The 53,863-nt window shown below is 63.5% G+C and carries 42 protein-coding genes and 1 pseudogene; 15 read left to right on the top strand and 28 right to left on the bottom strand.

Annotated features, from left to right (window positions below; translation table 11 throughout):
- Positions 1-240 precede the first annotated feature (240 nt).
- Positions 241-1,206, bottom strand: a complete 966-nt coding sequence (locus ACWKWX_RS30965) for an AraC family transcriptional regulator (RefSeq protein ID WP_483829742.1) — start codon at positions 1,204-1,206, stop codon at positions 241-243.
- A gap of 121 nt (positions 1,207-1,327) precedes the next feature.
- Between ACWKWX_RS30965 and ACWKWX_RS30960 the strand changes: the two genes are divergently transcribed.
- Entirely contained in the window at positions 1,328-2,290 is a 963-nt protein-coding gene (locus ACWKWX_RS30960; RefSeq protein WP_483829741.1) for an SDR family NAD(P)-dependent oxidoreductase, read from the top strand.
- A 454-nt stretch (positions 2,291-2,744) separates the two neighbouring features.
- On the opposite strand, the gene ACWKWX_RS30955 is transcribed toward ACWKWX_RS30960, so the two are convergent.
- The 5 genes and pseudogenes from ACWKWX_RS30955 to ACWKWX_RS30935 all read right to left on the bottom strand — a co-directional run bounded on the left by ACWKWX_RS30955 (position 2,745) and on the right by ACWKWX_RS30935 (position 8,332).
- Positions 2,745-3,902, bottom strand: coding sequence for an MFS transporter (locus tag ACWKWX_RS30955; protein WP_483829740.1), 1,158 nt, complete (start codon positions 3,900-3,902; stop codon positions 2,745-2,747).
- 250 nt (positions 3,903-4,152) lie between these two features.
- Positions 4,153-4,887 (bottom strand): condensation domain-containing protein, encoded by a 735-nt coding sequence (locus ACWKWX_RS30950; RefSeq protein WP_483829739.1) that lies wholly within the window; start codon positions 4,885-4,887, stop codon positions 4,153-4,155.
- Positions 4,888-5,224: 337 nt separating this feature from the next.
- Positions 5,225-5,655 (bottom strand): annotated as a pseudogene (locus ACWKWX_RS30945) (DDE-type integrase/transposase/recombinase); the annotation flags it as partial.
- Between the two features lie 149 nt (positions 5,656-5,804).
- Positions 5,805-6,860 (bottom strand): NAD(P)-dependent oxidoreductase, encoded by a 1,056-nt coding sequence (locus tag ACWKWX_RS30940; RefSeq protein WP_483829738.1) that lies wholly within the window; start codon positions 6,858-6,860, stop codon positions 5,805-5,807.
- A gap of 254 nt (positions 6,861-7,114) precedes the next feature.
- Entirely contained in the window at positions 7,115-8,332 is a 1,218-nt protein-coding gene (locus tag ACWKWX_RS30935) for an MFS transporter (protein WP_483829737.1), read from the bottom strand.
- A gap of 425 nt (positions 8,333-8,757) precedes the next feature.
- Between ACWKWX_RS30935 and ACWKWX_RS30930 the strand changes: the two genes are divergently transcribed.
- On the top strand, positions 8,758-9,669 hold the full coding sequence (locus tag ACWKWX_RS30930) for a LysR family transcriptional regulator (protein WP_483829736.1): 912 nt from the start codon (positions 8,758-8,760) through the stop codon (positions 9,667-9,669).
- An 89-nt stretch (positions 9,670-9,758) separates the two neighbouring features.
- Here the strand turns inward: ACWKWX_RS30930 and ACWKWX_RS30925 are convergent, their stop codons facing one another.
- Entirely contained in the window at positions 9,759-9,893 is a 135-nt protein-coding gene (locus ACWKWX_RS30925; RefSeq protein ID WP_483829735.1) for a histidine phosphatase family protein, read from the bottom strand.
- Between the two features lie 241 nt (positions 9,894-10,134).
- Here ACWKWX_RS30925 and ACWKWX_RS30920 point away from each other — a divergent pair, with 241 nt between their 5' ends.
- Positions 10,135-10,746: a histidine phosphatase family protein gene (locus tag ACWKWX_RS30920; protein WP_483829734.1), complete on the top strand. Its 612-nt coding sequence runs from the start codon at positions 10,135-10,137 to the stop codon at positions 10,744-10,746.
- A gap of 27 nt (positions 10,747-10,773) precedes the next feature.
- On the opposite strand, the gene ACWKWX_RS30915 is transcribed toward ACWKWX_RS30920, so the two are convergent.
- The gene (locus ACWKWX_RS30915; RefSeq protein ID WP_483829733.1) at positions 10,774-11,220 is read right to left on the bottom strand and encodes an NUDIX hydrolase; all 447 of its coding nucleotides are present in this window, start codon (positions 11,218-11,220) and stop codon (positions 10,774-10,776) included.
- A gap of 633 nt (positions 11,221-11,853) precedes the next feature.
- On the opposite strand from ACWKWX_RS30915, the gene ACWKWX_RS30910 reads away from it, so the two are divergent.
- Positions 11,854-12,258: a hypothetical protein gene (locus ACWKWX_RS30910; protein ID WP_473002990.1), complete on the top strand. Its 405-nt coding sequence runs from the start codon at positions 11,854-11,856 to the stop codon at positions 12,256-12,258.
- 4 nt (positions 12,259-12,262) lie between these two features.
- Here the strand turns inward: ACWKWX_RS30910 and ACWKWX_RS30905 are convergent, their stop codons facing one another.
- The 9 genes from ACWKWX_RS30905 to ACWKWX_RS30865 form a co-directional block, all read right to left on the bottom strand.
- Positions 12,263-12,871 (bottom strand): class I SAM-dependent methyltransferase, encoded by a 609-nt coding sequence (locus tag ACWKWX_RS30905; RefSeq protein WP_473002989.1) that lies wholly within the window; start codon positions 12,869-12,871, stop codon positions 12,263-12,265.
- Positions 12,872-13,064: 193 nt separating this feature from the next.
- Positions 13,065-15,494, bottom strand: coding sequence for a TonB-dependent siderophore receptor (locus tag ACWKWX_RS30900; protein ID WP_483829732.1), 2,430 nt, complete (start codon positions 15,492-15,494; stop codon positions 13,065-13,067).
- Positions 15,495-15,579: 85 nt separating this feature from the next.
- Positions 15,580-16,542, bottom strand: a complete 963-nt coding sequence (locus tag ACWKWX_RS30895) for a FecR domain-containing protein (protein ID WP_416425019.1) — start codon at positions 16,540-16,542, stop codon at positions 15,580-15,582.
- Positions 16,539-17,060, bottom strand: a complete 522-nt coding sequence (locus ACWKWX_RS30890) for a sigma-70 family RNA polymerase sigma factor (protein WP_473002986.1) — start codon at positions 17,058-17,060, stop codon at positions 16,539-16,541. Before ACWKWX_RS30890 ends, ACWKWX_RS30895 begins: the two co-directional genes overlap by 4 nt.
- Before the next feature lie 255 nt (positions 17,061-17,315).
- On the bottom strand, positions 17,316-17,789 hold the full coding sequence (locus ACWKWX_RS30885) for a hypothetical protein (protein WP_416425017.1): 474 nt from the start codon (positions 17,787-17,789) through the stop codon (positions 17,316-17,318).
- 217 nt (positions 17,790-18,006) lie between these two features.
- A complete protein-coding gene (locus ACWKWX_RS30880; protein ID WP_483829731.1) occupies positions 18,007-20,460 on the bottom strand; it encodes a TonB-dependent siderophore receptor in 2,454 nt (817 codons plus the stop codon).
- Positions 20,461-20,551: 91 nt separating this feature from the next.
- On the bottom strand, positions 20,552-21,505 hold the full coding sequence (locus ACWKWX_RS30875) for a FecR domain-containing protein (protein ID WP_483829730.1): 954 nt from the start codon (positions 21,503-21,505) through the stop codon (positions 20,552-20,554).
- Positions 21,506-21,531: 26 nt separating this feature from the next.
- On the bottom strand, positions 21,532-22,077 hold the full coding sequence (locus ACWKWX_RS30870) for a sigma-70 family RNA polymerase sigma factor (RefSeq protein ID WP_483829729.1): 546 nt from the start codon (positions 22,075-22,077) through the stop codon (positions 21,532-21,534).
- 158 nt (positions 22,078-22,235) lie between these two features.
- The gene (locus ACWKWX_RS30865) at positions 22,236-23,042 is read right to left on the bottom strand and encodes an alpha/beta fold hydrolase (RefSeq protein WP_483829728.1); all 807 of its coding nucleotides are present in this window, start codon (positions 23,040-23,042) and stop codon (positions 22,236-22,238) included.
- Positions 23,043-23,231: 189 nt separating this feature from the next.
- Here ACWKWX_RS30865 and ACWKWX_RS30860 point away from each other — a divergent pair, with 189 nt between their 5' ends.
- From ACWKWX_RS30860 to ACWKWX_RS30850, 3 genes are all read left to right on the top strand, one after another.
- Positions 23,232-25,178 (top strand): hypothetical protein, encoded by a 1,947-nt coding sequence (locus ACWKWX_RS30860; RefSeq protein ID WP_483829727.1) that lies wholly within the window; start codon positions 23,232-23,234, stop codon positions 25,176-25,178.
- A 154-nt stretch (positions 25,179-25,332) separates the two neighbouring features.
- Positions 25,333-26,283, top strand: coding sequence for an SEL1-like repeat protein (locus ACWKWX_RS30855; protein WP_483829726.1), 951 nt, complete (start codon positions 25,333-25,335; stop codon positions 26,281-26,283).
- Positions 26,284-26,384: 101 nt separating this feature from the next.
- A complete protein-coding gene (locus ACWKWX_RS30850) occupies positions 26,385-26,624 on the top strand; it encodes a hypothetical protein (RefSeq protein ID WP_483829725.1) in 240 nt (79 codons plus the stop codon).
- A gap of 94 nt (positions 26,625-26,718) precedes the next feature.
- Here ACWKWX_RS30850 and ACWKWX_RS30845 read toward each other — a convergent pair whose 3' ends face one another.
- Complete coding sequence (locus ACWKWX_RS30845) at positions 26,719-27,945, bottom strand: MFS transporter (RefSeq protein WP_416425009.1); 1,227 nt, start codon at positions 27,943-27,945, stop codon at positions 26,719-26,721.
- A 262-nt stretch (positions 27,946-28,207) separates the two neighbouring features.
- Here ACWKWX_RS30845 and ACWKWX_RS30840 point away from each other — a divergent pair, with 262 nt between their 5' ends.
- Together ACWKWX_RS30840 and ACWKWX_RS30835 are read left to right on the top strand one after the other, a co-directional pair.
- On the top strand, positions 28,208-28,972 hold the full coding sequence (locus ACWKWX_RS30840; protein WP_473002928.1) for a hypothetical protein: 765 nt from the start codon (positions 28,208-28,210) through the stop codon (positions 28,970-28,972).
- A gap of 260 nt (positions 28,973-29,232) precedes the next feature.
- Positions 29,233-29,487 (top strand): hypothetical protein, encoded by a 255-nt coding sequence (locus tag ACWKWX_RS30835; RefSeq protein WP_473002926.1) that lies wholly within the window; start codon positions 29,233-29,235, stop codon positions 29,485-29,487.
- A 62-nt stretch (positions 29,488-29,549) separates the two neighbouring features.
- On the opposite strand, the gene ACWKWX_RS30830 is transcribed toward ACWKWX_RS30835, so the two are convergent.
- The 5 genes from ACWKWX_RS30830 to ACWKWX_RS30810 form a co-directional block, all read right to left on the bottom strand.
- The gene (locus ACWKWX_RS30830; protein WP_483829724.1) at positions 29,550-30,416 is read right to left on the bottom strand and encodes an urea carboxylase-associated family protein; all 867 of its coding nucleotides are present in this window, start codon (positions 30,414-30,416) and stop codon (positions 29,550-29,552) included.
- Positions 30,417-30,427: 11 nt separating this feature from the next.
- A complete protein-coding gene (locus tag ACWKWX_RS30825; RefSeq protein WP_416425005.1) occupies positions 30,428-31,105 on the bottom strand; it encodes a GntR family transcriptional regulator in 678 nt (225 codons plus the stop codon).
- On the bottom strand, positions 31,102-32,604 hold the full coding sequence (locus tag ACWKWX_RS30820; RefSeq protein ID WP_483829723.1) for an amino acid ABC transporter permease/ATP-binding protein: 1,503 nt from the start codon (positions 32,602-32,604) through the stop codon (positions 31,102-31,104). Before ACWKWX_RS30820 ends, ACWKWX_RS30825 begins: the two co-directional genes overlap by 4 nt.
- Positions 32,605-32,619: 15 nt before the next feature.
- Positions 32,620-33,462 carry a transporter substrate-binding domain-containing protein gene (locus ACWKWX_RS30815; protein ID WP_483829722.1) on the bottom strand — a complete coding sequence of 281 codons (843 nt, stop codon included), beginning with the start codon at positions 33,460-33,462 and terminating at the stop codon, positions 32,620-32,622.
- 209 nt (positions 33,463-33,671) lie between these two features.
- Positions 33,672-34,577: a LysR family transcriptional regulator gene (locus ACWKWX_RS30810; RefSeq protein WP_483829743.1), complete on the bottom strand. Its 906-nt coding sequence runs from the start codon at positions 34,575-34,577 to the stop codon at positions 33,672-33,674.
- A gap of 139 nt (positions 34,578-34,716) precedes the next feature.
- Here ACWKWX_RS30810 and ACWKWX_RS30805 point away from each other — a divergent pair, with 139 nt between their 5' ends.
- The 3 genes from ACWKWX_RS30805 to ACWKWX_RS30795 are packed head-to-tail and all read left to right on the top strand — an operon-like array spanning position 34,717 to position 37,090.
- Positions 34,717-35,466, top strand: a complete 750-nt coding sequence (locus ACWKWX_RS30805) for a 5-oxoprolinase subunit PxpA (RefSeq protein WP_416425002.1) — start codon at positions 34,717-34,719, stop codon at positions 35,464-35,466.
- Positions 35,463-36,167 (top strand): 5-oxoprolinase subunit PxpB, encoded by a 705-nt coding sequence (gene pxpB, locus ACWKWX_RS30800; protein WP_473002914.1) that lies wholly within the window; start codon positions 35,463-35,465, stop codon positions 36,165-36,167. Before ACWKWX_RS30805 ends, pxpB begins: the two co-directional genes overlap by 4 nt.
- The gene (locus tag ACWKWX_RS30795) at positions 36,164-37,090 is read left to right on the top strand and encodes a 5-oxoprolinase subunit C family protein (RefSeq protein ID WP_483829721.1); all 927 of its coding nucleotides are present in this window, start codon (positions 36,164-36,166) and stop codon (positions 37,088-37,090) included. Before pxpB ends, ACWKWX_RS30795 begins: the two co-directional genes overlap by 4 nt.
- Positions 37,091-37,125: 35 nt before the next feature.
- On the opposite strand, the gene ACWKWX_RS30790 is transcribed toward ACWKWX_RS30795, so the two are convergent.
- From ACWKWX_RS30790 to ACWKWX_RS30780, 3 genes are all read right to left on the bottom strand, one after another.
- Entirely contained in the window at positions 37,126-37,686 is a 561-nt protein-coding gene (locus ACWKWX_RS30790; RefSeq protein ID WP_416424999.1) for a fasciclin domain-containing protein, read from the bottom strand.
- Between the two features lie 123 nt (positions 37,687-37,809).
- Positions 37,810-38,421 (bottom strand): DUF1826 domain-containing protein, encoded by a 612-nt coding sequence (locus ACWKWX_RS30785; RefSeq protein ID WP_483829720.1) that lies wholly within the window; start codon positions 38,419-38,421, stop codon positions 37,810-37,812.
- A 67-nt stretch (positions 38,422-38,488) separates the two neighbouring features.
- The gene (locus tag ACWKWX_RS30780) at positions 38,489-40,528 is read right to left on the bottom strand and encodes a TonB-dependent receptor (protein ID WP_483829719.1); all 2,040 of its coding nucleotides are present in this window, start codon (positions 40,526-40,528) and stop codon (positions 38,489-38,491) included.
- 421 nt (positions 40,529-40,949) lie between these two features.
- On the opposite strand from ACWKWX_RS30780, the gene ACWKWX_RS30775 reads away from it, so the two are divergent.
- The 3 genes from ACWKWX_RS30775 (at position 40,950) to ACWKWX_RS30765 (ending at position 48,663) form a co-directional block, all read left to right on the top strand.
- On the top strand, positions 40,950-42,263 hold the full coding sequence (locus ACWKWX_RS30775; protein WP_483829718.1) for an MFS transporter: 1,314 nt from the start codon (positions 40,950-40,952) through the stop codon (positions 42,261-42,263).
- On the top strand, positions 42,260-44,599 hold the full coding sequence (locus ACWKWX_RS30770) for a glycoside hydrolase family 31 protein (RefSeq protein WP_483829717.1): 2,340 nt from the start codon (positions 42,260-42,262) through the stop codon (positions 44,597-44,599). Before ACWKWX_RS30775 ends, ACWKWX_RS30770 begins: the two co-directional genes overlap by 4 nt.
- Before the next feature lie 212 nt (positions 44,600-44,811).
- Positions 44,812-48,663, top strand: a complete 3,852-nt coding sequence (locus tag ACWKWX_RS30765; protein WP_483829716.1) for a CheR family methyltransferase — start codon at positions 44,812-44,814, stop codon at positions 48,661-48,663.
- 3 nt (positions 48,664-48,666) lie between these two features.
- Here ACWKWX_RS30765 and ACWKWX_RS30760 read toward each other — a convergent pair whose 3' ends face one another.
- Both ACWKWX_RS30760 and ACWKWX_RS30755 read right to left on the bottom strand, forming a co-directional pair.
- On the bottom strand, positions 48,667-50,865 hold the full coding sequence (locus tag ACWKWX_RS30760; RefSeq protein ID WP_483829715.1) for a sensor domain-containing protein: 2,199 nt from the start codon (positions 50,863-50,865) through the stop codon (positions 48,667-48,669).
- Between the two features lie 708 nt (positions 50,866-51,573).
- Positions 51,574-53,718, bottom strand: coding sequence for a TonB-dependent siderophore receptor (locus ACWKWX_RS30755; RefSeq protein ID WP_483829714.1), 2,145 nt, complete (start codon positions 53,716-53,718; stop codon positions 51,574-51,576).
- Positions 53,719-53,863: the final 145 nt, after the last annotated feature.

The following is a 53,863-nucleotide window of genomic DNA, read 5'->3' as shown; positions in this document are numbered from 1 at the left end:
AATATCGCAACGACCAGAAGCCATGGGCTAACTCACCAGCAACTTGAAAGTGTTTTTACACACTCTGGGCCGATTGCAGCCCTTAGAGACAGGCCTCGTTGGTTCGGTAGCCGCCTCTGGGCCAATTCCGCATAGCGGGTTCGGTTGGATGCAGACCGCTTCGCGAATTTAGCCAGGGGCGGAGGCATTGATCTTTAGGCAGGTTTACGAACCGGCAGATATCGGCCAGAAGCTATCCCTCTATCCAAGTACCCGAGGCTTCTTTACCAAGGCTGGCCGTGCTCCAGGCCAAGATATGGAAACTGCTCGCGCCCTGTATTCACGAGGGGAACAACCCATCACGCGCTTGAACGCATGGCTAAACGCACTATCGGAGTCATAGCCTAGCTTCTGTGCGATAGACGAAATAGTAACCTGATTGTTCGTTTTTAAAAATTTTGCAGCTAACTGCATGCGCCAGCGCAAGACGTACTCCAATGGAGTGGTACCGGACTTTTCCTTGAATCGCAGTGCGAAGGTCGACCGGGAAACACCCGCAATTTCGGCAAGGTTTTCAACCGTCCAAGAGCGTGCGGGATCGGCATGAATGGCTTGAATGGTTACCCCTATACGCGGATCAGATATGGCAACCAACCAACCCGGGACGTTATTTACTTCCTGAGTCGAATACATTCGTAACACCTGCACCAGCATGATGTGGCCGAGGTGCTGAACGATGATGGAGTTCCCAAGCGAGGGATTGGTAAGCTCGTGAGCCATACGCCGAAGGGCCCAATTCAGCACGGAAGCTTGATCCGTACCACTTTTGATGACGGCAACGGCGGGCAATCCTTCAAATAGCAGGCTAGCTTCCTCACCGAAGTCAAAACGACCTCCGATCAAGAAAAACGCATCAGCCGTACCACAGCTGGCAATGCCATTGACAGCGTGGCGATAGATCGCCTCTGAGTGGATGGCCGGAAATGACAAGTCGCTGCGAAGGGAAAATGCCCGCTTGCGTGGCAAAAGAAAGCAATCTCCAGCTGTCAACTGGATCGGTTGCCCCAAGCCTTCCACCACTAGCCAACAAGTCCCTTCGACGATCGCATTGAATTTGACGCCATCGGGCGGCGGGAAGTCGATAGCCCAGTCGCCGCCCGCCTTCAGACCTGCAAAAAGAGAGCTGTGGGTGTTCAAAAGAGAGAGGGCTTCGGAGAGGGGATCCATGGATGTAGGACGATCTCGACAGATAGTTGGACTTTGGTGCATTCAAAGTCCTAAGCCTAACCTAGACAATGGTCGCCGTGGATGTTTTCCCCTATCGCTTGCCAGATATCAAGGACACGCCATGACCAGCAAACAGTCTCCCATCCAATCGGGGTTTGGAGCGGCAACCACCGCAGCAGCGGTACTCGAAGGGCACTATCTGACCAACATCACCGCTATAGTGACTGGGGGGCATTCGGGCCTGGGCCTAGAGACGACAAAGGCACTGAGTGATGCAGGCGCGCGTGTCGTTGTTGCGGCACGTGATGTTAAAACTGCGCGCGCAAACACCAGCGGAATTTCGAATGTTGAAATCGAGCAACTGGATCTTTCCGACCTGGCCAGCGTGCATGACTTTGCACAGCGTTTCCTGGCCAGTAATCGGCACATCGACATCCTGATAGGCAGCGCAGGAGTCATGGCTTGCCCGGAAACCCGCGTAGGGGCAGGCTGGGAGGCACAGTTTGCCACCAATCATCTGGGGCATTACGCACTCGTAAATCTGCTCTGGCCTGCGCTCAAGGGTGGTGCAAGGGTGGTCATGGTGTCATCGGCAGGGCATCAGCAATCAGATATTCGCTGGAAGGATGTGCACTTCACACAGGGCTACGATAAGTGGTTGGCCTATGGTCAGTCGAAGACGGCCAATGCGTTGTTTGCCGTCCACCTTGATCGGCTTGGTCAGCACGAAGGTGTCCGTGCTTTCTCCCTTCATCCCGGTAAAATTCTCACACCGCTCCAACGCCATTTGCCTTTGGACGAAATGGTTGCCGCCGGCTGGCTGGACGCGAGCGGCAACCTTGCTGATCCTACTTTTAAGACAACACAGCAGGGCGCGGCCACCCAAGTTTGGGCCGCAACAGCTCCGCAGCTAACTGAAATGGGAGGTTTGTATTGCGAGGACTGTGAGATCGCATCGTTAAACGAAAACGAACCACCATCCTTTGTCGGCGTCCGGCCCTATGCCACAGACCCTGAACAAGCTGAACGCCTTTGGGCGCTATCCGCCCAGCTTACCAGGCTTGACGCTTTTGACAGGAAATAGTGATCTGACAAGAACCGACAGTCCAGCAGACAGATGCGTGGAATTGACCGTATTGGCGATCCTGGCCGACTGCCGCTCGATGCTAAGGACAGCAATGGGTTGTGGTCAGTCATGATCGTCTGCTTTCGACTGTGGATTCAACCGGTGGACGCAACGGTCTAAAGGTAACCCAGTAAGAGGAGTGTTTCTTATGAAGCAGCGGCCTCGGATCTACTACACCGACACGCAGAAGGCCCTGATGTGGGACCGTTGGCGTGCGTATCCGTTATGCCTAATCGCTGTGCACGTCCGCCGTCTACACTCACGATCCTAGCCAATAAAGGCGACGCCGTCCGCATATTTTAGGACACTTTCACCTCAAGCTTCAGGAAAGGTGTGATGCCCGGACGGTTACGATCCGAGAAGGATCTGGAAGCATTTGATTACTGGCCAAGCAAATCGCCTCAGATGGCCTCTAGCGCGCAAATGATTGAGAGGCACGTGTCCTAAGTTCCGGTAGGAGCGAAAATAGTGCCAGTACACCTAGGCCAGCGCCAACCCAAAGCGCCCCTTGTAGTCCCAAGCCAGTTGCAGTACCCCAGCCGCCGATCCACGAGCCCGTCATAACACCGAGCATGATGCATGCCGTATGTACGGAGTTGGCCAGCATATTGTTATGTCCAACACGTGCTCCTCGGGTAATTAGGGCTGGGTTCATCGAAACACCGGTCAGACCGATTACCACCAGCGCCACGATGGCGACGGCTTTAATTTGGCCGAACAAAGCAAAGATTACCATTGCGGCAATTGCTGCCACTAACCCGTACGCGATGACACTGATGGTATGACGGTCGGCCAATCTGCCCACGATATTGTTGCCTACCAGCGTTGCAAGACCGTAGACCACCAGTAGTGCGGGAACGGTTACCGCCGAAAAACCGCTAACTTCTGTCAAGATCGGCACGAAATAGGTGAAGCCCGCAAAGGTTGCACCGATTAGCAACAGGCTAGTGGCGTAGACTTCCCACAGTTTGCTGTTTTTGAACACAGCCAGCTCTGAACGCAGTGACGAAACGTTAGGAGGCACAGGAAGCGGTGGCATTAGTTTTATCACCAGCAACCCGACTAGCATGGCTACAACAGCTACCGCCAAGAAACTGATACGCCAGCCGAACCAGTCGCCAACCAGCGTTGCTGCCGGTAATCCTAGGACGGTCCCCACCATCAGGCCCCCCAAGACCATTGAGGAGGCACGCCCAAATAAATGGCTCTGCACCAATTCCGAACACGCTGTCAGGGCGACACCAAAAAATGCCGCAGCTGAAATTGCCGTGACGAGCCGTGCGACTACCATGATCTCGTAGCCCGGCGCCAGCGCGCCTATAATCTGCCCAACCACAAAAAGACCAATCAAGCCCAGCAGGGCTTTCTTGCGAGGAACAGCGAGCAACGGGACGGTCAGCAACGGTCCCCCCAAGGCCATGGCGCCAGCATAGATCGTGACCAAATATCCCACGGCAACGTATGAAACACCGAAGTCGCTCGAAAGCTCTGGCATTAAACCGGCCACCATGTACTCGCTGGTGGTGAGAGCGAAGATTGCAGCGCCTAGTACATAGATTATCAGGGGCATAATATTTAAACCTCGAACAATTTGGTTATCAAACCGTGTGATGTCACGCTATTAGTCTCGTAGCAAGTCAGTGCGATTTGCAAAACCCTTCGATGCGGACTGCAACCCGCATCTTTGGGTAAAACTGTGGCGCAGTGGGCAAACAAGTTTGAGCTGGTGTGGATAATCGGCACCCCACATTCCGTCAATAGCGAATGCAGTGCTACCCTTGAATAGGCCCTTGAGTAAAAATCAGCGACACCGGTGAAAATCATGCCGTCAGCCTGTAAGTGGCGCTCTCGCCGCGGTCTTTGATAGTGGCCAGCAGCGGCGGCTCTAGGGTGATGGAGTAACGAGTGTTACTCCGCGTGCCAGCAGCCAGCTTGCGGCTGAACAGGGCAGGCTCCATCCCACTCAATATTTGGGAAAAGTTGGAACGATCTTGCCTGTACTGGTCCGATCGCTTGTAGTCGTCGGCCTCAATGACAGCCAGAAAGGATGTCGCTTGGATTTGCGTCTCCGTCACTGCATGGTTGGTTAATCTCAGGTATTCATCACGTACCTGACCAATGAAGTACTGCCAACCCCAGGCGTCGCAAACAACATGGTGCGCCCGGACATAGACATACGCTGAATCACTTGCTCGAAGCAGGAACAGGTCAGCCAATCGGCTGCCGTCTAGGGCGTAACTGACGCCAAAAGCATTGCGCAACCAGGCCTGGATATCAGCGTCGGGATCAGATTCATGCGTGAGGTCAAGGGCTGTAATCGAGACATCCAACTCGGCGGCGAGCCATTGAAAAGGCTCACCGTCTTCTTCCCCAAGGCGCAGGCGGAAGGCATCGGTGCGTCTGGCAACAGATGCCATTGCGTGACGCAATGCCTGTTCATCCACTTCGCCAACGAGTCGGTCGTAGCAGAAGAGCGTGTATTGATTACTTTCGGGGAACTGAACAGCGGCAACCCAGATGTCGCGCTGATAAGGCGGTAACGGCTTGCGGATCATCCCTGTATCCTCTTGAAGAAACTCCAAGGCGTGGAGGCATGCAATGCGCCAAAATACCAATCAGGCATTTGGCTCGTCCTCATCCTGAGTACGATTTTATCCATCATAAGCGTAGAAAACACTTGCACATCTTTATGAAATTATTTTCGAGCTTAGAAGAGAATTTGTGTTTGGCAAGCTGGCTTCACAGATTATTTGAAGCGCCCATCGTGACGGCGCGATGCATTATTGTGTTGCACTGTGGCTAAAGTTCGGAAGATCCAACGGTGAGTTTAGTCGGGTTGATGGTTTACCAAGGTTCTAGGCTCTGTACGAAAAAGGATGCCGCTGTAGTGGATCAACTGATCCCGGACACCGTGTTAAGTTTGTCCTCAGCGACCACAGGCGACAACCCATCGTTGAACTGATGCCGCCTTTGCCAGTTGTACCGCTTCATCATGAACCGACGGATATCCTGGTGGGCCAGTCACGCGGTCAAGTAGCCCACTGTCGGTATCCACTCCGTTTTCAGGCTACGAAACAAACGCTCCTCGGAGCGTTGCCATGGCAATTCCCGCGCCGGCTCATGGTCTTTTTAAAGCAGTAGCGCCACAGCAGTTGGCGAAAAATCCGGCTATCATATTGGCTGCCCTGATCGCGGTGGAATAAAACATTCTGTGGTCGACCCCGTTGCTTGTATGCTATGCCCAGGCCGTTGATCACCAAGTCGGCACCGGACTTCGGTGAGAACGCCCAGCCCACCACACGGTGTGCATACAGGTCGATCACTGCCTGCCCGCATTCCGCCCCAGGCGCTGGCCAAATCCTGAACCAGAGCACCTCCCATAGGATGTTTCAGCGTGGTTGCGTACCAATGCACGCGCGAACCTAACGGGCACACACTGGTGAGACAGATCGTGAGCCTGCGGTCTGGACTCTTAACGCACGTTGGCAACGGTGCTGAATAGATGGATCTTATCGACGATCTGTCGAGCAGCAGTCTTGATCGCCGTTGTGGTATTGCCCGCGATATGGGGCGTCAGTTGGGCGCCAGGGACACCTGCCAATGGCGAGCAGAACTGGTCTTTCTCCAGGGCAAACGTATCGATGGCAACCGCTTTAATGTGCCCGGGAAATTCGCGCATGAACGCCGCCAGTTGCTGCTCGTCGACGATGCCTCCACGTGCCGTATTGATCAGGATCGAGCCTTGGCGCATTTGGCTGAACTCGGTGGAGGTGAACAAGCCCTTAGTGTGTTGTGTGAGCGGTACGTGGATCGAGACGATATCCGCCTCGCCCAGCAATTGCTTAAGGTTTTTCCTTCGTTCGAGCCCAAGACCATGGGCGAGCTGCTCCGTAAAACGCTCGGAGCCTGTAGCAATGACCTTGATCCCCAGCGCTGTGGCCTTGTATGCGACCTGCTGGGCAATGCAGCCAGTGCCCACCAGTCCGAGCGTCAGCTCGGACCACTCAGGCCCAGGCGCCAACTTACCTTTGGCCCAATGGCCTGTCTGGGTTTGTGTGTTGTAGTAGTCCAGGTCTCTGGATAAAAACAACGCTTGGGCCACGACATATTCAGCGACAGCGGTTGCGTTGGAGCCTGGTGTGTTCAGTATCGTCACACCGTATTCTTCACAGGCGTGCCGGTCGATGTGATTGGTGCCCGCACCGGCCTGGGCGATAGCGCGAAGCGGCGATGCCAGGGCGGCAGACGCTGCAATGCGAATCAGTTCGCCACTCAGGGGGATATTTAACCGTGTCTTGAATACACTGTAGCCCCCGGCCTGCGCCACGGCAGCAATCAAGGCTTGCTCGTCGTGGCAGTTGATCTGCATATATTGAATGCGCTCGCCGTAGCGCTGCCGAATGAGTTCTTTGTCTGCTAAGTAGAAAAGATTGAGCGTCACGTCCAAGCCGAAACCAAGGAATTGGTCGACTTCCTCAAATAACAACGGCGGGCTTGGAGCATCCAATATCAGTGTGGTGAACGCCATGCGCTTTATCCTTTTGAGTCGTAGGAAATAGTTACCCTTCTAGCCGAAAGCGGACTGTAGTGACCGGCGGCCCCCGCCCCATTTCTGATGGCCAGCCTCAGCACTGTAGCCACTGCCGCAGGCTGCGCTGCCCTTCAACCACACTGAAAACCTCCTACGTACAGCGGCAAGCGCAGCCTGTCGGCAGCGGCTACAGCGCGTGACTGAGCCTTAGCCGTCGGGGGGATCGGCAGCTTCTGGCCGGTAGCTGCCGATTAAAGACACGTAGCCGGTGGCCTGTAAGCATCCCGCGCAGCATAGGCGTATGCATGAAGCGTTGGGAGCATCGCCAGCAGAGTCGCTACTGCACCAATCAGGAACACCACCGACATGCCCTCCTGACGGACTAACAAACCGGCAAGCGGTGCGGCTAGGCCGATGGAGATGTCGAAGCAGGCGTCGTAAAAACCGATGGCCAGGCCCAAGCTATGGTGTGGAATGTTGCGAATCGCCACCAGTGCGAACAGCGGATAGATCATTGACACGCCGAAGCCGCTCAGTAGAGCACCGAGAATGGCGTAGCCAGGTGTCGGTGCCGACCACAGCACAGCCTGGCCTGCTGCCTCGATGACTAACATCAGCAAAGCCATATTAGGCCCAACCGCAGTGTCCGATCGCGAACCCAGCAATAGGCGCGCACCCACATAGCCAGCGCCGAAGGCGGCCAGGGCATAACCGGCACCGCTCCACTGGTACTGAGCGTAGGTCAAAGTGATGAACGAAGATACCGTCACATAACCCATCGTGGCCAAGGCAAACACTAAGCCAGGACGCCAGATCTTGCTCAGCAGCTCTCCTATCTTCAGTGATTTCTCCACGGAATGGACCAGTCTGGCACCAGGGGTGCGCAGGGCGATGATCAAACCCACCAAGGGGATGAACATGGTCACCAGTGAAACCCATGCAAAGCTCACCACCTCACCTAGCAATGCGGCCAGTGCGGCGCCTGCGGAAATGCCACCGAACATGGCGATACCGATCCATGACAGTGCCTTGCCCGCCTTTGCGGCACCGAACATGCCGATCGGCCAAGTACTGCCACCAGTGAATAACAGGCCTTGAGCGAAGCCCATAGCAATACGCCCGGCGATAATAGCTACAAGGCTGATCAGAGGCGTTTCAACCAGCTGCGTCGCGACCAGGTAGCAACCACCGGAGATCGCACTCCCACTCAGGCCGAGCATAACGGTCCATTTAGGACCGCGACGGTCGGCGGCAGTGCCAGCAAAGTGCCGGGTCAGCAAGGTAGCCACAGACTCGATGCCCATCACACAGCCGACTACCAACATACCGTAGCCCAGTTGCCCGTGGACCCAAAGTGGGACAGACGCCAGCGGCATGCCCATGGCCATCAGGCCGAGAAAGACCACCACTGCGACCGGTAGTAATCGTCGGGTATCGCTTTGGATGGGTACTTGTGTTTCAACCGCCATGATCCAGATCCTTCTAGTACATAAACAAGTTAGTGCCGGGCGGGACGCCTCACACCAGCGCCGCTAGGAGTATTCCACCATGCGGGTTGGGCATGAAATAAGTGCTCTTGTGCGGGATTCGACGACCCTGGCGGTACAATGTCGCTAGGTGCTCCAGCGGTACCCGGGCCATCTGGAACAGTACATCAGTACTCCGGTACGGCAGGGTCGAACTGCACCGTTGCCAAAGGCTACAGCGATCCACCGGCAGGGCGCAGGTGCAGCGGGTAAAAGGTTGCGGCCATTCACAGCGCATCCACATGGGAACAAGGCTACGAATGGAAGGATTCATAAAAACATTCGTTATATTTTCGAACAATTTTATAAGATAGACCGACGAAAGGATCCAATACCCTTTTCGGACCGATTGATACCCAAGGACGAGCATGATCGACCTGCGCCGGCTGCGTTACTTTCTGATGGTGAGCGATGAGTTGCACTTTGGCCGTGCCGCAACGCGCCTGCACATCGCGCAACCGCCGTTGACTCGGCAGATCTCGGCACTGGAGACTGAACTGGGTTTTCGCTTGTTCGACCGCAGTTCTCGCAACGTCATCCTCACCGCTGAGGGCCGGCATTTCCTGCCCTACGCCCGCGCGGTGCTGGAGCAGGTGGAGCTGACGCAGGCCATCACCAGTAAACTGGCCGCAGGTTCCATGGGGAACCTGGCGGTGGGCTACGCCAGCTCCATCGCTCTCTCGGACGTTTTCAGCCAGACCATCCAGGCTTTCTGCTGCGCATTCCCGGACGTGCAATTGAGCTTGGAGGAAGGCGCCTCCAGTACCCAATGGGCGCATATCATTGAAGGCCGCCTGGATATCGGCATAAGCAGCATGCTGCCACCAAGCGACGACGCCGACGTCCAGGCCCTGTGTCTTGGCAACGAGCCACTGATAGCCGCCGTCGCCAGTGATAGTCTCCTTGCCCGGCAGGCGCAGGTGACGTTGGCGCAGTTGAGTGCTTACCCGCTGATCGCGTTCCCGACGGACTACGGCTCGGGCCTGAACGATATCGTCGAGAACCTCTACCGCCGCCACGCCCTCACGCGTCGGCCAGCGCCCACCGGCAAGCAGATCACCTCGATCATTGCGTTGGTGGCTGCGGGCCGGGGCGTGGCGGTGGTGCCCGAGTGCACGCAGACCTTGGCAAAGCGAGGCGTGACTTACCGGCCGCTGGCTGAACCCGAGGCCTCCGCGCCGCTATTTGTGCTCACCCGTAAGCATGAGCGCGGCCCGTTGGTGAGAGCGTTTGTCGATATGATTCAGCGAACGATGGCGGCGAAAGTAAAGAGTCATTGATCTGCGCTGAATATGCACCACTATAAGTCTCTCGTTCAGGGTACTTGCGGTTTCTATCGCCCGTAGACGTGGGGACACGTGCGTCCAGCTCAAGGGGGCATATTCGCAGCAAGCACTATGGCTTGTTCACGTCCTCCTGCTGTAAGCGAAGGATCGAGCGAACCCAGGTAACGTTGTTCGGCATTCGCCCAAGTTTCTCCATGCCGCACCACATACAAATCCATGAGTTCCATCTCATCAGGCTAAGAGCGGGAATTGTACCCATCTTGCAGTGGCTGGCGCTGTTGATGTCGAACAGCGGTTCTGGCCAAAAACGCTTATTCAGCGTTAGTGACCGCAACGCCCGCGCATGAACTCTCAGCAGCTTGGTATCTGCCGAGCAAGGGAAGGGTTCACATGCCTGTCACGCACATACCCTCAAGATATCGCGGCAGGGAGCGGACGACCATAAGGTGAGGCGCACGCATGAAGCGGTACTACGTTGTAACGCACGGAGAAGCACAGCATCATCTCGATCAAGTCGTCGGGGGCTGGTTTGACTCAAGTCTGACCCCAAAAGGAATCAAGCAAGCCTATGCGTTGGGAAGTTTTTTCGCTTCCGCGCACCTGGCGAAAAGCGTGGCCATCTACTCGTCAGACTTGCTGCGGTGCCGAGAAACCGCAGCAGTCCTCGGCGGGGCCATGGGGCTTGAAGTGAACTACGACCAGCGACTGCGAGAGATGTCATTTGGCGAGCATGAAGGCATGGACCAGGCGCTGCACAATACGGTCATGCAAGCTTCGGCTGCAACGCCGTGTGGCCGCATGGACCATGCTATCTGCCCGGGTGCGGAAACCCGACGGCAGCTGGCGCAGCGCCTGTCCGACTTCGTCCGGGATTTGAACGCCGAGGTTGAATGCAACGTCTTCGTGACTCACGGTTTTGCGGCAAGCCTTTTGATTAGCGCGTTGCAGCGGGTTTCCGTGGATAGCATGGCGTTCGTGTCGTTCAAAATGTCTCCCGGGAGCCTTTCCGAACTGGTAGAGGATGACGTGTTCAAGAACATCACGCTGATACAGCTCAACGTGCGGGTGTAGTCGCTCCTGACCGGCAGGCCAGCCTCGTCAGATGCCCGCGCGCACGAGGATATCTACAAGCCCTTCCGGAAACACCCGCTCATTGGTGGACCTCAATTCTTCAATGGACCACCAATAATGGTCTGTCATGACCTGGCGCTCATGGGGTGACCACTCCGAACGGGATAGGGACTGGTCCCCGGCATGCACGACAAAATATTGCTCAACGGCCAGCACCGTCTCGCCACTGGGGAGAAGCAGCGAGACACGCCGGTGCGCCACTGCTTCCCCCGTTACTGAAGCTTGCAGACCGGTTTCCTCACGCAACTCGCGCATCGCCGCAGCGTGGAATGTCTCGCCTTGTTCCAGGCCACCTCCAGGGGTTGCCCAGTGGCTAGTGCCTGCCAAAGCATCCTCGGTATGGGTAAACCTGAAAAGGAGCACTTTTCGAGACGGGCTGATAACGAGCAGTCGCGCTGCCTTGCGTTCGCGCATACGTGGTTCCTTCTTCTACAACCGCGGACCGTAAATGCTGGATGACCCAGATGATATTTACGGCTCTTTTGCTGATCAGCAAATTGGCTCAACCGGGTGTTACAGCCGGCAAAACGCCTAAAAGTCTGCAGGCCTGCTAATCGGTGGTTTGCTGCCAGGCTTGGCCAACTCATCCCATTCAGTAATCTGAGCCTGTCTTCGTTGCGGAAAATACAAGCATAACTCGGAGCCCACTTGCCCCTTCATGGAGGGGGCCGGTTTCGTGCCCTGGATCACTACCGCAATGATCCCGTCCGGCCCGGAGAAATAAGCGTTCGAGCGAAAAAACGATGGCCCGGTCAAGGTGCTCAAGGTTTTGCAGGCTGCCCGCGCTGCTTTTATCAACGCCGGTTCGCGGACAGCATCAGCATTCGCCGTTGCCCACCCCAGCAAAGCTATCCAGAACGCCAAGCACTTCCATGTCAATTTCCGAATCTCCAGTCGGTGAAAAACCTATTCATCGCGCAACGTGAGCAGCTTGCCAGTTGATGAAGTTATCCGAAAAAAATGACCGTTGTAGTCCGCGGGCCGTGGTCATAAAAGTGGAATCTCACTCGTGGATCATGCTGGGTATTAGCGGAGGAGGGATACCCCATGGACTGGAAGCTGGCGCTGGTATTGTCGGCATCGATTTTCACATCTCAGGCCCACGCGGATTCAGTTGCACAAGTACTGGGAGGCGCGCTCGGCTCGCTGGACTGCGTTGATATTAACGATGTAAGTAGCAAGCGTGTGTGCGAAGCACGCGCTGTATCAAACGGCGGCGGATGTCGTCAGCTGTCATCCTCTGCCGATCGTGAAGCCTGCCTGGATAGATCTGTCTTTCCACGCAAGGCTCGGCTCGCGCGGCTGGGTGGTGATCCGATAAAAACAGATCTGCGCTGGCCGCCGACCGAACAGGCCGCGCCTGCTGCGCCGCGGTTGCCCGGTACCGAACTTGACCGCATCGCGGGTGGCTTGGGAATAAGCCCGTTGAGGACTACGGCACTCAAACCCTGACACCTTAGCGAGTTACGGCAATGGTTTCGGGCATTCTGACGATGAGGTCGAAGCGATGCCAGTTGAGAGGGCCGTCGTCTCTTTCAATCAACGTTTCAGTTTCCCGTAGTAGCGCGATCTCCATGCCGCCGCAGAACCCTCGAATATCCTGCTCGGTGTGGAGAGTGAGGTTTTCTAGCGCGGACCATCCATGTCGGACTCCGAAAAAATGGCCGACAAACACGCCACCTGGTATCAGGGCACACCGAATGTGGTCCCACAGCAATGCAAAATGGCCAGGCCGGCAGAAGGGCAGTGACAAGCCGGCATGGATCAAGCCCGAGCGCGGCAACGGTGGCATTTGTTCAAAGCTGGCGAGCGCAGTGGTTAGTCTTCCGTGCTTTTCCGCTGGGCACGTCGCCGTAGTTAGCGCAATGGCTCCAGGCTCTTTATCGATAGCCAATACATGCCAGCCGGCGTCTAGCAACTGTCTTGTCTCGTTGCCCGCGCCACACCCCAGATCAACGGCCCATGGAGCACTTGTCCTTTCTGGCGCCAGGGCCAGTGCTTTGGCTAGCAGTGCGGAGGGGGCACGTGTGGCGGTTTGATGATAAAAGTCGTTCCAGGAGCGCACCGTTAAACCTCAATTCGTCCATGTTGCGGGGTACAGGGACGCTAAACCAGATTTGATTGCAGGGTGTCGATCGGAGGCCCGCTTCTGGCCGAGAGCAGCCAGTCGCTGGGCCTGTAATACACGGGAGAAATTCAGCGCGCCCTGCAGCCTGACGTGAACCAGCAACGGAAATCAGGCTACAAAGCGCCCATTATCAGAAGTCGTATCGCGTACTGATCATGAAGTTCCGGGGGTTACCATACAAACCTTGCGCTCCATTGATGCTACTGAAGTAAGTTTTATCGAACAGGTTGTTCAGGTTCAGCGTGGCGGAAAGTTTGGCGGTGAACTGGTAGCGAGCCATCGCGTTGAACACCGCGTAGTCGTCCTGTTTGATGGTTGTGCCGCTGAACGCCACGTAGGTCGGGGAATTCCAGTTGACGCCACCGCCTAGGGTCAGGGCATTCCAGTTCCCGCCGACGTTGTAGGTGGACCAGAACTTTACCATGTCGACTGGTATGGTCGTCAGGTTGCGGTCACCCTGGGCGTCACGCGTTTCGGCATGGGTATAGCTGCTACTTAGGTTCCAGCCTTGCACGGGTTGGCCATTGAGTTCCACCTCATAACCCTTGGTGATGGCACCTTTGACGGCGCGGTAGGCGCTATTGCTGGTTCCGGGAATCGTATAGCCGATATCCAGTTCGGCGAGGTTATCGCGCTTGACTTCGAACACCGCCGCGCTGGTGTTGAGGGCACCATTGAAGAACGCGCCTTTCCAGCCGGCTTCGTAGTTCTGGCCCGTGACCGGGTCAAGCACTACGCCGTTGCGATCCTGGTTGCTCTGTGGCTGGAAAATGTCGGTGTAGCTCAGATACACCGATTGTTCCGGAGTCAGGTCGTAGACCAGGCCTGCGTAGGGGGTGACTACGCCGTTTTCGCGTCGTCTCGACGTGCTGCCGGCCGTGCCGGTGTAGTAGCGCAGGCTGTAGTCGTAGCTGTAGTCGGAGTTGCGTACGCCCAGGATAAGATTCAGGTCGTCGGTCACCTTGAAGCGGTTGGCGATGAAAACCCCGCGCTGCTGGTAATGGGTCTTCATCACGAACGAGGGCGTATAGGTCGTACCCTCGGGCAGGTAGTTCTCCCACGTGTAGAAGTTGAAGAGGTTGGAGATGCCATCGCTCAGCACGTTATGGGTGTTGTCGTAGCTCGTGTAGTTGAAGCCGGTGACCAGTTCATGGGCGCGTCCGAACAGCTCGTAGGGAGCGTGCAGAGTCAGGTTGAAACCTTTCTGGGTTTGGTCCGCATTGGCCAGTCCACGATCGGCCCGGGCGTTACCAGTGGTCTGGTTGAGTGAAGGCAGCACGCCTACGTCTTTGAACAGGTAGTTGCCGATCAGGTCGGTGCGGTCGATGTCCATGTAGTTGCCCGCAACGTCCAGCGACCAGTCATTGGCGAACCGATGCTGCAGGGCAACCAGGTAGTTGTAGGTCTGGATCTCGTCCTTGGCCCAGCGGGCGCCCACGCTGGTGGATCGTGAGAAGTGAGCCGGCTGGCCGTTGCTGTACACCAGGGGGACGCCGGCGGCACCGTCGATGTCAATTTTCGAGTAGTCGACCCCGGTACGCAGGGTGGTGTCATCGTCCAGGTCGAACTCCATCACGCCGTAGAGAATGTCTCGATCGCTGCCATAGGCGTCCATGAAACTGTTCTGGGTCTGCTTGGCGCCCACTAGCCTCCCGCGAATGCTGCCTTCGGCGTTAAGGGGACCAGAGACGTCTACCTCGCTACGGTAGAGGTCCCACGAGCCCGCACCGGCTTGCACATGGGCCTGAAAGTCGCGGGTCGGTCGCTTGCGGACCATATTGATCAGGCCACCTGGGTCGCCGGATCCGGTCATGAGCCCGCTGGCGCCGCGCAGCACTTCGATGCGGTCGTAGAGCACCATGTCCATCGAGGTTTGTGGGATGGTGCGGGTCTGGCTGTCGGACTGCGTAGTGATGCCGTCGATCTGGTAATTGGTGATGGTGCTGCCGCGGGAGTAAATGTCGAAGCGGTCCATGCCGCTGTAGGCCACATTGATTCCGGGTGTCTGCTCCAGCACGTCGGTCAGGCGATTGAGTTGCTGGTCATCCATGCGCTGGCGAGTCATCACGCTCACCGACTGCGGAGTTTCGCGCAGGCTGAGACTCAACTGGGTTGCCGTGGCGCTGGCACCTGTGGTGTAGGAACCGGTATTTTCAGTGAGCTCCCCCAGCGCGTACCCCGATACCGATGTCGCACCCAGCTCCATGGCGCCAGCGTTGTCAGTCACTTTCAGCAAGTACACGCCATTGCTCTGGCGTACTGCCTGCAAACCACTGCCTGCCAGCAACATGGCAAAGCCTGCGTCAACGCTGTAGCGACCGTTCAGCCCTGGAGACTTGCGCCCTTGGGTAAGCGTTGCCTCGAAGCTCAGGGCGACGCCTGATGCGCCGGCAAAGCGGCTCAGGTTTTCGGTCAATGACCCGGCGGCGATATCGTACGTACGGTTTTCATCAATGCTGGCTGAGGCAGCGAATGTGTTGGCCGGCCCGGCGAGGCTCGTGCCAATGGCCAGGTGAATGGCTAACGCCAGGGCAGCATGCGGTCGTTGGGTAAAGCTCACGGTTCCCTCCCCGAGAACACTCGTTAATCCGTTTCCAGGGGTAGGCCGAGCCAGGTGCAGGAAAAGTGCAACGCTTGCGGAAATTTTATCGGCGCCCGTCGCGAGCCACCACCGAGACCCAATAGCGGGTGCGCCGAACGACCTGTACCGGGAAGGCACTCTGCAGCGCCTCCAGTGCATGGTCGGTGTCGTCGATAGGGAACGACCCCGACACCTTCATCCTGCCAATCTGCGGATCGCATTGGAGAATGCCGGTGCGATATCGGGACAGGCGGGAGATCAGGCTTGCCAGAGGCTCATCGATCGCGATCAGGTGACCCTGTTCCCACGTTGCCACCGTCGCATCATTGAGACGCAAGGGCTGAGCACCACTTGGTCCGAATCGCACCTGCTGGCCCGCTTCAAGCCGGATGCCCGGGGCAGCACCGACCGTCAGCTCAACCGCTTTTTCCAACACCGACACGTTAGCGCCGACATCATCCACAGTGACAGCGAAACGCGTTCCCAGCGCGAGCACCCGCCCATAGCGAGTTTCGACCATGAAGGGGCGTCGTTGCTGATCACTGCCCGTTGTCACCAGGATTTCTCCTCGGCGTAGCGTCAGCAGGCGATGTTGATTGTCGTACTGCACATCTACCGCGGTGTCAGTGTCGAGCAACATTCGTGTGCCATCTGCCAGGTTGATCTCGCGCCGCTCTCCCACTGCACTTCGGTAGTCGGCCATCCACTCGCGACGGGTATCACTGCGCCATGCTGCACGACCCAATGCCCCTGTGCCGAACAACAGCGCAAGCCCACTGAGTACCTGTCGACGGGACTGAGCGACGCCGAGCAGTGTCGAGGATGCTACCCGTCGGGGTAGCTGCCCCATGGCATCAGTCACGGTTTGCATCCGCTCCCACGCCCATTGTCGTTCGGGATTGCCGTCATGCCACTGGTGCCATTGCAAACGCTGCTGCTCACTGGCCTCGCCAGAGGCGAGCACTGCGTACCAACGCGCCGCCTCGCGGATCGCGTCACGCTGTGCGCGGCTTGGCCCTGAATTCATACGTCCAGTTCCAGTTGCATCAAACAGCAGTGCTCCATGGCCTTGGCCATGTGGTAATTGACAGTGCGAACCGACAGACCCAATTGTTCGGCAATCTCTTTATACGTAAGGCCGTCGAGTTGGGAGAGGATAAACACCTGGCGCACCCTAGCCCCTAGGCCGGCGAGCATCCGATCAACTTCAAGCAGGGTCTGGAATACAATCGCCTGTTCCTCGAGGCTGGGCACTTCGGCAGGGGGCAAGCAGGCGAGGGTGTCCAGGTAGATCCGCTCCAGGGAGCGGCGCCTGAACAGATCAATCATCAAACCCTTGGCCACGGTTGCCAGATACTGTCGCGGATCCCGTATATCCTGGGCGTTGCATGCCTTGAGCACTTTCACGAACGTGTCCTGGGCCAGGTCGGCCGCATCGCTGTGGCAGGCCTTACGTCTGCGCAACCAGGTGCGAAGCCAGGAATTATGTTCTACGTAGAGATTGCCGACGATGGCGCTTGAGGGGGAAGACACGGCAAAAGCCATCCAGCTGCTTAGTGGGAATAGGTTGCATTATCGTTTGTAGTGCTGAACGGTGGCAATAGGCCTTGGTCAGGGAACTAGCGTCCGCTCCTGCCCGGTCGCAGTCACCACTATCGGCCGAAACGGCCTCAACAACCCTTGCCCATTTCCTCATACCTACCATCGACGAGCTGGCTCCCCTCGCTCCACACCAAGCTCGCTGTCATCCGGCGTCATGCACGTCTCCCTGCTAAACCGCCGAAGCGCGCCGAATCATGCTCAAGCCCACGCATACTCAGTCAACCTTTTGAATTCTGCCAAGGCGTCTTGAAATTGACCCCTGTGGAATGAGGCTCGTTGATTGGTCTCGTTCCAGTTCACGGCGGTGATCACGCCGGAAATGGTGTCGAGTGCTCTACCAAAACGCGTCCAGCTGACAATGTCGCCGCTTATTACTTGCTCCACTACCGCGACCGTACAGCTCAAATCCATGTCATCCGCGCAGACCAACAGCGGCACGATCGTCGAGCCGTCTTGTGCGCCGGGTTCGAGCACTTGCCATGCGTATCGAAGGTGGTCGTCGTCAATCAACCAACCTTGTGCAGGGACCAGACCCTCGGTGATGTCATTGCCCGCGCTGTCATACGCGATGCCTTTGATCCAGTTGTCCAGTGGAATGGAGTCAAGCGTGAAAACCGGGTGGGGGGCCGTAGCGTGTTTCGATTGGTGCATCGTTGCGCTGATGATATTCATGCCGGCTCATGCCTTGAAAGCGGAAGGGGCAAGACTATCAAAAACCAGGTTGGCAGCACCGAACACCTCGGTTCCAAGCTGTGGCAAGGCTGATAACCGGCGTCGACGGAGGGGCGGCTTCTGACCGACAGCATCCTCCGCCGACGGTTGCTTTCAACCCACAGCCGCCTTTCGCCAAGTGACATGCCAGCGTCTGCCGCCAGCATGCCTACGCGGTCTAGAAGTTCCCTTTCAACGTCACCATATAGTTGCGCGGATCACCGTAGTAGTTACCGCCAGTGCGGTCGCCGATGGTCGCGTAATAGGTCTTGTCGAAGAGGTTGTTACCGTTGAGCGCGACGCTCCAATGGTCGTCGATGCGGTATTGCAGCCGGGCGCTCCACAGCGCATAGCCGGCCTGCTCGGTCTTGATGGTGCTGGAGAGGCGAGAGATGTCGCTTTGTGCAGTCACGCCGCCGCCCAGGGTCCAGCGGCTCAGGTCGCCGGCCAGTTGGTAGTCGCTCCACAGGCGCAACGAATGACGCGGAATGAGCGTGTTGTACGTGGTGCCATCACTCACCGCGACGTTCACGCTGCGCACTGGGCTTAACGTTTCGGTGGTGGTGTAGGTGTAGCCCGCGCTGACCTGGAGACGTTCCAGGGGCGATCCGTTGAGTTCCATCTCGACGCCTTGCGCGCGAACCTTGCCAGTGTCGATAGAGCAGGAGGCGCAGATCGAGGCATCGTTGACCGCCACGGCGGCGTGTTCCTGATAGGTGCGGAACAGGCTCATCGAGCCATTGAGCCCACCGTCGAACCACTCGCCCTTGATACCCAGTTCGTAGTTCTTGCCGGTCTTGGGGTCCAGCACCTTGCCGCTGGCGTCGGTGTAGGATTGTGGTTGAAAGACGTCGGCGTAGCTGGCGTACAGCGTCAGGTTGGGCGTCAGGTCGAAGAGAATGCCGGCAAAGGGCGTGACTTGGCCGGTTTCCCTGCGCTCGTCGGCAGGTGCAACGCCATATGCGTGGCTGTCATTGGTGTAGTGCCAGTCGCTGACGCGGGCGCCCAGTACCACGGTCAGTGGCTGGGCGAGTTTCACGCGCAGGTTGGCGTAGAGCCCTTGCTGCTTGACGGTGGTCTTGCTGGGGTACGGCCAGCCGCCACGGTAGCTGTTGTTGATGATATAGCTGTCGCTGGGCTCGACGAAGTGGGTGGGGTTGAACACGTCCGAGCGTTGCTGCATGAACGCCAGCGCCCAGGTGTCATGGCTGTGGGAGTAGCTGGTGTTGGCGCCAAGGGTCAGCTCATGCTCGAGGCCCCAGGCGCGGAATTTGCCGTCCAGGTAGCCATCGAAACCATAGTCAACCGAGTCGTAGTCAAACAGCCCGGCAATGGACTGGATCGAGGAGGACGTCGCACCTGGCGCGACGGTACCGACGCCTATGCCTTGTACGTATTTCATGTCCTGCAGGTTGTGGGAGTAGACCCCGGCAAGGCGTGTGCTCCAGTCATCGTTGAGGCGGTGTTTGACGTCGGCAAAGACTGTGGTGCGTTCACTGTCCCAGTGGTTCCAACTGGCGCCCAGGCAGGTCGAGCGCTTGAGCTTGATGTCAGAGCCATCGCTGTAGCTGGGCAGGCCGCCGAAGCAAGGAGTGGCCTGCAGCTTCTCGTAAGCTATGCCGATACCCGCGGTGGTGTCGTCGTTGAAGTCATAGTCCAGCGCGCCGTAGGCCACCTGGTCCTCGCGCTTGCCGTAGTCGTAAAAGTAATGCCGGCTTTGCTCGCCCACGATGGCACGGCCGCGCAGGGTGCCATCCGCGTTGAGAGGGCCGCCCACATCAACCTGCGTGCGGTAGTTGTCCCACGTCCCGCCCGATAGGGTGAGGGTGGTGGAAGGTGTGGCCTGGCCGCGTTTGCGCACCAGGTTGACCGCGCCGGCCGGCGTGCCGGCGCCTTGCATCATGCCTGCGGCCCCTCGCAGGAATTCGACGTGATCGTAGAATGCCATGTCGCTGCTGAAGCTGTTGGCCTGGACGTAGTTGCCGCCGATGTCCAGCGGTACACCATCGAACTGGAACGGCGCGTCCATCTTGAAACCGCGGGAGTAGAAATATTTTCCCCCCATGGGCGAGCCGGACACAGTAACGCCGGGCGTCTGCTCCATCACCTGATCGATGGTGTTGAGGTTTTGGTCATCCATACGCTTGCGGGTAATGACGGTCACCGATTGCGGTGTCTCCTTGATGCTGTGCTCACCTTTACCCAGTGTGATCGCACCGGTGGTGTAGGACCCCGTACCTTCGGTGACCGAGCCCAACCGACCGTTGATGTTGGTTGCAGCCAGCTCCAGGGCGGAGACGTCTGCCACTTGCAACCGGTATTCATTGTTACCGATCACCTGCGCCGTGAGCCCGGTACTGGCCAGCAGCATCGTCAGCCCGGCGTTGACGTCATAGCGGCCATGCAGGCCCTGGCTGCTGCGTCCCTGCGCCATCTCGCTCATGCCCACCAGATAAATGCCTGATTCAGCGGCGAAGCGCGACAGCACGTTGCTGAGCGGGCCGGAGGGTATGTCGTACTCGCGGGTTGCCGTTTCAGCGGCCAGGGTCATGGCGCTGGGCAATGAGCAGGCGGCGAAGGTCAGCAGGGAAGCGCACAAACCTAGGGGGGCGCAACGGGGACGATAAAACATCGGTTCCTTGTCCTCAAGACGATGAGATGGGTTGGGTTCACTCCTAAACCCGGCGAGGCCCTGAAAAGCGGAACCGTATTGAAAAAAATCTTCAGGGCTTGCTGTTGCTGGCGCTGATGGTGATCCACCAGGGCATGCGCCGGTCAACGTTGATCGGCAGGGACGAGGCGAGGATGGAAAGCGCGGCGTCGACATCACGCACCGGCAGGGTGCCGAAGACATTCAACTGCGCCACCGCAGGATCTATGGCGATGTGGCCGAACCAATAGCTCGACAGTTCGTCGAGCACCTGGCCCAGAGGAATGTCCTGGGCCAGCAACATGCCCCCAGACCATGCCCGCCTTGCAAGGTCTGCCGGGGCAGTCGGTGGCAGCGGGCCCACCGCGACGCTCTGCCGGCGACCCGCCTGAACGACCCGGTTCTCACTGCTGTCGGCACGGCTGACTTCAACAGCGCCCGCGAACACCGTCAGCTCGGTGGCCTGGTCGTGCAGCCGTACGCTGAATTCGGTGCCCAACGCGCGGAAGCGACCTTGCGCGGTCCTGACAATAAACGGCCGCTCGGCATCGTGTGCAGTCTCGATCAGCACCTCGCCCATGAGCAGGTGCACCAGGCGATGGCTGCCCGAGAAGTCAATGTCAAAAGCAGTCGTGGTGTTTAGCCACACGCCGCTGCCATCCGCCAATTGCACGTGCCTCAGCTCGCCGATGCCGCTGCGGTAATCGGCGACCAGGCTGGCACCCCAGGTGGGCAGCGGCGTCAGGCGCCAGCTCGACCAGAAGGCACCTATGCCGGCGAGTAAACCAAGGCTACGCAACACTGCGCGGCGCCTTACCCGCTGGTGCGCCAGCAACAGATCGTCGGCAGCGCGACGGCGGTCCGGCAACTTGTGCAAGGGGTCGAAGCGCAGGCTGATGGATTGCACTGCCTCCCATGCCACCCGATGGGCTGGGTCTGCCTCAACCCATTGATGCCAAGCCGCTCGCTGCGCCGGGCCGGCTTCGCCACAGCGTAATTCGGCGTACCACTCGGCCGCTTGCTCCATGACCTTGAACCCGGGTTGGCCAGGCATCAGCAGGGTGTCTCGGCACAGAGCGCCGTGGCTTCAGACGCCGCCTGCAGCTGCAGGCAGCCCAGCATCGCCCGCGCCACGTACTTGCGCACCATGCGATCGGACACACCCAGCTGGGCGGCCACTTCGCGGTCAGTCATTTGACACACCACCGCCAGTACAAACGCCTGCGCGGCTTTGGCGGGGAGCTCGATCAGCATCCGCCCGACCTCCTGCAAGGCTTGCAACACGGCCGCACTCTGTTCTGCCGACGGCGCGTAGCGCTCCGGTTGAGCGGCCAGGGTGTCGAGCCAGGCCTGTTCGATCTCTCGTCGCTGCCAGAGGTTGATGCACATGCCATTCGCGATCTTGCGAAGATAGCCGCGAGCGGCCAGTGCGTTGTCGAAAACAGGCTGCACAGGCTTCAGCAGCAGGCGCACAAAGGTGTCCTGCGCCAGGTCCGCCGCATCGACACTCGACCCCAGGCGCCAGCCCAGCCAGTGACGCAACCAGGCGTTGTGCTCAGCATACAGGCGCTCGACAGACGCAGAAGGCGGGTTCGACATTGAGGTGACTTACCTGAGAAATACTGGCGAAAGAGAACTTATATCATTTGCGGGCGGATTATTGAGAGTTTGATATTGAAATGCAATTGGTTCATCGCGCCCGTCCGCTCCCAGGCTCGCGTCCAGTTGCCGCGGACCCCGCCCAGCGCATGACAGCCTCAGCCGCCGACGAACACCGAACCCCGCAACGCCTCATCACCCCCCTCCCGACACAAAAACGCCCGCACCACCTCCGCCGTCTCCCTTGCACGCGTCACCACGAAAAAATGCCCCTCGTCCTCCATCACCCGCACTTCGGCACCCTTAATGGCACGCCGCAGGATGCGCGCGTTGTAGGGCTGGACCAGGGTGTCGCGATCACCGGCAAGAATCAGCGTGGGCTGGCGCAGCCGGTGCAGCCGCAGCAGGCTGGTCCAGCCCGCCAGGGCGGCCAGTTGGTAGTAGTAGGCGCCGGGGTTGGCGGTGAGCATGCCTTTGGTCACGCCGAAGTGCAGCAGCGACTTCAGTGAGTTGCGCGAGCCTTTTTCTGGCTGCCCCTTGACGTTGCTGCCGCGGCCGAGAAAGTCCAGCACGTCGCCTGGCTTCACCCACATTGCCGGGCCGGCCGAGGTGGCGGCCAGGATAAGCCGGCGTACCCGGGCCGGGTAGCGCAGGGCGAACTCCTGCGCCAGGGCGCCGCCCCAACTCACGCCGAACACATCGACCTGCTCCAGGCCCAGCTGCGTGAGCATCCCGGCAATCACTTCGGCATGGCCGGGCAGGCGCAGGGGCCAGCGGGGCGCCTGGGATTGGCCGACGCCGGGCACGTCGAGGGTGAGGGTGGTGTAGTCCGCCAGCTCGTCGCGCAGCGGGTCGAAGGTCGGCATCAAGCCGCCCAGGCCGTTGAGCAACAGCAGCGGTGCGCCCTGGCCGCGGACCGAGACGTGCAGTTGCAGGCCGTTGACCGTGAGTGTTTGCGTTGTCATGGGTAATTACTCCTGGTCACCCCTACACCATAGACGCTGCCGCCGGCGACGCAGTTGAAACGTTCTGTCGAGATAATTTCCTCCCCAGAGCCTCAGTGTCCGTGGACGGAAGTGGCATACTTCCACGCCTACCCAAGGCGCCAGGCGACAAATGCCGCCGCAAGCCGTCCTGTTTGGCAATGAGCGTACATGCACCCCGAACATCTTGACCTGTCCAGCCCCCTGTTCCTGCCTGTTACCCAGGAGACCTGCACACGCCTGCTGGCCGACGACGGCGCGGCCGGGCTTGCCGCCCTGAGTGCCCCGGAACTGGCGGCCGTGCTGGTGATCCAGAACCTGGCCCAGGCCGCGGAAAAAGACCTCAACGCCGCCGGCGTCGAGAAGGTGCTGGCCCGGCTGATCGCCTGGGCGGCCGCGGCGAAGCAGCCGGCGGGCCTGCTGGGCGAGGCGCAGCGGCTGTTCGACCAGGGCAAGCTGTACTACGGCCTTGAGGCCATCAAGCAGCTGCCGTTGCGGTTCCTCGAGGCCGAGGAGGTGGCGGCGCAGGCCTACCTGCTGCCGGGCGGCGAGTGGGACAACTGCTTCAGTGTGCGCCACCACCAGGCGAACAACCCGTACCGCGAGCAGGTGGTGACGGCGCGGCACCGGGAGCGCTGGCTGAGCGACGCCCAGGACAAGCTGGTGCGCACCTTCCGCGCCAACCTGGGCGAGGATTTGCATGTGCAAGGCTACGCGGGGGTGGGCAAGAGCCACCTGCTGGGGGCCCTGCTGGAGTTCCTCACCCCGGAGGCCACCCTGGTGCTGGCGCGCACGTCGGGCAAGCTCGAGGTGTTGCGTGGCCACATGGGCGGGCCGCGGGACAGGAAAGCGGGGGCCACCTTCGAAGGCTTTGCCTATGCGCTGCTCAAGCACTCCAGGTTTCGCCCGCCGAACAAGGTGGCCGGGCTGCCGACCGGGCAGGCGCTGGCGTTGGAGCTGAATATCCTGGGCTTTCGCGGCTACGACGCCCAGGCCACGCTGAACCTGTGCATCAAGGTGCTGGCGCGGTATTCGGGCTCCAGGGACTACAGCCTGGGCGCCGGCCACCTGCCGCATTTCCAGCAGGCGCTGAGCAGCACCGACACCCAGGTGTTGCTCGAATACGCCAGTCGCCTGTGGAGCTACCTGGACGCGAACCCGGCGTGGGCCGGGCGGGGCGACTTCGCCACGTTGCTGATGATCAAGCGGGCCAGCCTGGCAGGCAGCGTGGTGCCGGCGCGCTTCACCCATGTGCTGATCGACGAAAGCCAGGACATTCCCGCGTCGCTGTTGCAGATCATCGAGCGCGGCAAGCAGGTGTTGATCACCCTGGGCGACGAGTACCAGCAGGTCAAGGGGGCCACCGTGCGGCGCACGCGCGAGGTGCGCAAGAGTGACCTGAGCTATTCGGTGCGTTCGGGGCGCAACGTCGAGCGCCTGGTCAACCCGCTGATCTCCCGGCACTCGGCCAAGAGCAAGGTGTACTTCGAGGGCGCCCGCAACGCTGACGTGGGAGTGGAGCATTATCCCGAGGGCTTCGTGCCGCCTGACGGCTGTGCGGTGCTGACGGCCTCGCGCTGGGACACCATGCGCTGGGCCATGCAGCTGGAGCAGGCCAACTGTGCCTTCAGCCTGCCGGACAAGGCTGCCCAGGCCGACCTGCAGCTGTTCATGACCACGGCCATCACCCTGTTCAAGCCCGCGTTCTACAGCCGTGACCAGGCCGGCCACGCGGATTTCAACGAGCTGCTGGACTGGCGCCAGGTGCGCGAGGCCCATCAGTACGATGAAGCCTTCCTGTGGGTGGAGTCAGCGCTGGAGAAGGGCTTCAACCTGGCCGACATCACCCGCCTGAACCGCTTGCAGGTGCAGGCCGGCAAAGGCTGCGTGCTGTTGATGGCGCAGGACGCCGGCGGCATGGAGTTCGACCGCGTGCTGCTGACCCCCGAGCTGCTGACCACGGTGCAGTTCAAGGACGCCTACGCCTTCGACGAGCGGATCTGCGCGGTGTACATCGCCATTTCCCGGGCGCGGCAGCAGCTGTACCTGCCTTTCGACGTGGTGGAGTGGGTGGAATATCATAAGGGGCAGCTGTTCAGGGAGTTTCACGGGTACTGATGCGGCCCCAGACCGTCGCCGCTGCCGAAGGCTGCGCTGGCCAGCGCAGCGCCGGTGGCAGGGCCTGCGGCTGGATAGACATGGATAGGGAAATCATATGACAGCTTTCACACGGCAGTGGCGTCTCGCCCTGGCGTTATCGTTTTGTTGGCCAATGGCCGGTTGGGCGCAGGCAAACGTCGCCAGTGTCTGCCCGTCCCAGCGTTTCGAGCAATTTCTGCCAGCGTTTTCGGCGGACATTGGCCTGCAATCCGCTTTCCTCAAGCACCACGTGCGCGCGTTGCACCTGGTGCCTACCGCCGCAGGCGTCGTGCCCTACCAGCCGTTGGTGGACAGCCGGGCGCTGAAGTTTCCGCTCATGACCGCTATCGCGCACCCGCCGCTGGACTCGATCAACCTGGCGGCTGATGGCCTGTCTGCCACCTACACCGACAAGCGCGCAGGCCTGGGCAACATCAAGGTCTACACCTTCGCCCACGAGCGCTGCTGGGTGCTCACGGGTATCGAGGACTGGTCGGTACGCGATGCGCAGTTGAAGTTGCCCGGCACCGCCGGCATGTCACTGGCTGAACAGCGCTGCGCCGCCCGGGCGGATGTCTACGGGCAGCTTGGCGGCCCTGAGCGTTACCCGTTGACGGCCGAGTTTTTCCAGGCAGCGGAAGAATACTGGGTGTGCGCTGCCGGTTCGGGTGACCCGGATGCCAGCTACAGCGCGGCCAGCCTGAGCATGTCGGAAATGGCGCCTAACCTGGGCTATGCCGCTACGGAAAAGCTTTACCTGGCGGCCCTGAAGGGGCACCCCGACAGGGCCGCCATGCTGGCGTGGTATTACTGCGATGGTGGCGACCCGGCGGGCGCCGACACCTGCGTCGCCCCGGCGCAAGCCCGGGCCGTGTTGGAGCAAGGCGCAGCGACCGGCAATGCGCAAGCCCTGGGCTCCCTGGCCGAAGGGCTCGAGTCAGGGCGCCTGGGGCCCCCCGACGTGCGGCGTGCGCTGGCGTGCTACCGCGCCGCCGTGCAGGCTGGCAACAACGAGGCGAAGCCGGCGATGGATCGATTGCTCGCCAAGGGCGGCATCGCCGGCGAACCGGCTGGTTGCCTATAGGCACCCACCGCCCACCCGTCGGCGCCGCGGCACTTGCGCCGCTCCCCCAGCCTCCCACCTATAGGCGCGGATACCCCGCGCCCCCAAGGGGAGTCATCATCATGGTGAACACAACCAACGGACCAGAAGCCGCTTATCCAGGGCCGGATGACAACACGCCCGAGACGGGCGAAGGCCACGACTCGGGGCTTGAGCACGCCAGTTCCGAGCCGAAACAGGGGGCTGGCGAACGCCCGGTAGACTGGGATCCGCCGCCCGGCAACCCGTGGTCCGACCAGGATGCCCAGGTGGAGCGGGACAAGGGCAGCGCGAAGACCGACAGCCTGATCGACTCGGAATAGGTTTGAGTGTGTACAGCGGCCGATGGCTGACGCGGCCTGCGGCCGTTGCTACAGGCTCGTAGCAGCAGCCGCAGGCCGCGTCACAGGCACCGCATCAACCAGGCTGTACCGCCAGCTCATTGCTGACACTACGCCCCAGCACCAGCACCGTTACAAAGCCTGCGCCCACCAGCGCCGTGGCCAGGCTCAGCAGCATCGCGGTGCCGAACTGGTCGACGATGCGCCCGCCGAAGAACGAGCCCACGGCAATGATCACCTGGAACATCGCCACGAACAGCGGCATGCCGCGTTCCACGTCCTTGGGCGCGACCACGAACATCCAGATGCTGGCGCAGGCCGGGAAGGCACCGAAGGCGAAGCCCCACAGGCCGATCAGCATGGCCGCGCCGGTCATGCCGGTGGCGAAGTGCGGGAACAGGGCGGTGCTGGTGCCGATCATCACCGCCACCAGCAGCAGGGTGTGGCGCACGCTGCGGTTGGCGGCGAAGCCGGCGAACACGTTGCCCAGCACCCCGGCCACGCCGTAGAGCAGCAACAGCGAGCCAATGGTCGGCCCATCGAAGCCGGCGCTCTGCTTGAAGAACGGCGCGACGTAGGTGTACGCGGCAAAGTGCGCCAGGCCGATCAGCAGCACCGCAATCAGGCCAACCCGCGCCTGTGGGTTGATGAACAGCGCCGGCAGGTCACTGACGCGAATCGCCTTGTCGGGGTTGAGCCGCGGCAGCAGCAACACCTGCGCCAACAGCACCGGCACGCCCACCAGGGCGGTCACCAGGAAGGTCATGCGCCAGCCCATCAGGCCGCTGAGCCAGGTGCCCACCGGTACGCCCAGCACGGTGGCCAGGGTGACCCCGACCATGATGATCGAGGTGGCCTGGGCCACGCCCACGCCCTTGGGCGCCAGGCGGCCGCTGAGGGCGATGGCCGTGGCCCAGAAACCACCGATGCTGATGCCCAGCAACACGCGGCCGAACAGCAGCAGGCTGAAATCGCTGGCGTAGGCCACCACGGCGTTGGCGATGATCATGTTCAGGGTCAGGCCGACCAGCAGGTAGCGCCGGTCCATGGCGCCGATGCCCACCGACAGCAGGGGGGCGGCGAGGGCGGCCATGATGCCCGGCAGAGTCACCATCAAGCCGGCATGGCCGGCGCTGATGCCCAGGTCGCTGGCGACGTCGTTGAGCACGCCCACGGGCAGGAATTCACTGGTCACCAGGGCGAAGGCGCCCACGGCGACGGAGAGTATCGCCAGCCACTGCTGGAGCACGCTCTGTTGGTTATGTTCGGGACGGCCGCGAGGGGCCTGGCTAGCGCTTGGCATGGTACTGGGTTCCAAGTGGGGAAAGCCGCCTGAAGCAGGCGGGCGAAGCGGGGGGAAAGATTGGAGGCAATTATAGGGGGCGGCGTTGGCAGGCCGACAGGCGGTGGGTTCGATAGTAAACATCAGTGCGGTTGATAAAGTGCCTGCCGCACTATCAATAATGGCCTGTCTGCCGCCCCCTTATTGAATTAGCATGGGCGCGCCGAACCCTGCGCGCCCCGTGCCGGGAGGCCCTCCCAATCATGAATCTGCCAGCCCCGCCATGACTGCCTTCTACTTGAAACTGTGCGTTACCCCCGCCTTGATGCTCGCCATTTCCCTTGCCGGCAACCGCTGGGGCACTCGCCTTGCAGGCCTGCTCTCCGGCTTGCCGGTGACCTCGGCGTTGATCATGTTGTTCCTGACCCTGGAGCAGGGCAGCGGCTTCGCGCTGAGCGCCATTCCCGGCGCGCTGGCCGGGCTGTGCGCGGTGCAGGCCACCTACCTGTGTTACGTGGTGGTGGGCCAGCGGGCGCGCGTGCCGGTGGCGTGCGTGGCGGCCCTGGCCACCTACGGCCTGATGGCCGCGCTGATGAGTCACCTGGGCAGCCTGGCCCTGTCGGTAATGGTTACCCTGGCGTTGCTGGCGTCGATCATCATCGTCACCCGCGGCCAGCCCCAGGCCGCCCCGGCGCGCCTGGTGCAGGTGCCGCGCTGGGTGATCCCGATGCGCATGCTGACCGCCACCCTGTTGCTGCTGGCCATTACTGCCAGCGCCACCTGGCTGGGCCCCGTCGCCAGCGGCATGCTGGCGCCGATCCCGGTCATCGCCTGGCCGCTGGCGGTGTTCGCCCACGTCCAGGGCGGTAGCCAGGAAATGAGCAAGATCGTGCGCGGCAACGCCATCGGCGGTGTCGGGGTGCTGGGCTTTTACCTGGTGCTGGAACTGACCATGCTGGAGTGGGGCGGGTTGCCGTCGATCGCGGCAGCGGTGGTGCTGGCGGTGGTGGCGACGTTCGTGCTGGCCAGGGTGCTGGACCGGCGCTGAGCGGGGAGGGGGGATCAGCCTACATAGACTCTGGTAACCCCTGCAAAGTTCCTAACCTGTTGAAAATATTTAATATTTTTCATAATTGCAGCGAACTTTTGCTGACCCTGCGGTCTATCTGATGAGGTTCGTGTCAAAAATGACACATCAGACTCAACTGCCTTATCAGAGATTTCCAGACCATGAAATTCCATAGCCCTTCGATGGTACTCGCGGCCCTGCTTTCGTTGCTGACCGCGGGTGCCGCCGGTGCCACGCAAATGCCTGCGCCTGCCATCCAGGCCCCGGCGCCGGCTGCCGCCGTGCAAGGCGCCGCCAACCCATGGCCGAACCTGCTCGGCATGGCCAGCCAACAGCCTGGTGCGGTGCTGGCGTATGACGACCACCGCCGTGACGGCCACTGGCGTTCCCATCGCGAAGAAGTACGGCGTGCCCAGTGGCGCCGCGAGCAGGCCCGCCGTGAGGCCGAGCGCCGTCGCGAGTGGGAGCGTCGTCATCATTATCATCGCCGCTGAGGCGCTGCGGGCATGACGCGGCCTGCGGCCGCTGCTACAGGCAGCGGCCGCGGGGCGGCGTCCTACGCCTGCACCCCATGGCTACGGTCGTAGCCATTGACCTTTGGCGCGACCCAGCCTGCGGGTGTTTGCGCCGCTTCGTAGATCTCCACCAACAGCGGATAGCATTTGGCCGTGTCCGACGAGTGCTCGGCCGAGCAGTCGCCGCCCGGGCAGGCGGACAGGCAGCCCAGCAGGTCAATTTCGGCGAAGAACTCCAGGTAATCGCCAGGCTGCACCGGGCTGGCCTTCATGAAGTACTGGCCGGTGTCGCGGGTAAAGCCGGTGCACATGAACACGTTCAGCACATCATGCACATGGGGCTCGGCGTCGCGCAGGGTCAGCCCGGTAGAGGTCGACAGCGCGCGCGTCAGGTTCGAGTGACAGCAGTGGTGGTACTGGCCGCCGCCACTGAGCAGGTTATGGGTGTAAGGGTCGCAGCGCGTGCCGATCACGTCGTGGACCGAGCCGCCGAACTCGTCGAAACCGTACCAGTCGAGCGTGTCATGGGTGATGGTGGCCATGGGGCGCAGGGTGGGGAAGCTCGAGAACAGCTGGTCGCCGACCCCCAGGTGCGTGCCGTTGAGGGCGCGGGTCTTGCCGGTGTAGAAGCGCTCGGTCAGGTCATGCTGGTTGAACAGGTTCAGGTCGCCGACCTGGGGGCCTTCGGTGGACACAATGCGGAAAAAACTGCCGGCCGGCACGGTGAAGGTGGCGGCGTCGCGGGCGGGCACAACCACGGTCCTGACGTGCGTGAGACCGTCGCGCAAGGCGCGGTAGGCGCCGATGTCAGGGCGCGGCAGGGTCTCGACCGGGTAACACAGCACCGGCTTGATGGCCTTGCGTTGCGCGGCGTCGAGGGGAGCTTGGGTAAGCGGGGCAGGTTTCATGGGGTTCTCCGTCAGGTACGGGTAGGGTGGCTCAACAGGTCGAGCAGGGCGTGCTCGGAATCGTCGAGGTAGCGGTTCATGCTGTCTGCGGCTGCCTGGCGCTGGCCGGCCGCGAGCAGGTCATGGATTTCATGGTCGCGCTCCAGCCACGGGCGCTGGAAGTTCGCCTCGTCGGGGGCGACGGCGAACACCAGGCGCATCTGCGCCGCGATGTTGGTGAAGAACGCATCCAGCAGCGGGCTGCGTAGCAGGCCCACGATGTGCTGGTGGAAACGCAGGCTGTGGGTGCCGAACGCCTGCCAGTCCTCACGGTCGCGGGCCAACTCGGCGGCCTCGATGGCATCGAGCATGCGGTCGGACTGGTACTCGCGCAGCGGCTGGCTGCCCAGGATGGCCTGGATCTCCAGGGTGCGGCGCACCAGGAACAGGTCGCGCACCTCGGCCACGCCCAGGCGGCGCACCATCACGCCTTTGTTGCGCACGTAGGTAGCCAGGCCCTCGCGGCCCAGTTGGTGCAGGGCTTCGCGCACGGTGTTGCGCGAGGCGTTGTAGCGGTTCACCAGGTCGGCCTCGACCAGGGCCATGCCCGACAGCAGGCGGCCGCCGATGATGTCTTCGCGCAGCTCCTGGGCCACCTGGTCGGCCAGGGACAGGCCCTGGCTGGCGTGTTCGGGAAGTGGAAGGTTCATGCCAGCTGTACGTCCTTGAGGAAGCGGCCCATGCGTTCGCTGCGGTTGTCCAGCAGCTCGCGCGGTGCCCCGGTTTGCACGATCTGCCCGCGCTCCATGAACACCACGCGGTCGGAGACCTGAAAGGCGAACTTCATTTCATGGGTGACGATGATCATGGTCATGCCGTCGCGGGCCAGGTCTTCGATCACCTTGAGCACGTCGCCCACCAGCTCCGGGTCCAGCGCCGAGGTGGGTTCGTCGAACAGCATCACCTGCGGGCGCATGGCCAGGGCCCGGGCAATGGCCACGCGCTGCTGCTGGCCGCCGGACAGCTGGTGCGGGTACTTGCCGGCGTGCTCGCGCAGGCCCACCTTGCTCAGCAGTGCCAGGCCCAGGGCGTGCAGGTCGCCGTCAGCGCCGTGGCCGTGGTGGCGTGGGGCGAGCAGCACGTTGTCGAGCACGGTCTTGTGCGGGAACAGGTTGAAGCCCTGGAACACCATGCCCACCTGGACGATGCCGGTCATGTGCACCCGCGGCCCCAGGCCGCCGCCGGCCTCGCCGCTGCCACGCAGGAACGGCGCGCCGCACAGCTCCACGGTGCCGGCGTCCAGGCCTTCCAGGCCGTTGAGCGTACGTATCAGCGTCGTCTTGCCCGAACCCGAAGGGCCGATGATCGACACCACCTCGCCAAAGCGCACGTCCAGGTCGATGCCCTTGAGCACTTCCAGCGGGCCGTAGTGCTTGCGCGCGCCGCGCACTCGCAGCGCGTGTTCGCCCAGGCGCACCGGCGTGGCCGGTTGCACGGCGGTGCCGGCGGCGCTGTCGGCCACCGCGCGGGGCGTGCGCTGGCTGACGTCCAGGTAGCGCTCCAGGCGCCGCAGCAGGTAGCTGAACACCGTAACAATCAGCACGTAGTAGAAGGCCACCGCGAGCATGGTTTCCATCACCAGGAAGTTCTGCGTGTAGAGCTGCTGGCCCACCAGCAGGATCTCCGACAGCGAGATCACCGACACCAGCGAGGTCAGCTTGACGATGGTGATGTACTCGTTGGCCAGGGTCGGCAGCGCCACCCGCAGCGCCTGCGGGATGACGATCAGGCGCTGCACGCCACCGTAGCGGATGCCCAGCGCCTTGCCGGCTTCCAGCTGGCCCTTGTGCACCGCCAGCAGGCCGCCACGGTGAATCTCGGCAATGTAGGCAGCCTCGCTCAGCACCAGGGCGATCAGCCCGGCGGCGTAGGGGTTGGACAGCAGCACGCTGGTGGCTGGGAACACCTGGGGCAGGTTGTAGACGAAAATCAGCAGCACCAGCAGCGGCAGGCTGCGGAAGAACCAGATGTACAGGGCGGCGGCGCGGTTGAGCGCGCGCTTGGGCGATTGCCGGGCCAGGGCCAGGGCGAAGCCCAGCACGATGCCCAGCACCCAGGTTTCCAGGCTCAGTTGCACCACCGTGCCCACGGCCTTCCAGAAGTCGCCGTTGACCAGCAGGCTGGCGGCGTAATGCCAATCGAATTGCATGGGGATTACTCCGGTTTACTGCGCGGCTTGCGGGTTCTGGCCCAGGGCCTGGGCGATCTCGGCAGCGCTGGGTTCGCCCAGGTTGTACTGGGTCAGCAGGGTCTGGTATTCGCCGCTGGCTTTCATGGCGCTGAAGCCCTGGCGCAGTTCGCCCAGCAGGGCGTCGTTGCCCTTGCGCACCGCCAGGCCGATGACCACGGGGTAGATCAGCGTGTTGGAGCTGATGGTGACCCGGCCCTTGAGCTTGTCGGTGGTGATGCGCGCCACCGCGGCGTCCTCGAACTGCACGTCCACGGCCTTGGCCAGCAGCGCCTGGGCGGCTTCCGGCGAGGTGGGGAATTCACGCGAATCGATCGGCGCCTGGCCGTTGGCCTGGCAGTAGTCCTTCGACAGGGCCGCCAGCTTGGGAATCCACGAGCCGCCCTTGATCGAGGCCACGCGCTTGCCGCACAGGTCCTGGGGCTGCTGGGGGCGGAAGCTGTCGTCACTGCGCACCATCAGCGAGGCGCCGCTCTTGAGGTAGGGCAGGAAGTCCACCTGGGCGGCGCGCTCGGGCGTCACGTACAGCGCCGAGGCCACCAGGTCGAAGCGCCGCGCGTTGACGCCCATCACCAGGTTGGCGAAGCGCGTGTCGACGAACTGCGGCTGCAGGTTCAGGTGGCTGCCCAGCAGCGTCATGAACGCCGGGTCGAAGCCGGCGGGCTTGCCTTGCGCCAGGTACGTGTAGGGCGGGTAGGTGAGGTCCGAGCCGATGCTCAGGCGTTGCGGCTGCAACGTAGCCTCGTCGGCCTGGGCGTGGGCGGCGGCAAGCAGGGACAGGGCGAGAAGCGAACGGGTGAGGCTGGCACGTCTGGACATCGGGAAGCTCCGCTGAGAGATGATTGTTCAACAATCCTTGCGGAGTGAGTAATCAATACCCGTGCCAAAACTCGTAGCAGCGGCCGCAGGCCGCGTCCTGATCTTGTGGGAGCTGGCTTGCCAGCGAGCTGTTGGGGCCATAAAAGCTCGCTGGCAAGCCAGCTCCCACGAGACAGTCGGTGATACGCGGGTGGTTGTGGTGCCCTTGTTTAGCGCAGGTGCACCTGGCCGGGGCGCAATCCCTGGGCGTGTTCGGCGGCGGCCGCGCGTGCCAGGTCTACCAGGCTTTCCACGGTCTCCAGGCCGACGCCGGCGCGCCAGCTGGCGAACATCTCAAGGTCGGCCGGGGCCGGTTGCACGTCCAGGCACTGCAGGCTGCCGTTGGCCAGCGCGCTGCTGACCAGCGCCGGGGGCAGGGCGGCGATGCCGAAGTCCTCGGCCAGCAGCCGTTCCATGGCCGCCACCGAGTTGATGCAGCACAACCGTGGTGCACGCAGGCCGTGGGCGTGCAGCAGGCCGAGCAGGTCCTGGTGCGGGCGCGAGTGACGGGAAAAGGTGATCAGTCGTTGGTTGGCCAGCAGCGCCAGGTTGTCAGCCTGGTGGGCGCTGCCCGGGCGGGCCAGCCAGGCCATGGGGTAGCTGGCCAGGTGGGCGTTGCGCAAGCCCTCGTCGGGCAGCGGGTCGGTCTGCAGCACCAGGTCCAGCTGGCCGCGGCGCAACTGCTCGGCCAGGTTGCGCGCGGTGTCGGCCTGCAGGTCCAGCTCCAGGGCCGGGCGCAAGGCATCGATGCGCTGGATGAACGGCCCCAGCCAGGTGTGGATCACGCTTTCCATCACCCCCACCCGCACTCGCCCGGGGTGGCCGGCGTCCACCGCCTGGCGCAGCGCCTGGGTGCTGTCCAGCACCTGCTCGGCATAGCTGAGCAGGGCCTGGCCGCGCGGGGTCACGGTGGCGCCGCGGGCGTCGCGCTCGAACAGGCGCACCCCCAGTTCGTCCTCCAGCGCGGCGATGCGGTTGGACACCGCCGCCTGGGTGCTGAACAGCTTCTGCGCGGCCAGCCGAAAGCTGCCCAGGCGCGCGACCCAGATGAAGGTTTCGAGGAACTTGAGGTTCATGGCGGCGGCTTCCGGCGGGCGGGCGTTCATCATAGCGGTGATCGACTTTGTTTATCACCTGTACCGCGAATAATCCGTTGGACCCTGCACGGGCGGCGTGTGAACAATTTACCCATCAGCCACCTGCGGAGTGCTCCCCATGAAACGCCCCTTGCTCAACTGCGATATCGGCGAAAGCTTCGGCGCCTGGTCCATGGGCCTGGACGCCGAGGTGATGCCGCTGATCGACTGCGCCAACATCGCCTGCGGTTACCACGCCGGCGACCCCGGCACCATGCGCCGCACCGTGGCCCTGGCCGTGAGCCACCAGGTGCGCATCGGCGCGCACCCGGCGTACCCCGACCTGGTGGGCTTCGGCCGGCGCAGCATGGCCTGCTCGGCGCAGGAGATCGAAGACCTGGTGCTTTACCAGGTCGGTGCCCTGGACGCCATGTGCCGTGCCGAGGGCAGCCGCGTGCAATACGTCAAGCCTCATGGCGCGCTGTACAACGACATGATGGCCGACCCGGTGCGCCTGGGCGCGGTGATGCGTGCCGTGCGCGCCTTCGACCCGCAGCTGCCGCTGATGCTGATGGCCACCGCCGACACCCGCGCCAGCCAGGCGCTGGCCGATGAACTGGGCCTGCAGCTGTGGTTCGAAGCCTTCGCCGACCGTGCCTACGAGCCCGACGGCCAGCTGGTCAGCCGGCGCCTGCCGGGCGCTGTGCACCACGACCCGGCCCAGGTGGTGGCCCAGGCCCTGGGCCTGGCCCGTGGCGAGCCGTTGGTTACCCGTGACGGCAGCGCCCTGCGCCTGCACGTCGATACCCTGTGCGTGCACGGTGACAACCCGGCGTCGGTGGCCGCGGTGCGGCAGATCCGCCAGGCGCTGGATGGCTTGCCGGCATGAAGGCGCGCATCGAAGTCGCGGCCATCGACAGCCTGACCCTGCGCCTGTTCGAGGTGATCGACGAGGCCAACGTGCCGTGGTTGCTGGCCGCGGCGCAGCGCCTGCGCGCGACATTCGGCGAGGCCCTGGTGGAGCTGGTGCCGTCCTACACCACGTTGATGCTGCAGTACGACCTTACCCAGCTGGACGACGCCCAGGCCCGGGCCCTGTGCGAGCAGGCGCTGACCGGCCTTGAGCCGGCCGCCGCCGACAGCGGCCGCGAGCTGGCCCTGCCGGTGTGGTACCACCCCAGCGTCGGCCCCGACCTTGAGGCCCTGGCGCGCCAGCGCGGCTTGCCGGTGGACCAGGTGATTGCCCTGCACAGCGGCCGCGCCTACGCGGTGTTTGCCCTGGGCTTTGCCCCAGGGTTCGGATTCATGGGCCTGGTCGACCCGCAGCTGGCCAGCCCGCGCCTGGCCACGCCCCGCCAGCGCGTGGCAGCCGGTAGCGTCGGCATCGCCGAGCGGCAGACGGCCATCTACCCGGCGGTCTCGCCCGGCGGCTGGAACCTGGTGGGGCGCAGCCCGGCGCGGCTGTTCGACCCGGCCCTGGAGGGCTTCAGCCTGCTGCGCCCTGGCGACCGGGTGCGCTTTGTGCCGGTGCAACGCGACGAATTCCTTCGCCTGGGTGGCGATGACACGCCCATGGAGGCACAGGCATGACTGCACTGATCGCGGAAAAGGCTGGCCCCCAGGCCAGCGTGCAGGACGGCGGCCGTTTCGGCGTGCGCCACCTGGGCCTGACCCAGGGCGGCGCCCTGGACTGGCTGGCCCAGCACTGGGCCAACTGGATGTTGGGCAACCGCCTGGACGCCGCCGTGGTGGAGGTCACCCTCGGCGGCCTGCAACTGCGCTGCGAGGGTGAGGGCTGGCTGGCGCTGACGGGCGCCGACCTGGGCGCCACCCTGGACGGCCAGCTGCTGGACGTGTGGCGGCCGTTCAAGGTGCGCGCCGGGCAGCACCTGTGTTTTGCCAGCCCGCGGCTGGGCCTGCGCGCCTACCTGGCGGTGCCGGGCGGGGTGCGTGCGCCGTTGCTGGCGGGCAGCTGCGCCACCATTGCCCGCGAGGGCGTCGGCGGCCTGGACGGCCATGGCAGCGGGTTGCAGGTGGGTGATCGGCTGGCCTGGGAAGGGCAGGCCAGCGTGATACGCGCGGTGCCGCCGGCGCTGATCCCGGACCTGCGCGCGCCGGCGCGGCTGGAGCTGATCCTCGGCGCCCAGGCCGGCAGTTTCGGCGGCCAGAGCCTGTTCGATGCGTTCGACCAGGCCTGGACCGTGGACACCCGCAGCGACCGCATGGGCGTGCGCCTGACGGGCACGCCGTTGCGCTACGACGGCCCGGGGCTGGTGTCGGAAGGCATTCCGTTGGGGGCGGTGCAGGTGCCGCCCGATGGCCAGCCGATCATCTTGCTCAATGACCGGCAGACCATCGGTGGCTACCCCCGGTTGGGGGCGTTGAGCCCGCTGGCGGTGGCGCGCTTGGCGCAATGCCTGCCGGGGGAAAACCTGTGGTTGGTACCCCAGGTGACCTTCGCCGCGCAGCAGCGGCACCGGCGTTGTCTGCAGGCGTTGCGCGCGGCGGGGTAGGTGCGGACGCGGCCTTTGGCCGCTGCTACGGGGCGTTATTTGGGCATCAGCACGGTGTCTACCACGTGGATCACGCCGTTGGATTGCATCACGTCGGCGATGGTCACCGCAGCCTTGCCGCCCTTGGCGTCCATGACCCACAGCTTGCCGTCATGGGCCATGACGGTCAGGGTTTCGCCTTGCACGGTCTTGAGCACGGCCTTGCCGCCGTGGGCCTTGGCGTCTGCCATCAGCTGGCTGGCGGTGTGGGTGCCGGCCACCACGTGGTAGGTGAGGATCTTGGTCAGGTCGGCCTTGTGTTCCGGCTTGACCAGGGTGTCCACGGTGCCGGCGGGCAGTTTGGCGAAGGCTTCATTGGTGGGCGCGAACACCGTGAACGGGCCCTTGCCGTTGAGGGTGTCCACCAGCCCGGCCGCTTTCACTGCCGCCACCAGGGTGGTGTGGTCGTTGGAGTTGACGGCGTTCTCGACGATGGTCTTGGTCGGGTACATGGCCGCGCCGCCGACCATGACGGTGTCGGCGGCAAACACTGGCGCGGCCACCAGGCACAGCGCGGCGAAGCAGGCGGTGGTGAGGCGTTGGGCAAAGTTGAGCATGATGGAACTCCTTGATTCTTGTCCTTCGGCTGAAGGTGATTGAATGTACGGAGCCCGAGGCGAAGTGGATGCAGGCGGATGCCGCTCTATTTTCGCAACTGGGAACCTACCGCAGCCAGGGCCTCAGCCCAGCCAATCCAGGGTCATCAGCAGCCGCCCGGCGTTGCCCGGCACCGGCGGCGAGCGATGGATGATCCCGCGCCCCTCATTCCCTTCCCAACGCTCGCCCTTGAACAGCGCGACGCTGCCCGCCTGCAGTTGCCGCGGTGGCAGGCATGGCTCGGCAGTGGGGTCGCCCAGCTGTTCGCGGGGCATGGCGCCTTCTTCCAGCCACTGGCTGCCCACCCCGGCGTAGGTGGTGATCAGGCGCAGCGACACCCAGTCCACGTGGTAGCGCGGGCACATGGCCTTGCTCAGCGCACGTATGCGCAGGCCCACGCGCGTTGCCCCGGTCAGGCAGGCGAACGCGTGGGTCAGCCAGGTCACGTCGGCGACAAAGCCGGCGTGGCCCTCCACGTCGCGCCACTCGCTGGCCAGGTCGGCCAGCAGCGGCGGGTGGTCGTCGTTCACGGCCACGGCGCGGGACTCGGCGTAGGGCAGGCCGGTGGCAATCACGCTCTCGGCAAAGGTGGTGATGTGCACCGGTAGCTGGCGCTCCCAGATGGCCAGGTTGACGTCGTCCTCAAGGGCCTGGGGCAGTATGGACAGCGCGGGGCTGCTCAGTTGTCTCGGCATGCTTGCATCCAAAAAGGTTATAATGTTGCGTAAAGAGTGGGCAGTGAAACCTGCCCACCCGCGTGGCTTAGAAGGTGGTGCGCAAGCCCACCTCAAGGCTGCGCCCCGGCGCCGGCGCGATGTCGCGCAGGATCGAGCTGGCGTAGCGCACGGTCTGGTTGGTGAGGTTTTCGCCCTTCACGAACGCCAGCCACTGGCTGCGGCCAATGTCGAAGCGGTAGCCGGCGCTGGCGCCCAGGGTGGTGTAGCCGTCGGTGCTGGTGTCGTTGGCGGGCACGTGGTGCTGGGCGTTGGCGTGCTGGACGTCCACGCGTGCCTGCCAGCGGTCTTTTTCCCACAACAGGCCGCTGTTCAGGCGCAGCGGGGCGATGCGCGGCAGGGCTTCGCCGGTGTCCAGGTTGGTGGCGCGGGTGTAGTCACCGGACAGCTCCAGCGCCCACTTGCCGTAGGCGTTTTCGCCCAGGGTCCAGTGGTCCTGGGCCTCGACGCCGGCGAAGCGGGCGCGCACGCCCGAGTAGGTGTACTCGGGGATGCCGCTGGCATCCTCCTTGCCGTCGTCGTTGAGGGTGCGCCCGGTGCCCAGCAGGCCGATGTAGTTGGCGAAGTGGCTGTAGAACACGCCGACGCTGCCCTTGTGCACGCCGTTGTCGAAGCGCAGGGCCAGGTCGCTGGACACGGCTTTTTCCTTGGACAGGTTGGCGTCGCCCACCTCATAGGTGCCGGTGGCCACGTGGGCGCCGTTGGCGTACAGCTCGTAGAAGGTGGGCGCGCGTTCGGTGTAGGCCAGGGTGGCGGCCAGCGACCAGATCGGCGTCAGGCTGTACACCGCGCCAGAGGACAGGCTGCCGGCGGTGAAGGTGCTGCTGCGGTCGGCAGCCTCGAAGCGTTCGTTGCCCTGGGCGTCGGGGGCCACGCGGGTGTGCTCCAGGCGGCCGCCCAGGTTCAGCTTGAGGCGGTCGGTGGCCTGCCAGTCTTCGAGGATGAACAGCGCGGTGGCGTCGGTGTCGGTCTGCGGCACGAAGGCTTCTTCGCCCAGGGCCTGGAACTGGCTGCGGTTGACCTGCGCGCCGACCACGCCTTGCAGCGGGCCGATGGGCTGGTGGCGGGCCTCGATGCGCGCTTCGTAGCCCTTGTTCTTGAAGGTGGTGCCGACCTCGCCGTCCTCGATTTCGCTGTGTTTGTAGTCGCTGTAGCCGGCGTTGACCTTCACTGAGGTGAATGGGCCGTCCAGGTCGCGCACCTCGGAGGCGAAGGTGTAGTGGTCCTGCTGCATGCGGATGCGCACGTCGTCCTCGGCCGGCGAGCCGTAGTTGCTGTCGTAGCTGCTGTACGACACCCCCGCGTAGCCGTGGTCCCAGGTGTAGGAGCCGCCGATGGCGCCGTTGTCCTGGCGGCCGTCGCTGTTGGCCAGGTGGTGCTTGCCGCCGTTGTCGTCGGCGTCCTCGCTGGCGCGCTGGCTGGCGCTGTGGGCGTAGCCGGGGATGCTCAGGTCGTTGAAGCTGCGGGCGCTGGCGTCCAGGTGCAGGGCGAAGGTGCCGTCGCCCACTTCCAGCTTGCCGGCGCTGCTGCGGGTGGTGTCGGCGCCGCCGTAGCGCAGCTCGCCGGCGCCATGAATGCCGTCGATGGCCTCGGTGGGAATGCGGTTGTCGAAGGTGTTGACCACGCCGCCGATGGCGCTGCCGCCGTACAACAGTGCGGCCGGGCCGCGGATGATTTCCACGCGGTCGACGTTGATCGGGTCCAGCGGCACGGCATGGTCATAGGACAGCGACGAGGCGTCCAGCGCGCCCACGCCGTTCTGCAGCAGGCGGATCCGGTCGCCGTCCTGGCCACGAATGATCGGCCGGCTGGCGCCCGGGCCGAAATAGGACGAGGACACGCCGGGCTGGCCGTTGAGCGTCTCGCCCAGGCTGCCTTTTTGCGCCAGGGTCAGGCTGTCGCCTTCCAGCACCGTGCTGGGCGCCGCCAGTTGCGTGTTGCCCAGCGGGTTGGCGGTGATGACTTGTGATTCCAGCTCGATGGCCTTGACGGGGGAGGCGATAAGCAAGGCGGCGGCGAGTGGGGTCATGCGCAGGCGGGAGGTAGAGCGTCGCGGTGAAGGGTGCATCAAGAAAAGCCCTGATCGAGTAATGTCATAATGTTATATCATAACATTTACATTTCACCCACCCCCGTCGCACCTGCCGCAGGCGGCGTCCGGCGCCACGCGATACGCCTGGCCATGCGCGGCGCCTGCGGACGCGGCCTGGCGGCCGCTGCTATGGGGGCGGTGTGCGCAGGTGTCGCGTAGCGTCCGGGCACGATTTCGCCACTATTGACAGCCACACCCCGCTGCGCTTTAACTTGTACGACAACTACTGCCGCCGAACAAAGGATTTGTCCATGGCTCTCCCGCGTATCACCTAGCCGCAAGCTACCCATAATCTCCGCGACTTCAGCCTTGCCTCACGGGCTTGTATGACGTCTGCAAGGTGGCACCCCGCAACCGCCACCGGCCCCCATAAAAACAATTCAGGGTAAGCGGTCACATGACGACAAAAACGAGCGGCGCGCGCGTCACTTTCAGGCACCTGCGCTGGTGGATGCTGGCGCTGTTCCTGCTGGGGGTGACGGTCAACTACATCACCCGCAACTCCCTGGGCATCCTGGCCCCGGAGCTGAAGACCGAGCTGGGCATGAGCACCCAGCAGTATTCCTACGTGGTGGGCGCGTTCCAGTTGGCCTACACCTTCTTCCAACCCCTGTGCGGCTGGCTGATCGACGTGGTGGGCCTCAAGGTCGGTTTCATGATCTGTGCCAGCCTCTGGGCGGCGGTGTGCATCCTGCACGCCGGCGTCGGCAGCTGGTTGCAGCTGGCCGTGCTGCGCTTCTTCATGGGCGGCGCCGAGGCCGCCGCCACTCCGGCCACGGCCAAGACCCTGGGCGAATGGTTCCCGCGCAAGGAAAGGCCGGTGGCAGCGGGGTGGGCCGGCGTGGGCTTTTCGGTGGGGGCCATGCTGGCGCCGCCGATCATCGTCATGGCCCACGTGCAATTCGGCTGGCGTGGCGCGTTCATGTTCTCCGGGGTACTGGCCGCCGCCTGGGTGCTGTTGTGGGCCTGGCTATACCAGTCTCCCCAGCGCCACACCCGGCTCAGCGCCGGCGAGCGCGCCTTGATTCTGCAAGACCTGGAGCCCGAGCAACCCAAGCAGCCGTTGCTCACCACCCTGCGCGCGGTGCTGCGCAACCGGCGCTTCTACGGCATCGCCATTCCCGCGTTCATGGCCGAGCCGGCCTGGGCGGTACTGAGCTTCTGGGTGCCGCTGTACCTGGCCAACGAACGCGGCATGGACCTCAAGCAGATCGCCCTGTTCGCCTGGGTGCCATTCCTGGCGGCGGACCTTGGCAGCGTCGCCAGCGGCTACCTGACCCGCCTGTACGTGCGCCTGTTCGGCTGCGCGCGGGTCAACTCGGTGGTGGCCAGTTCCGCCAGCGGCGCGGTGCTGATGCTGTCCCTGGCGTTCGTGGCGCTGACCCGCGACCCCTACGTGGCCATCGCGCTGATTTCCATCGGCGGCTTCGGCCACCAGATCATCTCGTGCATGCTCAGCGCCCTGGTGGTCGAGACCTTCGACAAGAGCCAGATGGCCACGGTCAACGGCATGCGCGGCTCCTGCGCCTGGATCGCCAGCTTCCTGTTCTCGCTGGTGATCGGCCTGACCACCGACACCTTCGGCTTCAACCCCATCTTCATCGCCATGGGCTTCTTCGACCTGCTGGGTTGCCTGTTCATGGTGCTGTTCATTGCCGAGCGCCGCACCGCGCGCGCCACCCCCTTACCTGACACCCGGACTGCCGTATGAAAACCTTGAAGCATTGGACGCTGGAACACCGTGGCCCCCACCACGTGGCCCTGAAGGTCGACGACCGCCATCTGTTCTGCCTATACGTGCTGGAAACCTCGATGTTCCGCGTGCTGGTGAAGCGCCAGGGCGAGCTGGCGCTGGACCGCACCTGGTCCATCGCCCCCGGCCAGGACGTGCCCTGGGAAGGGCGCCCGCGGGAAAGCCTGGAGGGCTTCGGCCTGCCGGCGTTCAGCCTGACCGAGCATGAGCACGGCCTGACCCTGGCCACCGAGCGCCTGCGTGTCACCGTGCACCAGCCGTTGTGGCTGGAATGGGAACACCGCGACGCCGACGGCGCCTGGCAACCCCTGGCCGCCGACCGGCCCACCAGTGCCTACCTGCTGGGCGGCGCCAACGACGGCGTGGCGCACTACCAGCGCCGGCACGCCGATGATCAGTACTACGGCCTGGGCGAGAAGGCCGGTGACCTGCAGCGCAACGGCCGCCGTTTCGAGATGCGCAACCTCGACGCCATGGGCTACAACGCCGCCAGCACCGACCCGCTGTACAAACACATCCCGTTCACCATCACCCGCCGCCCGGGCGCCAGCTTCGGGCTGTTCTACGACAACCTCAGCAGCAGCTGGCTGGACCTGGGCAACGAGCTGGACAACTACCACCAGCCCTACCGCCGCTACCAGGCCGAAGCGGGTGACCTGGACTACTACCTGTTCCTCGGCCCGCAGGTGCTGGACGTGACCAAGGCCTTCGTCCGTCTCACCGGCAAGACCCTGTTCGGGCCCAAGTGGAGCCTGGGCTACAGCGGCTCCACGATGCACTACACCGACGCCCCCGACGCCCAGCAGCAGTTGCTGAAGTTCATCGAGCTGTGCCGCGAACACCAGATCCCCTGCGACTCGTTCCAGCTGTCCTCGGGCTACACCTCCATTGGCGCCAAGCGCTACGTGTTCCACTGGAACCACGACAAGGTGCCGCAACCGCTGCAGCTGTCCGAGGCCTTCCACGCGGCGGGCCTCAAGCTTGCCGCCAACATCAAGCCGTGCCTGCTGCACGACCACCCGCAGTACGCGCAGGTGGCCGAGCAGGGGCTGTTCATCCGCGATTCGGAAAGCGAGGCGCCGGAGCGCTCGGTGTTCTGGGACGACGAAGGCTCGCACCTGGACTTCACCCACCCGCGCACCATCGCCTGGTGGCAGGCCAACGTCACCGCGCAGCTGCTGGAAATGGGCATCGACGCCACCTGGAACGACAACAACGAATACGAAGTGTGGGACGGCGACGCCCGCTGCCACGGCTTTGGCCAGGCCATCGCCATCAAGCACATTCGCCCGGTGATGCCGCTGCTGATGATGCGCGCGTCCATGGAAGCCCAGCAGCGCTTCGCTCCCGATAAACGCCCGTACCTGATCTCGCGCTCCGGCTGCGCCGGCATGCAGCGCTACGTGCAGACCTGGAGCGGCGACAACCGCACCAGCTGGCAAACCCTGCGCTACAACACGCGCATGGGCCTGGGCATGAGCCTGTCGGGGCTGTACAACATCGGCCACGACGTGGGCGGCTTCAGCGGCGCCAAGCCCGATGCCGAACTGTTCGTGCGCTGGGTGCAGAACGGTGTGATGCACCCGCGCTTCACCATCCATTCCTGGAACGACGACCACACCGTCAACGAGCCGTGGATGCACCCCCAGGTGACCCCGGCCATTCGTGACGCCATCAACCTGCGCTACCGCTGGCTGCCGTATTTCTACACGCTGTTCTGGCAGGCCTGCGTGGACGACGAACCGATGCTGCGGCCCACCTTCCTCGACCATGAGCACGACCCGCGCACCTTCGAGGAAACCGACGACTTCATGCTGGGCCGCGATGTACTGGTGGCCAGCGTGGTGGAGCAAGGCCAGCGCAGCCGCGAGGTGTACCTGCCGCGCAACGCGCAGGGTTGGTTCGACTACCACAGCGGCGCATGGCACGCGGGTGGCCAGGTAATCAGCCTGGACGCCCCGCTGGAACGCCTGCCGTTGCTGGTGCGCGCCGGCGCCGCGTTGCCGCTGGCGGTGCGGGGCGACCAGCGCGAGCTGCTGCTGTTCGCCGCGCCAGGCACGGGGCAGGGCAGTGGCGTGCTGTTCGAGGACGACGGTGAAAGCCACGGCTGGCAACAGGGCCAGGCGTTGTGGCTGGAATGGACATTGCGTGGCGATGAGCAGCGCATCGACCTTGCCATCAGCCACCGCGGCGACTTCCGCCCGGCGTGGCAAACCCTGGCGGTGACCTTGCGCCCGGGCGAGACGCGCGCGCTGTACATCAATGGCCAGCCCGGTAACACCTACGCGCTGTAACTCATCCTGTACAGCAACTGTACTTGTGGGAGCTGGCTTGCCAGCGAGCTTTCAAGGCCTCAAAAGCTCGCTGGCAAGCCAGCTCCCACGGAATGTAAGTGCACCCCCGCCTGAAAAATCCAATCGCCAGCACCATCCCCCGGCTTTATCATGAAACGTCCAGCCAGCGGCGCGAACGTCTGCGCCGGTGCTTTCCATTTTCAAGGATTTACATGGCCAACCCCCGCGAGCGCGACACCTCTCCAGCCGCAGGCACCGCGCTGCCGTTCGCCATCGTCGGCATTGGCGCCTCGGCCGGCGGCCTGCAGGCGGTCAAGCGCTTCCTGGAGCAGATGCCCGCGGACAGCGGCATGGCCTTCGTGATCATTTTCCACCTTTCGCCCGACCACCAGAGCTACGCCGACAAACTGCTGCAGGACGTCACCGCCATGCCGGTGATTCAGGTCAGCGACACGCTGCCCATCGAGCCCAACCACGTCTACGTGATTTCCCCAGCGCACGACCTGGCCATGGGTGACGGGCACTTGCGCGTCAGCCAGCCGCAGCCGCGGCGTGGCGGCCAGGTGGCCATCGACCTGTTCTTCCGCAACCTGGCCGACGTGCACCGCGAGCGTGCCTTCTGCGTGGTGCTGTCGGGCACCGGTTCCGACGGTGCCGTGGGGTTGTCGCGCATCAAGGAGCAGGGCGGTGTCACGCTGGTGCAGGCGCCGGACGATGCCGAATTCGACGGCATGCCCAACGCCGCCATCGCCACGCAGATGGTCGACTTCGTGCTGCCGGTGGCGCAGCTTCCGGGGAAAATCCTTGAGCTGTGGCGCAATGCCCGGCAGATCGTGCTGCCGGCCGACAGCGGCCTGGCCACGCTGACCCCGGCCAATGAGCGCGAGGCCGCGCTGGCCGAACATTTGGTGCAGGAGATCCTTATCCAACTGCGCCTGGGCACCGGCCACGACTTCAAGCACTACAAGCGTGCCACCGTGCTGCGCCGCATCGAGCGGCGGCTGCAGGTCACCGCCCAGCCCGACCTGCGCGCCTATTACCAGTACCTGCTGAGCACCCCCGGCGAGAGCAAGGCATTGCTCGACGACATGCTCATTGGCGTCACCAACTTCTTCCGGGACCGCGAAGCGTTCGACGCCCTGGAGCGCGATGTACTGCCGCAGCTGTTCACCGCCGTCGACGCCCAGGAGCGGCCGCGCGAAGAGGTGCGCGTATGGTCGGCCGGCACCTCCACCGGCGAGGAGGCCTACACCCTGGCCATGATGCTCAACGACCAGCAGCTTGCCTGCGACTCGGCGGCCAAGATCCAGGTGTTTGCCACCGACATCGACGACCGCGCGGTGGCCGTGGGGCGTGCCGGCGCCTACCCGCACGCCATCGTCGCCGACATACCGCCGGGGCGCCTGCGCCAGTATTTCATTCGCGAGGAAAACGCCAGCCGCGTGCGCAAGGAAATCCGCGAGAAGGTACTGTTCGCCAAGCACAGCCTGCTGGTGGACCCGCCGTTCTCGCAGATCGACCTGATTGTGTGCCGCAACCTGCTGATCTACCTGGACCGCGACGTGCAGCGCGAGATACTGCAGATGTTCCACTTCGCCCTGAACCCGGGCGGCTACCTGTTCCTGGGCTCGTCGGAATCGGTGGACCTGTGCCCCGAGCTGTTCACGCCGCTGGACAAGAAGAACCGCATCTTCCGCGCCAAGACCGGTGCGCCGGTAGAGCGGCGCCTGCTGAGCATGCCGCGCGGCGGCTACATACGCCCCAGCAACATCGCCAGCGCGCCGGCCGCGCCGGTGCAGCGCAAGCTGTCGTTCGCCGACATCCACCAGCGCGCCGTGGAGCGCAGCATGCCGCCCAGCATGATCGTCGACAGCAACAGCGACATCATGCACATGAGCGAGGGCGCCGGCCGTTTCCTGCGCCATGCCGGTGGCGAGGTGACGCGCAACCTGCTCAACCTGGCCATTCCGCAGCTGCGCCTGGAGCTGCGCACTGCGCTGTTCCAGGTGCACCAGAGCGCCGCCGCAGTGCGCGCGCGGCAAGTGGAGCTGTACCGCGACAAAGCGCATTTCCTCGTCGACATCACCGCCTACCCCTACACCGACAAAGAGACCGAAAGCGAGTGCGTGCTGCTGGTGTTTGCCGAGCAGGAAGTGGACGCCGCCCAGGTAGAGGCAGGCGTGGCGGTGCTGGCCGAGAACCAGGTGCTGGCCAACCTTGAACGCGACCTGCAGCGCACCAAGCTGCAGCTGCAGGACACCATCGAGCAGTCGGAAATTTCCAGCGAAGAGCTCAAGGCGTCCAACGAGGAAATGCAGGCCATCAACGAAGAGCTGCGCTCGGCCACCGAAGAGCTGGAAACCAGCAAGGAGGAGCTGCAGTCCATCAACGAAGAGCTGTTGACGGTCAACACCGAGCTGAAGACCAAGGTCGAGGAAACCGACAAGATCAATGACTACCTCACCAACCTAATCGCCTCCACCGACATTGCCACGGTGTTCGTCGACCGCACCATGCGCATCAAGTGGTTCACCCCGCGCGCCACCGACATTTTCAGCATGCTGCCGGTGGACACCGGCCGCTCGCTGCTGGACATCACCCACCGCCTGGCCTACGACGAGATGGTCAGCGACGCCAGGACCGTGTTCGACACCCTGAGCACCATCGAGCGCGAGGTCAGCAGTATCGACGGCCGCTGGTACATCGCCCGCCTGTTGCCGTACCGCTCGTGCGAGAACTACATCGACGGCATGGTGCTGACCTTCATCGACATCACCAAGCGCCGCGCCGCCGAAGAAGAGCTGCGCCTGGGCGAGGAACGCCTGCGGCTGGTGCAGAACAACCGCCGCTACAGCCTGGGCGACGAGGAAATGGCCAGCGACCTCAGCGGCCATGCCGACATCTACCAGGACCCCAGCCAGGCCACCCAGGGCCAGACCATCAGCCAGCTCAAGGATGAGTTCTTCGCGGTGATGTCCCACGAACTCAAGCACCCGCTGAACCTGATTCAGCTCAACGCCGAAATGCTCCGGCGCCTGCCGATGTTGACCCGCAACAGCATTGCCGCGAAGGCGGTGGACGCCATTCATGACGGCGTGGTCAGCCAGGTGCGCATCATCGACGACCTGCTGGACGTGGCGCGGGTGCGCACTGGCAAGCTGCAGCTCAAGCGCGCCACCGTCAGCCTCGGCACGCTGGTGCGCGAGGTGTGCGCGGCCGTCACCACCGGCGACGGCCCGCGCTTGTTGATGGAGCTGCCTGACCCGGCCCACGAGCCGCTGCTGATTGACGCCGACGCCACGCGCATCGAGCAGATCATCTGGAACCTGCTGGGGAACGCGCTGAAATTCACCCCGGCCGATGGCCAGGTGCAGGTCATCGCCAGCCGCCATGGCGATGACGCCAGGCTTGAGGTGGTGGACAACGGCCTGGGCATTGCCCGCGACCAGCTGCACAGTATTTTCGAGCTGTTCAGCCAGGCCGACACCGCCCACTCACGCCAGCACCGTGAGGGGCTGGGCATTGGCTTGTCACTGGTGCGCCAGCTGGCCGAGGCCCATGGCGGTTCGGTGAAGGTGCATTCGGCAGGGCTGGGGCAGGGCAGCCGCTTCACCGTGCTGCTGCCGCTGAGCTTCCACGAGCCCGAGGCGCCGGAGGTGCTTGAAGAGAGCGCTGACGGCGGGCGCCTGGTGGGCCTCAAGGTGCTGCTGGTGGACGACTCGCCGCAGGTGCTGGAAGCCCTGGCCCTGCTGCTGGAAATGGAAGCGGCCAAGGTCAGCGCCTTTACGGTGCCAGAGCAGGCCCTGGCGGCGGCCGCGCAGGGCAGCCATGACCTGGTGGTGTGCGACATCGGCATGCCGGGCATGGACGGCCACCAGCTGATGGCGGCGCTCCGCCGCCTGCCGGCCTACCAGACGGTGCCCAGCATCGCCCTGACCGGCTACGGCACCACGGCCGACGTCAAGGCGGCCCAGGCGGCGGGCTTCTCCCGCCACATGAGCAAGCCGGTGGCGTTCGAAGCCTTCATTGAAACCATCGAGGCCCTGTGCCGGTTGCACAGCTGACCTTCAGCCGTGCCAGCCGCGGCTGTGCTCCCAGCGGGTGCGCCAGGCGGGCAGCTCGCTGGCCGGCATGGGTTCGGCAATGCCGAAACCCTGGCCCAGCTCGCAGCCCAGTTGCAGCAGGCGCGCACCCTGGGCCGGGCTGTCCACGCCCTCGGCGATGATCTCGTGGCCGAAGGCGCTGGCCAGCTCCAGTATCGCCTGCAGGATGGGGATGTCCTTGCTGGAGTCGAGCATGTCCTTGATGAAGCTCTGGTCGATTTTCACCTGGGTCACCGGCAAGCGCTTGAGGTAGTTCAGCGATGAGTAGCCGGTGCCGAAGTCGTCCAGGGCGAAACGCACGCCCAGGGCGGCGCAGGTACGGATGGTGCGCGACACCTCCTCGATGTTCTCCAGCGCGCTGGTTTCCAGTATCTCGATCATCAGCCGTTCGGGCGCCACCTGCGGGTAGGCGGCCAGGCCCTGGGTCAGCTTGGCGACGAAGTCGGGGTGCTGCAACTGCCGCGCCCCCACGTTGATGCTCACCGGCAGCTGCAGCCCCTGTTGCCCCCAGGCCTGCATCTGTGCCAGCACCGCGTCCAGCACCCAGTCGCCGATGTGTTCGGCCAGGGCGTTGCTTTCCACCAGTGGCAGGAAATTCTCGGGCGTCAGCAGCCCGCGTTCCGGGTGCTGCCAGCGCACCAGCGCCTCGGCGCCCACCACCGCGCCGCTGCGCAGGTTCACCTTGGGCTGGTAGAACAGCCGCAGTTCGTGGCCACGCACGGCCTGTTCGATGCGGTCCAGGCGCGCGTTGTGGCCACGCAGGTCGAGGTCATGGCAGGCGTCGAACACGTGCAGGCGGTTCTTGCCGGCCAGCTTGGCCTGGTACATGGCCTGGTCGGCCTGGCGCAACAACTGGTCGGCACCCACCTCGCTGGCCTGCGGGTAATAGCTGACGCCGATGCTGGCCGACAGGCGCAGGGCCAGCTGGTCGACCTGCATGGTGTCGCTGGCGGCCACCAGCAGGCGTTCGAGCATGGCGGCGCTGTCGCCCACCTGTTCCAGGTCGACGATCAGCGCCACGAATTCGTCGCCACCCAGCCGCGCCAGGGTGCAGCCGTCGCGCAAGGTCTTGTTCATGCGCCGGGCGCTGATGGCCAGCACCTTGTCGCCTACTTCGTGGCCGTGGGCATCGTTGATGGCCTTGAAGCCGTCCAGGTCCAGGTAGGCCAGCGCCAGCGAGCGGCCCTGCGCCTGTGCGTGGGCCATGGCCTGCTGCAGGCGCACGGCCAGCAGCGTGCGGTTGGGCAGGCGGGTCAGCGGGTCGTAGTGGGCGACGTACTCCAGCTGCCGCTGGTATTCGTGCAGCTCGGTGCTGTCGGTGAACAGCGCCACGTAGTTCTGCACCTCGCCGCTGGAGTCCAGGATGGCGCTGATGGTCTGGCGCGAGGCGAACGTGTCGCCGTTGCGCCGGCGGTTCCACAGCAGGCCCTGCCAGTGGTGGTCCTGCTCCAGGCTGCGCCACAGCGCAGGGTAGGGGTCGGGCTGCTTGCCGGGCGCGGCCATGAAGCGCGAGTTGCGCCCCAGCGCCTCGTCGCGCGAGTAACCGGTGATGGTGGTGAAGGCGTCGTTGATCTCGACGATGTTGCCCGCAGGGTCGGTCACCATGATGGCTTCGCGGGCGTGGGTAAACACGCTGGCGGCCAGGTTCAGGCGGCTTTCCACCTGGCGGCGGGCGGTCAGGTCGGTGAGGGTGACGCGCACGATGGCAGGGGCATACTCATGCTTGACGCAATTGAGGCGCGCCCGCCAGGGTTGGCCGCCGGGCCGAAGCAGGGTGAGTTCGCATTCCTGGGGCTCCAGGCTCTGGCACACCTTCACCAGGGCGATGTGCCAATGGTCGCGGTCGGCGGGCGCCACGTGGTTGTTGAAGCGCCGGCCCAGCAACTGCGGGCTGGGCACTTTCAGCAGGCTGGCGCCGGTCTGGTTGATGGCTTCCACGATGCCGTCCACGCTCAGGCTCAGGTAGCCCACCGGCGCCTGCTCGTATAAGTCCTGATACAGGTCGCGCGAGGCCTGCAAGGCCTGGTGCGCTTCGCGCAACTCCTCGTTCTGCATCTGCAGTTCAAGCTGGTGCAATTGCAGTTCTTGCACTAACCGCTCGTGTTCATCCTGCTGCGCATCGGCCACAGGCGCATGGCGCGAACGGTTGTCAGGCGGCTGCATGGGGTAGGTGCCTCCAAGGTTCCATGGCAAAGGGCGTGATACCCGGAATGCAGTTGCGCGGGGCAACGTAAATACTACTAAAGCACAGCTCCGAGAAGGAAATATAGCCCAGGTCCGGGTGAGTCGACGGGCAGCGTGACGCGTTGGTGCTTGGCAGCAACGGACTGTTGGGCACCTGTAGGAGCCGGCCAGGTTGAGCTGAACGTTTGCCTGAGACCCCGGTGACGTAGCAGCTGCCGCAGGCTGCGTCTTGCATGCACGGTGCCTCTGGCTCACCGCGGCGCGGCCATGACGCGGCCTGCGGCCGCTGCTACAGGGCTTTGCGTAGCAGCTGCCGCCAGGCTGCGTCTTGCATGCGCGGTGCATCAGGCTCAGCGTGGCGGCCGTGACGCGGCCTGCGGCCGCTGCTACAGGGCTTTGCGTAGCAGCTGCCGCCAGGCTGCGTCTTGCATGCGCGGTGCATCAGGCTCAGCGTGGAGGCCGTGACGCGGCCTGCGGCCGCTGCTACAGGGCCTTGCGTAGCAGCTGCCGCCAGGCTGCGTCTTGCATGCGGGGTGCATCAGGCTCAGCGTGGCGGCCGTGACGCGGCCTGCGGCCGCTGCTACAGGGCTTTGCGTAGCAGCTGCCGCCAGGCTGCGTCCTGCATGTGCGGTGCATCAGGCTCAGCGCGGCGGCCGCTGCTACAGAGTAGCTGCCGCAGGCGGTGGCTCAGAAGTTCACGCTGGCGCTCAGCTTGGCGCTGCGCGGTTCGCCGACGTTTACCTGCAACTGCCCCGAGCCGGTGCTGGACGGGTAGTACTCTTTGTTGAACAGGTTGTCCACGTTCAACTGCAGATGCGTCTTATAGCCGGCCACCGGCACGTCCCAGCGCAGGAAGGCGTCGGCCACGGTGTAGCTGGGCAGGTAGTAGCTGTTGTCGTTGTCGCCGGCCCGCTCACCCACGTAGCGCGCGCCCGCGCCGGCGTGCCAGTCGCCGTACTGCGACGGCACCCGCAGGTGGTGCGTCAGGTACAGGCTGGCGGTGTGCGCCGGCGCCTGGCTCAGGCGGTTGCCCTGGTCGGTGGGGTCGTCGAGGATCTCGGTGTGGTCGTAGGCGTAGGTGCCGACCATGTCCCAGCGCTCGGCGATGCGCCCGGTCACGTCTAGTTCCACGCCGCGCGAACCCACCTTGCCGGCCGCCTCGCTGACGCTCTCGCCATCCACGGTGGAGGTGGTGACCACGTTCTTCTTGACGATGTCGTACACCGCCAGATTCAGGTTCAGGCCCGGCGCGATGTCGTACTTGGCGCCCACCTCATAGCTGCGGCCTTCTTCGGGGTCGAAGGTCTTGCCGCTGTCGTCCACCGTGGTGTTGGGCACGAACGAGCGGCTGTAGTTGCCGTACAGCGACAGCGCGTCGCTGGCCTGGTACACCAGGCCCAGCATCGGCACCGCCGCGTCGCCGTTACTGTCCAGGCTGACCGCGCGCGCGCTGCCCATGCCCTGGGCGATGTATTGGTCGTAGTGCTGGTAGCGCCCGCCGAACACCAGAATCCAGCGGTCATTGAGGTGCCAGTTGTCCTTTATGTACAGCGAGGTGGAGTTCAGCTGGTTGGTGAGGTCGCTGGTCGACTTGTTGACCACGCTGGGCTCGGCCAGGCTGCCGTAGCTGGGCGAGTAGATGTCGAAGCCCGACTGCGCGGTGTTGCGGTAGGTCTTGCCGCGGTAACGGTCTTCCGCCTCCTGGTCCACGCCCACCAGCACATCGTGCTGCTGGCCAAACAGCTGCTGGGTGCCGATGAAGTCCCAGCTGGCGTAGCGGGTCTCGTAGTCGTAGTGGCCGCCGTTGGCCTGGCGCGTCACCACGCCGCTGGCCGACAGCGCCGTAGGGTTGGCAATCGCCAGGCTGTAGCGGTCCTCGTTCCAGCCGTAGGTGACGCGGGTCTTCCAGTCGTCGCTGAGCTGGTATTCGAAGCGCGCGGTCACGCTCTGGGCAATGCCCACGGTTTTCGCCCACTTTTCATCCAGGCGCTTCTTGTACGACACGTCCGCCGGGTGGCCGTTGACGAACATGGTGCCGCGGTCGAACGGGCTGGTGTAGTCGTTGTACTCGTACGAAAGGTTGAGGCTGGCGCGCTCGCCGGTCCAGCTCAGCGACGGCGCCACCAGCGTTTGCTGTTCCACGCCGTAGTTGCGCCAGTAATCCTCGCTCTTGCGCTCGGCCACCAGGCGGTAGGCAAGGCCGGTGTCGCCAATCGGCCCGGTGGTGTCCAGGCCCAGGTCACCACCCCCTTCACTGTAGGCCGAGCCGCTGAGGGTGGTGCTTTGCACATACTGCGGCTGCTTGCTGACCACATTGATCAGCCCGCCCGGGTCCATGGCACCGTACAGCAGCGAGGCGGGGCCCTTGAGCACTTCCACGTGGTCGGCCGTGGCGTCGAAGTTGGTCGACAGAATCGACTTCACCCCGTCGCGCAGAATCGAGCCATCGTCGTTGGTGCCAAAGCCGCGCTTCACCACCGAGTCCTTGGTGTTGCCCAGGGTGTTGCCCTGGCTGGCGCCACTGATGAACTTGGTGACGTCGTCCAGCGACTTCACGCTGTAGTCGGCGAGGGTCTGGTGCGTGACGACGTTTACCGTTTGCGCCTCCTCCTTGAGCGGCACATCGCTCTTGCTGGCCGTGGACCCGCTGGTGGCGGTGTAGCTGTCATCACCACTGCTTGCCTGGGCGCCGATCTGCGTGGCGGGCAGGGTGGTTTCCTCGGCGGCGTGGGCGCCGCCGGCGCACAGCAAGGCGCTGGCCAGCGCCGAGGCTAGCAACGGTGCGCGGCGGGGGAGGCTGGAGGTCGGGGTGGTCAAGGTGGGCACTCGCATACATGAATGATAATGATTCTAAGTTGCGAGTGCGTTGGGGGTGCGGTGTGTTTGTATGGGGTTGTCTGTGATGTGGCCTAATTATCCCGGACACGCCCAAAGGAGCGGTAATCTACCGCTCAACCAAGAGGTGTTCGATGTCCCG

It is taken from the genome of Pseudomonas imperatae (genome assembly GCF_057128625.1).
This window is presented reverse-complemented; position numbering and strand designations above follow the sequence as displayed.

Coding starts and splice junctions, on each gene's coding strand:
- ACWKWX_RS30965 (WP_483829742.1), bottom strand. CDS start 1,206: ATGGATCCCCTCTCCGAAGCCCTCTCTCTTTTGAACACCCACAGCTCT.
- ACWKWX_RS30960 (WP_483829741.1), top strand. CDS start 1,328: ATGACCAGCAAACAGTCTCCCATCCAATCGGGGTTTGGAGCGGCAACC.
- ACWKWX_RS30955 (WP_483829740.1), bottom strand. CDS start 3,902: ATGCCCCTGATAATCTATGTACTAGGCGCTGCAATCTTCGCTCTCACC.
- ACWKWX_RS30950 (WP_483829739.1), bottom strand. CDS start 4,887: ATGATCCGCAAGCCGTTACCGCCTTATCAGCGCGACATCTGGGTTGCC.
- ACWKWX_RS30940 (WP_483829738.1), bottom strand. CDS start 6,860: ATGGCGTTCACCACACTGATATTGGATGCTCCAAGCCCGCCGTTGTTA.
- ACWKWX_RS30935 (WP_483829737.1), bottom strand. CDS start 8,332: ATGGCGGTTGAAACACAAGTACCCATCCAAAGCGATACCCGACGATTA.
- ACWKWX_RS30930 (WP_483829736.1), top strand. CDS start 8,758: ATGATCGACCTGCGCCGGCTGCGTTACTTTCTGATGGTGAGCGATGAG.
- ACWKWX_RS30925 (WP_483829735.1), bottom strand. CDS start 9,893: ATGGATTTGTATGTGGTGCGGCATGGAGAAACTTGGGCGAATGCCGAA.
- ACWKWX_RS30920 (WP_483829734.1), top strand. CDS start 10,135: ATGAAGCGGTACTACGTTGTAACGCACGGAGAAGCACAGCATCATCTC.
- ACWKWX_RS30915 (WP_483829733.1), bottom strand. CDS start 11,220: ATGCGCGAACGCAAGGCAGCGCGACTGCTCGTTATCAGCCCGTCTCGA.
- ACWKWX_RS30910 (WP_473002990.1), top strand. CDS start 11,854: ATGGACTGGAAGCTGGCGCTGGTATTGTCGGCATCGATTTTCACATCT.
- ACWKWX_RS30895 (WP_416425019.1), bottom strand. CDS start 16,542: ATGAATTCAGGGCCAAGCCGCGCACAGCGTGACGCGATCCGCGAGGCG.
- ACWKWX_RS30890 (WP_473002986.1), bottom strand. CDS start 17,060: ATGGCTTTTGCCGTGTCTTCCCCCTCAAGCGCCATCGTCGGCAATCTC.
- ACWKWX_RS30885 (WP_416425017.1), bottom strand. CDS start 17,789: ATGAATATCATCAGCGCAACGATGCACCAATCGAAACACGCTACGGCC.
- ACWKWX_RS30880 (WP_483829731.1), bottom strand. CDS start 20,460: ATGTTTTATCGTCCCCGTTGCGCCCCCCTAGGTTTGTGCGCTTCCCTG.
- ACWKWX_RS30875 (WP_483829730.1), bottom strand. CDS start 21,505: ATGGAGCAAGCGGCCGAGTGGTACGCCGAATTACGCTGTGGCGAAGCC.
- ACWKWX_RS30870 (WP_483829729.1), bottom strand. CDS start 22,077: ATGTCGAACCCGCCTTCTGCGTCTGTCGAGCGCCTGTATGCTGAGCAC.
- ACWKWX_RS30865 (WP_483829728.1), bottom strand. CDS start 23,042: ATGACAACGCAAACACTCACGGTCAACGGCCTGCAACTGCACGTCTCG.
- ACWKWX_RS30860 (WP_483829727.1), top strand. CDS start 23,232: ATGCACCCCGAACATCTTGACCTGTCCAGCCCCCTGTTCCTGCCTGTT.
- ACWKWX_RS30855 (WP_483829726.1), top strand. CDS start 25,333: ATGGCCGGTTGGGCGCAGGCAAACGTCGCCAGTGTCTGCCCGTCCCAG.
- ACWKWX_RS30850 (WP_483829725.1), top strand. CDS start 26,385: ATGGTGAACACAACCAACGGACCAGAAGCCGCTTATCCAGGGCCGGAT.
- ACWKWX_RS30845 (WP_416425009.1), bottom strand. CDS start 27,945: ATGCCAAGCGCTAGCCAGGCCCCTCGCGGCCGTCCCGAACATAACCAA.
- ACWKWX_RS30840 (WP_473002928.1), top strand. CDS start 28,208: ATGACTGCCTTCTACTTGAAACTGTGCGTTACCCCCGCCTTGATGCTC.
- ACWKWX_RS30835 (WP_473002926.1), top strand. CDS start 29,233: ATGCCTGCGCCTGCCATCCAGGCCCCGGCGCCGGCTGCCGCCGTGCAA.
- ACWKWX_RS30830 (WP_483829724.1), bottom strand. CDS start 30,416: ATGAAACCTGCCCCGCTTACCCAAGCTCCCCTCGACGCCGCGCAACGC.
- ACWKWX_RS30825 (WP_416425005.1), bottom strand. CDS start 31,105: ATGAACCTTCCACTTCCCGAACACGCCAGCCAGGGCCTGTCCCTGGCC.
- ACWKWX_RS30820 (WP_483829723.1), bottom strand. CDS start 32,604: ATGCAATTCGATTGGCATTACGCCGCCAGCCTGCTGGTCAACGGCGAC.
- ACWKWX_RS30815 (WP_483829722.1), bottom strand. CDS start 33,462: ATGTCCAGACGTGCCAGCCTCACCCGTTCGCTTCTCGCCCTGTCCCTG.
- ACWKWX_RS30810 (WP_483829743.1), bottom strand. CDS start 34,577: ATGAACCTCAAGTTCCTCGAAACCTTCATCTGGGTCGCGCGCCTGGGC.
- ACWKWX_RS30805 (WP_416425002.1), top strand. CDS start 34,717: ATGAAACGCCCCTTGCTCAACTGCGATATCGGCGAAAGCTTCGGCGCC.
- pxpB (WP_473002914.1), top strand. CDS start 35,463: ATGAAGGCGCGCATCGAAGTCGCGGCCATCGACAGCCTGACCCTGCGC.
- ACWKWX_RS30795 (WP_483829721.1), top strand. CDS start 36,164: ATGACTGCACTGATCGCGGAAAAGGCTGGCCCCCAGGCCAGCGTGCAG.
- ACWKWX_RS30790 (WP_416424999.1), bottom strand. CDS start 37,686: ATGCTCAACTTTGCCCAACGCCTCACCACCGCCTGCTTCGCCGCGCTG.
- ACWKWX_RS30785 (WP_483829720.1), bottom strand. CDS start 38,421: ATGCCGAGACAACTGAGCAGCCCCGCGCTGTCCATACTGCCCCAGGCC.
- ACWKWX_RS30780 (WP_483829719.1), bottom strand. CDS start 40,528: ATGCACCCTTCACCGCGACGCTCTACCTCCCGCCTGCGCATGACCCCA.
- ACWKWX_RS30775 (WP_483829718.1), top strand. CDS start 40,950: ATGACGACAAAAACGAGCGGCGCGCGCGTCACTTTCAGGCACCTGCGC.
- ACWKWX_RS30770 (WP_483829717.1), top strand. CDS start 42,260: ATGAAAACCTTGAAGCATTGGACGCTGGAACACCGTGGCCCCCACCAC.
- ACWKWX_RS30765 (WP_483829716.1), top strand. CDS start 44,812: ATGGCCAACCCCCGCGAGCGCGACACCTCTCCAGCCGCAGGCACCGCG.
- ACWKWX_RS30760 (WP_483829715.1), bottom strand. CDS start 50,865: ATGCAGCCGCCTGACAACCGTTCGCGCCATGCGCCTGTGGCCGATGCG.
- ACWKWX_RS30755 (WP_483829714.1), bottom strand. CDS start 53,718: ATGCGAGTGCCCACCTTGACCACCCCGACCTCCAGCCTCCCCCGCCGC.